Annotated in this window: 56 protein-coding genes (1 of these 56 cut by a window edge); 27 read left to right on the top strand and 29 right to left on the bottom strand. The window is 58.6% G+C overall.

Translation table 11 applies throughout. The features are described from left to right. The 9 genes from ACR0CR_RS19220 to ACR0CR_RS19180 form a co-directional block, all read right to left on the bottom strand. Nucleotides 1–1,192, bottom strand: partial view of an adenylate/guanylate cyclase domain-containing protein gene (locus ACR0CR_RS19220; RefSeq protein WP_480602313.1) — the start only. 2,336 nt of this gene lie to the left of the window's left edge; only the first 1,192 of its 3,528 coding nucleotides appear in the window; the start codon lies at nt 1,190–1,192; the stop codon falls past the left edge of the window. A gap of 116 nt (nt 1,193–1,308) precedes the next feature. Beyond that, nucleotides 1,309–3,150 (bottom strand): V-type ATP synthase subunit A, encoded by a 1,842-nt coding sequence (locus ACR0CR_RS19215; protein WP_480602311.1) that lies wholly within the window; start codon nt 3,148–3,150, stop codon nt 1,309–1,311. Beyond that, complete coding sequence (locus ACR0CR_RS19210; protein WP_480602309.1) at nt 3,147–3,839, bottom strand: hypothetical protein; 693 nt, start codon at nt 3,837–3,839, stop codon at nt 3,147–3,149. Before ACR0CR_RS19210 ends, ACR0CR_RS19215 begins: the two co-directional genes overlap by 4 nt. 1 nt (nt 3,840) lies before the next feature. Then, nucleotides 3,841–4,518, bottom strand: coding sequence for a hypothetical protein (locus ACR0CR_RS19205; protein WP_480602306.1), 678 nt, complete (start codon nt 4,516–4,518; stop codon nt 3,841–3,843). Next, nucleotides 4,518–4,961, bottom strand: coding sequence for an ATP synthase subunit C (locus tag ACR0CR_RS19200; RefSeq protein ID WP_480602303.1), 444 nt, complete (start codon nt 4,959–4,961; stop codon nt 4,518–4,520). Before ACR0CR_RS19200 ends, ACR0CR_RS19205 begins: the two co-directional genes overlap by 1 nt. Next, nucleotides 4,958–6,754, bottom strand: coding sequence for a V-type ATP synthase subunit I (locus ACR0CR_RS19195; protein WP_480602302.1), 1,797 nt, complete (start codon nt 6,752–6,754; stop codon nt 4,958–4,960). The genes ACR0CR_RS19200 and ACR0CR_RS19195 overlap by 4 nt, the downstream gene beginning before the upstream one ends. Continuing rightward, a complete protein-coding gene (locus ACR0CR_RS19190; RefSeq protein WP_480602299.1) occupies nt 6,751–7,359 on the bottom strand; it encodes a V-type ATP synthase subunit D in 609 nt (202 codons plus the stop codon). The genes ACR0CR_RS19195 and ACR0CR_RS19190 overlap by 4 nt, the downstream gene beginning before the upstream one ends. Beyond that, on the bottom strand, nt 7,337–8,698 hold the full coding sequence (locus ACR0CR_RS19185; protein WP_480602297.1) for a V-type ATP synthase subunit B: 1,362 nt from the start codon (nt 8,696–8,698) through the stop codon (nt 7,337–7,339). The genes ACR0CR_RS19190 and ACR0CR_RS19185 overlap by 23 nt, the downstream gene beginning before the upstream one ends. Nucleotides 8,699–8,871: 173 nt before the next feature. Then, complete coding sequence (locus tag ACR0CR_RS19180; RefSeq protein ID WP_480602295.1) at nt 8,872–11,040, bottom strand: DUF3141 domain-containing protein; 2,169 nt, start codon at nt 11,038–11,040, stop codon at nt 8,872–8,874. A 445-nt stretch (nt 11,041–11,485) separates the two neighbouring features. Between ACR0CR_RS19180 and ACR0CR_RS19175 the strand changes: the two genes are divergently transcribed. Beyond that, nucleotides 11,486–11,878 carry a hypothetical protein gene (locus tag ACR0CR_RS19175; RefSeq protein ID WP_480602292.1) on the top strand — a complete coding sequence of 131 codons (393 nt, stop codon included), beginning with the start codon at nt 11,486–11,488 and terminating at the stop codon, nt 11,876–11,878. 270 nt (nt 11,879–12,148) lie between these two features. After that, nucleotides 12,149–12,769, top strand: coding sequence for a 30S ribosomal protein S4 (gene rpsD, locus ACR0CR_RS19170; RefSeq protein ID WP_058275494.1), 621 nt, complete (start codon nt 12,149–12,151; stop codon nt 12,767–12,769). A 125-nt stretch (nt 12,770–12,894) separates the two neighbouring features. On the opposite strand, the gene ACR0CR_RS19165 is transcribed toward rpsD, so the two are convergent. Beyond that, nucleotides 12,895–13,356 carry an Lrp/AsnC family transcriptional regulator gene (locus ACR0CR_RS19165; RefSeq protein WP_480602290.1) on the bottom strand — a complete coding sequence of 154 codons (462 nt, stop codon included), beginning with the start codon at nt 13,354–13,356 and terminating at the stop codon, nt 12,895–12,897. A 103-nt stretch (nt 13,357–13,459) separates the two neighbouring features. Here ACR0CR_RS19165 and ACR0CR_RS19160 point away from each other — a divergent pair, with 103 nt between their 5' ends. From ACR0CR_RS19160 to ACR0CR_RS19145, 4 genes are all read left to right on the top strand, one after another. Further along, nucleotides 13,460–14,875 (top strand): aminotransferase class V-fold PLP-dependent enzyme, encoded by a 1,416-nt coding sequence (locus ACR0CR_RS19160; protein WP_480602288.1) that lies wholly within the window; start codon nt 13,460–13,462, stop codon nt 14,873–14,875. A 65-nt stretch (nt 14,876–14,940) separates the two neighbouring features. Then, nucleotides 14,941–16,026: a histidinol-phosphate transaminase gene (gene hisC, locus ACR0CR_RS19155; protein ID WP_480602286.1), complete on the top strand. Its 1,086-nt coding sequence runs from the start codon at nt 14,941–14,943 to the stop codon at nt 16,024–16,026. Beyond that, on the top strand, nt 16,023–16,940 hold the full coding sequence (locus ACR0CR_RS19150; RefSeq protein WP_480602285.1) for a prephenate/arogenate dehydrogenase family protein: 918 nt from the start codon (nt 16,023–16,025) through the stop codon (nt 16,938–16,940). Before hisC ends, ACR0CR_RS19150 begins: the two co-directional genes overlap by 4 nt. Continuing rightward, complete coding sequence (locus ACR0CR_RS19145) at nt 16,940–17,791, top strand: extensin-like domain-containing protein (protein ID WP_480602283.1); 852 nt, start codon at nt 16,940–16,942, stop codon at nt 17,789–17,791. The genes ACR0CR_RS19150 and ACR0CR_RS19145 overlap by 1 nt, the downstream gene beginning before the upstream one ends. Here the strand turns inward: ACR0CR_RS19145 and ACR0CR_RS19140 are convergent. Further along, nucleotides 17,788–18,789 carry a DUF2125 domain-containing protein gene (locus tag ACR0CR_RS19140; RefSeq protein ID WP_480602281.1) on the bottom strand — a complete coding sequence of 334 codons (1,002 nt, stop codon included), beginning with the start codon at nt 18,787–18,789 and terminating at the stop codon, nt 17,788–17,790. The genes ACR0CR_RS19145 and ACR0CR_RS19140 overlap by 4 nt on opposite strands. Before the next feature lie 67 nt (nt 18,790–18,856). Between ACR0CR_RS19140 and ACR0CR_RS19135 the strand changes: the two genes are divergently transcribed. The 3 genes from ACR0CR_RS19135 to ACR0CR_RS19125 all read left to right on the top strand — a co-directional run bounded on the left by ACR0CR_RS19135 (nt 18,857) and on the right by ACR0CR_RS19125 (nt 22,317). Continuing rightward, nucleotides 18,857–19,387: a gamma-glutamylcyclotransferase gene (locus tag ACR0CR_RS19135; protein WP_480602278.1), complete on the top strand. Its 531-nt coding sequence runs from the start codon at nt 18,857–18,859 to the stop codon at nt 19,385–19,387. Nucleotides 19,388–19,455: 68 nt separating this feature from the next. Continuing rightward, entirely contained in the window at nt 19,456–20,634 is a 1,179-nt protein-coding gene (locus ACR0CR_RS19130; protein ID WP_480602276.1) for a biopolymer transporter ExbB, read from the top strand. 3 nt (nt 20,635–20,637) lie between these two features. Further along, nucleotides 20,638–22,317 (top strand): peptidoglycan -binding protein, encoded by a 1,680-nt coding sequence (locus tag ACR0CR_RS19125; protein ID WP_480602275.1) that lies wholly within the window; start codon nt 20,638–20,640, stop codon nt 22,315–22,317. Nucleotides 22,318–22,319: 2 nt separating this feature from the next. On the opposite strand, the gene ACR0CR_RS19120 is transcribed toward ACR0CR_RS19125, so the two are convergent. The 3 genes from ACR0CR_RS19120 to gloB form a co-directional block, all read right to left on the bottom strand. Continuing rightward, the gene (locus ACR0CR_RS19120) at nt 22,320–22,928 is read right to left on the bottom strand and encodes a DJ-1/PfpI family protein (protein ID WP_480602273.1); all 609 of its coding nucleotides are present in this window, start codon (nt 22,926–22,928) and stop codon (nt 22,320–22,322) included. A gap of 83 nt (nt 22,929–23,011) precedes the next feature. Then, nucleotides 23,012–25,336: an ATP-dependent Clp protease ATP-binding subunit ClpA gene (gene clpA / locus ACR0CR_RS19115; protein ID WP_480602271.1), complete on the bottom strand. Its 2,325-nt coding sequence runs from the start codon at nt 25,334–25,336 to the stop codon at nt 23,012–23,014. Nucleotides 25,337–25,509: 173 nt separating this feature from the next. Further along, nucleotides 25,510–26,277 (bottom strand): hydroxyacylglutathione hydrolase, encoded by a 768-nt coding sequence (gloB, locus tag ACR0CR_RS19110; RefSeq protein WP_480602269.1) that lies wholly within the window; start codon nt 26,275–26,277, stop codon nt 25,510–25,512. 61 nt (nt 26,278–26,338) lie between these two features. On the opposite strand from gloB, the gene ACR0CR_RS19105 reads away from it, so the two are divergent. The 7 genes from ACR0CR_RS19105 to ACR0CR_RS19075 all read left to right on the top strand — a co-directional run bounded on the left by ACR0CR_RS19105 (nt 26,339) and on the right by ACR0CR_RS19075 (nt 32,708). Then, nucleotides 26,339–27,073, top strand: coding sequence for a class I SAM-dependent methyltransferase (locus ACR0CR_RS19105; protein ID WP_480602267.1), 735 nt, complete (start codon nt 26,339–26,341; stop codon nt 27,071–27,073). 311 nt (nt 27,074–27,384) lie between these two features. After that, on the top strand, nt 27,385–27,945 hold the full coding sequence (locus ACR0CR_RS19100) for a F0F1 ATP synthase subunit delta (protein ID WP_480602265.1): 561 nt from the start codon (nt 27,385–27,387) through the stop codon (nt 27,943–27,945). Then, nucleotides 27,946–29,484: a F0F1 ATP synthase subunit alpha gene (gene atpA / locus ACR0CR_RS19095; RefSeq protein WP_480602263.1), complete on the top strand. Its 1,539-nt coding sequence runs from the start codon at nt 27,946–27,948 to the stop codon at nt 29,482–29,484. 15 nt (nt 29,485–29,499) lie between these two features. Then, the gene (locus tag ACR0CR_RS19090) at nt 29,500–30,378 is read left to right on the top strand and encodes a F0F1 ATP synthase subunit gamma (protein ID WP_480602260.1); all 879 of its coding nucleotides are present in this window, start codon (nt 29,500–29,502) and stop codon (nt 30,376–30,378) included. Between the two features lie 20 nt (nt 30,379–30,398). Next, nucleotides 30,399–31,823: a F0F1 ATP synthase subunit beta gene (gene atpD, locus ACR0CR_RS19085; RefSeq protein ID WP_480602257.1), complete on the top strand. Its 1,425-nt coding sequence runs from the start codon at nt 30,399–30,401 to the stop codon at nt 31,821–31,823. 12 nt (nt 31,824–31,835) lie between these two features. Continuing rightward, nucleotides 31,836–32,246: a F0F1 ATP synthase subunit epsilon gene (locus tag ACR0CR_RS19080; protein ID WP_480602255.1), complete on the top strand. Its 411-nt coding sequence runs from the start codon at nt 31,836–31,838 to the stop codon at nt 32,244–32,246. 111 nt (nt 32,247–32,357) lie between these two features. Continuing rightward, nucleotides 32,358–32,708 (top strand): H-type lectin domain-containing protein, encoded by a 351-nt coding sequence (locus ACR0CR_RS19075; RefSeq protein WP_480602253.1) that lies wholly within the window; start codon nt 32,358–32,360, stop codon nt 32,706–32,708. 58 nt (nt 32,709–32,766) lie between these two features. Here the strand turns inward: ACR0CR_RS19075 and ACR0CR_RS19070 are convergent, their stop codons facing one another. Then, nucleotides 32,767–33,198, bottom strand: a complete 432-nt coding sequence (locus ACR0CR_RS19070; RefSeq protein WP_480602251.1) for a hypothetical protein — start codon at nt 33,196–33,198, stop codon at nt 32,767–32,769. 123 nt (nt 33,199–33,321) lie between these two features. Next, on the bottom strand, nt 33,322–34,341 hold the full coding sequence (locus tag ACR0CR_RS19065) for a ribose-phosphate pyrophosphokinase (protein ID WP_480602250.1): 1,020 nt from the start codon (nt 34,339–34,341) through the stop codon (nt 33,322–33,324). 108 nt (nt 34,342–34,449) lie between these two features. Between ACR0CR_RS19065 and ACR0CR_RS19060 the strand changes: the two genes are divergently transcribed. Next, nucleotides 34,450–35,052, top strand: coding sequence for a DsbA family protein (locus tag ACR0CR_RS19060; RefSeq protein ID WP_480602248.1), 603 nt, complete (start codon nt 34,450–34,452; stop codon nt 35,050–35,052). Next, nucleotides 35,049–35,861 carry an alpha/beta fold hydrolase gene (locus tag ACR0CR_RS19055; RefSeq protein WP_480602246.1) on the top strand — a complete coding sequence of 271 codons (813 nt, stop codon included), beginning with the start codon at nt 35,049–35,051 and terminating at the stop codon, nt 35,859–35,861. Before ACR0CR_RS19060 ends, ACR0CR_RS19055 begins: the two co-directional genes overlap by 4 nt. Here ACR0CR_RS19055 and ACR0CR_RS19050 read toward each other — a convergent pair. From ACR0CR_RS19050 to ACR0CR_RS19020, 7 genes are all read right to left on the bottom strand, one after another. Further along, nucleotides 35,858–36,892, bottom strand: coding sequence for a threonine aldolase family protein (locus ACR0CR_RS19050; protein ID WP_480602245.1), 1,035 nt, complete (start codon nt 36,890–36,892; stop codon nt 35,858–35,860). The two genes, ACR0CR_RS19055 and ACR0CR_RS19050, sit on opposite strands and share 4 nt — an antisense overlap. Then, the gene (locus ACR0CR_RS19045) at nt 36,892–37,365 is read right to left on the bottom strand and encodes a YcgN family cysteine cluster protein (RefSeq protein WP_480602242.1); all 474 of its coding nucleotides are present in this window, start codon (nt 37,363–37,365) and stop codon (nt 36,892–36,894) included. The genes ACR0CR_RS19050 and ACR0CR_RS19045 overlap by 1 nt, the downstream gene beginning before the upstream one ends. Next, nucleotides 37,362–38,294 (bottom strand): bifunctional riboflavin kinase/FAD synthetase, encoded by a 933-nt coding sequence (locus ACR0CR_RS19040; RefSeq protein ID WP_480602239.1) that lies wholly within the window; start codon nt 38,292–38,294, stop codon nt 37,362–37,364. Before ACR0CR_RS19040 ends, ACR0CR_RS19045 begins: the two co-directional genes overlap by 4 nt. A 56-nt stretch (nt 38,295–38,350) precedes the next feature. Then, nucleotides 38,351–38,794, bottom strand: coding sequence for a MaoC family dehydratase (locus ACR0CR_RS19035; RefSeq protein WP_480602237.1), 444 nt, complete (start codon nt 38,792–38,794; stop codon nt 38,351–38,353). Nucleotides 38,795–38,894: 100 nt separating this feature from the next. Further along, nucleotides 38,895–39,770 carry a TIGR01459 family HAD-type hydrolase gene (locus ACR0CR_RS19030; RefSeq protein WP_480602234.1) on the bottom strand — a complete coding sequence of 292 codons (876 nt, stop codon included), beginning with the start codon at nt 39,768–39,770 and terminating at the stop codon, nt 38,895–38,897. A gap of 228 nt (nt 39,771–39,998) precedes the next feature. Further along, entirely contained in the window at nt 39,999–40,919 is a 921-nt protein-coding gene (locus ACR0CR_RS19025; RefSeq protein ID WP_480602232.1) for a manganese-dependent inorganic pyrophosphatase, read from the bottom strand. 108 nt (nt 40,920–41,027) lie between these two features. After that, nucleotides 41,028–42,008 carry a TraB/GumN family protein gene (locus ACR0CR_RS19020; protein WP_480602230.1) on the bottom strand — a complete coding sequence of 327 codons (981 nt, stop codon included), beginning with the start codon at nt 42,006–42,008 and terminating at the stop codon, nt 41,028–41,030. Nucleotides 42,009–42,126: 118 nt separating this feature from the next. On the opposite strand from ACR0CR_RS19020, the gene ACR0CR_RS19015 reads away from it, so the two are divergent. The 6 genes from ACR0CR_RS19015 to ACR0CR_RS18990 all read left to right on the top strand — a co-directional run bounded on the left by ACR0CR_RS19015 (nt 42,127) and on the right by ACR0CR_RS18990 (nt 47,859). Beyond that, complete coding sequence (locus tag ACR0CR_RS19015) at nt 42,127–42,801, top strand: DUF2161 domain-containing phosphodiesterase (protein ID WP_480602228.1); 675 nt, start codon at nt 42,127–42,129, stop codon at nt 42,799–42,801. Nucleotides 42,802–42,954: 153 nt separating this feature from the next. Beyond that, entirely contained in the window at nt 42,955–43,242 is a 288-nt protein-coding gene (gene groES, locus ACR0CR_RS19010; protein ID WP_039523824.1) for a co-chaperone GroES, read from the top strand. A gap of 54 nt (nt 43,243–43,296) precedes the next feature. Continuing rightward, the gene (gene groL, locus ACR0CR_RS19005; RefSeq protein WP_480602225.1) at nt 43,297–44,940 is read left to right on the top strand and encodes a chaperonin GroEL; all 1,644 of its coding nucleotides are present in this window, start codon (nt 43,297–43,299) and stop codon (nt 44,938–44,940) included. 116 nt (nt 44,941–45,056) lie between these two features. Further along, nucleotides 45,057–45,899 (top strand): DMT family transporter, encoded by an 843-nt coding sequence (locus ACR0CR_RS19000; RefSeq protein WP_480602222.1) that lies wholly within the window; start codon nt 45,057–45,059, stop codon nt 45,897–45,899. A gap of 38 nt (nt 45,900–45,937) precedes the next feature. Continuing rightward, complete coding sequence (locus ACR0CR_RS18995; RefSeq protein ID WP_480602220.1) at nt 45,938–46,711, top strand: alpha/beta fold hydrolase; 774 nt, start codon at nt 45,938–45,940, stop codon at nt 46,709–46,711. Continuing rightward, nucleotides 46,708–47,859, top strand: coding sequence for an alpha-D-ribose 1-methylphosphonate 5-triphosphate diphosphatase (locus ACR0CR_RS18990; protein WP_480602218.1), 1,152 nt, complete (start codon nt 46,708–46,710; stop codon nt 47,857–47,859). Before ACR0CR_RS18995 ends, ACR0CR_RS18990 begins: the two co-directional genes overlap by 4 nt. Before the next feature lie 60 nt (nt 47,860–47,919). Here the strand turns inward: ACR0CR_RS18990 and ACR0CR_RS18985 are convergent, their stop codons facing one another. From ACR0CR_RS18985 to ACR0CR_RS18970, 4 genes are all read right to left on the bottom strand, one after another. Continuing rightward, entirely contained in the window at nt 47,920–48,987 is a 1,068-nt protein-coding gene (locus tag ACR0CR_RS18985; RefSeq protein WP_480602216.1) for a 5-(carboxyamino)imidazole ribonucleotide synthase, read from the bottom strand. Continuing rightward, the gene (locus tag ACR0CR_RS18980) at nt 48,984–49,745 is read right to left on the bottom strand and encodes an NAD(P)-binding domain-containing protein (protein WP_480602213.1); all 762 of its coding nucleotides are present in this window, start codon (nt 49,743–49,745) and stop codon (nt 48,984–48,986) included. The genes ACR0CR_RS18985 and ACR0CR_RS18980 overlap by 4 nt, the downstream gene beginning before the upstream one ends. Next, the gene (gene purE, locus ACR0CR_RS18975; RefSeq protein WP_480602211.1) at nt 49,742–50,227 is read right to left on the bottom strand and encodes a 5-(carboxyamino)imidazole ribonucleotide mutase; all 486 of its coding nucleotides are present in this window, start codon (nt 50,225–50,227) and stop codon (nt 49,742–49,744) included. Before purE ends, ACR0CR_RS18980 begins: the two co-directional genes overlap by 4 nt. Nucleotides 50,228–50,293: 66 nt before the next feature. Continuing rightward, nucleotides 50,294–50,518 carry a YdcH family protein gene (locus ACR0CR_RS18970; RefSeq protein WP_170478426.1) on the bottom strand — a complete coding sequence of 75 codons (225 nt, stop codon included), beginning with the start codon at nt 50,516–50,518 and terminating at the stop codon, nt 50,294–50,296. Between the two features lie 164 nt (nt 50,519–50,682). Between ACR0CR_RS18970 and ACR0CR_RS18965 the strand changes: the two genes are divergently transcribed. The 3 genes from ACR0CR_RS18965 (at nt 50,683) to ACR0CR_RS18955 (ending at nt 52,294) form a co-directional block, all read left to right on the top strand. Further along, a complete protein-coding gene (locus ACR0CR_RS18965) occupies nt 50,683–51,096 on the top strand; it encodes an Hsp20 family protein (protein WP_010441788.1) in 414 nt (137 codons plus the stop codon). A gap of 5 nt (nt 51,097–51,101) precedes the next feature. Then, nucleotides 51,102–51,326 carry a DUF1150 family protein gene (locus tag ACR0CR_RS18960; protein WP_170655930.1) on the top strand — a complete coding sequence of 75 codons (225 nt, stop codon included), beginning with the start codon at nt 51,102–51,104 and terminating at the stop codon, nt 51,324–51,326. Between the two features lie 89 nt (nt 51,327–51,415). Beyond that, on the top strand, nt 51,416–52,294 hold the full coding sequence (locus ACR0CR_RS18955; protein WP_480602209.1) for a PhzF family phenazine biosynthesis protein: 879 nt from the start codon (nt 51,416–51,418) through the stop codon (nt 52,292–52,294). A 58-nt stretch (nt 52,295–52,352) separates the two neighbouring features. Here ACR0CR_RS18955 and ACR0CR_RS18950 read toward each other — a convergent pair whose 3' ends face one another. Both ACR0CR_RS18950 and ACR0CR_RS18945 read right to left on the bottom strand, forming a co-directional pair. After that, on the bottom strand, nt 52,353–54,071 hold the full coding sequence (locus ACR0CR_RS18950; protein ID WP_480602206.1) for a bifunctional sulfate adenylyltransferase/adenylylsulfate kinase: 1,719 nt from the start codon (nt 54,069–54,071) through the stop codon (nt 52,353–52,355). Nucleotides 54,072–54,270: 199 nt separating this feature from the next. Continuing rightward, entirely contained in the window at nt 54,271–55,956 is a 1,686-nt protein-coding gene (locus tag ACR0CR_RS18945) for an adenylate/guanylate cyclase domain-containing protein (protein WP_480602204.1), read from the bottom strand. Between the last annotated feature and the right edge of the window lie 235 nt (nt 55,957–56,191).

The following is a 56,191-nucleotide window of genomic DNA, read 5'->3' as shown; positions in this document are numbered from 1 at the left end:
GCGCCGCAAAAACGGGCAATACCTGTTCGTGATCCAGGCCGGGGCGCGTTTCCAGCAGCGCGCGGACGCGCTCCAGGACCTGGTCATCCTTGAAATCCGGTCCAACGCCCGCGTCCTGGGAAATGCGTTCTGTGACCGGGTGAAAGGGGCTGCTGGTCAGGTAGGGCGAGCAGTTCAAACGGATCACATCGGCAGTGTCGACGACGGCCTCATCGGCCAGGAATTCCTCGGTCAGTCGAGATTTCCCGATCCCTGGTTCGCCCGCCAGAAGTATGACCTCACCCCGACCGCCCCGGGCGCGCTGCCATCCTTGGTGCAGAATACCCTTTTCAAAGCTGCGCCCGATCAGCATGTCGTTGCCATCACCGCGGTAAGACGCACGGAACCGGCTTTCCGCGTCGCGCTCGGCCACGACGCGAAGCAGCTTGCGCGGGTTTTCAAACCCTTTAAGCGAAACTTCTCCCAGCGAAGCGAATTCGAACATCTGATGTAATGCGGCCTCGGTCCCTTCGGCAGGTGTGATGATCGAGTTTGGTTCGGCCTGTTCCTGTATCCGCGCAGCGAGGTTCAGGATCGGGCCGGTCATGGCCCCTTCTTCATAAGTGTTTTCACCAACCGTATCCCCAACCACCACATCGCCGCTTGCGATACCGATCCGTGCCGCCAGTGAGGCGCCGTCCGGGGTCTTGAGTTCTTTGACCCGTTCAATAGCGTCCAGGCCCGCCTTGACCGCGCGCACGGCATGATCCTCAAAGGCGCTTGGCCAACCAAAGAAAACCAGAAGACCATCGCCCAGGTATTTGGAAACGTATCCGCCATACCGCGTGACCGCACCTGCGACGGCATCTTGGTAGCGTTGCAACAGTACGCGCATATCTTCGGGGTCATAACGGTTGGTCAATTCGGTCGAACCGACAAGATCGACGAAGAAAACCGTCAGATGGCGACGCTCGGCAGCGGCAACTGTCTGTGATGAGGTTGCGGGCGTTTCCTTTGGGGCCGGGGAAGGTGCCTCAAAGCTTTCGATGGCGGCGAGAATGATCTTTCGGTGGCCAAGCGTAACTCCCAACTCCTTGAGGTCGTCATTGGTCAGCAGGGGCAAAACTCGATCGTCAACGTCATTCTCAACGAAGGCGTCGGTGTATTGTTCCAACCCCAAATCATTAAGCCATGTATCGACATCAAAGCTCATGGCTCAGATCATGCGGAGTTATCTGCCGTCGATCAAGGCTCTGATCCGGCGGGGGCTTCTTGGGCGAAAGGTTCCAAGTCTCGGACATTTTAGCAATCTTCTAGGTGATACACACCTCAGACCCCCAGCTTTTCCTTGCACAGGGTTTCGATCTGGTCCCAAACCGACTTGAACTCCGGCGTGTTTTCGGCAGCGTAATGGAAGTTCTTCATGAGCCCCGTCAGCTGGGTGAACACTTGCCGAATCTCGGCCTTGTCTGCGAATTCTGCGGTCGATTGGGTCACGTCATACACAAGTTTGAACGTCTTCTGCTGACGTTCCAGTGGAACGGTTGCGTCGACCGAGTCGAACGCGTCCTGCTGAAGATAGACCATGTCGACGAACAGCGCCTTTTGCTGCGTCACGAAGTCTTCGATCGTCACACCTTCTTCGCCGGTCACCTGCATCATCTGATCGACCTGTTCGCCTTTTTCGATCAGGGTCAGCAGTTCTTTGACCTGTTTCGTCCAACCCTGGCCCGCGTTTTCATCGTACCAATCGGACAATTGATCCAGATAGCGCGACCAGCTGAGCATCGGATCCACCGCCGGGTAAAACCGTTTGTAAGCACGCTCGGATGACAGGCCGAGGAAGCATTTCACCGTGGACAGGGTCGATTGCGTGACAGGCTCATCAAAGTTCCCACCCGCAGGGGACACCGTGCCGATCAGCGTCAGGCTGCCCAGATCGCCGTCATTGGTCTTCATCGCGCCCGCGCGTTCGTAAAGCCCTTTGATCGAGCTTTCAAGATAAGCAGGGAACCCTTCCTCGCCGGGGATTTCCTCCAGCTTGCCCGAGGTTTCGCGCATTGCCTGCGCCCAACGGCTGGTGCTGTCGGCGATGAGCAGCACGTCATTGCCCATCTGGCGGTAATATTCGCCTAGCGTGATACCGGTGAAGATCGACGCTTCGCGCGCCGCAACGGGCATAGAGGACGTGTTGCAGATAATGATCGTGCGGTCCATCAGGCTGCCACCCGTGGCTGGGTCTGTCATCTTTGGAAATTCCGAGATCGTCTCAACCACTTCGCCCGCGCGCTCACCACAGGCAACCACGATCACGATATCAACCTTCGCGTTTCGCGCGATCAGGTTCTGCAGCACGGTTTTTCCCGCGCCGAAAGGGCCGGGGATACAGGCCGTGCCACCGCGCGCGATGGGAAAAAACGTGTCGATCAGGCGTTGCGAAGTCAAAACCGGTTCGGTCGGATAGAGACGTTCTGACAAGGCGCGTTTCAGGATGCTTTCGGGCACCGGGCGACGGACGGGCCAGCGTTGCGACAGGGTCAACGTGTGTTCCCCGCCCGTTTCATCCTCGAGCCGTGCGACCACATCGTGAATGCGGGCGGCCCCTTCCTGAACCCAGACGACCTTGAATTGGCCGGTCCAGTTGAACGGGATCATGATCTTGTGCGCAAAGCGCCCCTCGGGGACGGTGCCGATACTGTCGCCAGCCTGCACAGCGTCGCCAACCTTGACCGTTGGCGAAAAAGACCACTTGGTTTGCTGGTCCAGTGGCGCGACGTCCGCCCCGCGCGGCAGGAACGTGCCAAAGTCCGCCGCAACCTTGGGCAAGGGCGACTGCAGCCCATCGAATACCTGACCCAGCAGGCCTGGACCCAGTTCAACCGACAGCAATTGACCGGTCTGTTCGACCGGGTCATTGACCGCGACGCCTTCGGTGCTTTCATAAACCTGCACATCGGCCGTGTCTCCGCGCACCCGCAGCACTTCGGCCTTAAGCCGTTCCTGACGTCCGCCCGGACCCGGGCGCGTCGGCAGGATATACACCACCTCGTTCTTGACCAATTGCCCCGGCGCACCCGAGGCATCATGGATCGACTGGATCTGTACCAGCCCTTCCTGAACCGAGACGACCCGCGCCGTGGCGGTTTCACTGGAGGATGTGGGGGCGGTCATGCGGCTTCTCCCTCAAGATCGGTGTCGTCAATTTTGGCCATGGCCTGAACGGCCAAAGCCTCGAACCTTTTGGCGGCGTCTTCCGGGCGGCTTTGCGACCAGCGGTCGAAGATGTTCCAGATCAGCACATAGATTGCGACGGCCTCGAAATCGAAATCGTGCCGCGCGGCGTGGCGTTTGAGCTGTTTTTGGCTTTGTGTCAGCAATAGACGCTCCAAGCCCAGCGGGTCTTCGGCGTTGATCAGTTGCTGTGCTTCTTTAAGCCATGGCATGGCGCTTTCCAGCCGGAACGTTGGATCGTTCCAGTTGGCCGGGATGTGGCGGCTCCACCGACCCATCCCGAAGGATCTCGTCGGTGCGCCTTTGCCCTGTTTGCGCAGGCGCAGCGCGGCAACGGCGGTACGCATGTCCATGCGCTCAAGGAAGATTTCGCGCAGCGCGCGTTGCGGGATTTCCTCCAGCGCCGCCTTGCAGCGCGCTACGGCGCTGGCATCGGTGATGTCCATGTCATAAGCGCTCCAGCTGAGCGCATGTTCCATGACCTGCAGGACGTGCGCGTCCTCCGGCGCCAATACCTTGAGTTTCGCGTCCAAGCGTAGCCGCGACAGGGGCGGCTGCTTGGCGACAAACAACCGTTCCGAACCCGGCAGACTGCAGATCAGCGCGATATAGGCGTCGGGGTCGGACATCTTAGCGGATGACACCTTCCAGAACGGCGCGGAACCGAGGCTGCAGGTGTTCCATCAAAAGCGCGGCAACGGCCTTGTCCGTCAGGTCAAGCACAACGCCCTGATCTTCGGCCCGCACACGAATGCCTTCGCTTGCGTCGTCCGAGGCGTGCAGTTCGACATTGTCGCGCAGCATCTCGGCGGTCAGGCCCAGGACGTATTTGGTCAGCTTGCCCGACTGGATGTCATCGGCATTCTGTTTGATATCTTCCTGCGTGGCGGCGCGGGCGGGCAGGATGACTTCGATCTTGCCGTCCAACTCGGCCTCTTTCGCGGTGCGCCCTACGACCTGCAGGATCATCTGTTTCAGGATGTCGGGATCGGCCATCTCCTTAGTGACCAGTCGCTCCACATCTTCGCGAAACTGATCCGTCAGACCGGCCTTCATCGTCAGTACCGCATCGCGCATGGCCGTGTTCAGCGCCTCTTCGCCGGCCGAGCGGTAGTTGTCGGTCTCTTTCTTGGCTTTGGCCATATAGCCATCCGCCTCGCGTTTGGCGTCCGCCAGAATGCGCTCGGCTTCGGCCTTGGCGTCCTCACGCAGTTTCTGCGCGTCCGCCTTGCCCGCCGCAACGCCGTCACTGCGCAGTTTGTCGATTAGGGCGTCAACGCCGTGAGAGATCATGCCATCCTGTGCCATCAGCTGATCCCCGCGCTAATGACCAGCGCAAAGACGAAGGCAAAGACGCCAAAGCCTTCGATAATCGCCGCCGGGGCCAGTGCCAGGCCGAAGATCTCGGGCTTTTCCTTGGTTGCGTTGATAGCCGCCGCACAGGCGCGCCCCTGCCAGATACCGCAATACATCAGTGCAATGCCCGACAGGATACCGATGCCAAACAGCCCGCCTGCGTTTTCCGGGGTCACCGCGCGGTTCAGGGTGAACATGATCACGATGCCATAGATCACCATGGTCGACGGGAAGGCGGCGACGCCGATAAACCGGCCATAACCACCTTCGGTTTCGGTCATCGCGCCTATACTGGCCTGACCAGCGATGGAGCAACCAATGGCGCTTGCCGCGGCCCCCAACGCCATTGGCGCGTAAATGCCCAGCCAACCCAGAGCGAGAACAAGTTCATTCATTCCTGTACCTCCTTGCGGGCGAACGGGCGGAAGGCGGTGCCCTCGTCCGGCAAACCCCATTTGAAGAATTCGATGTAATTGAGACGCAAACCGTGGACCACGCCGCTCATCAGTGCGAGGCCAAAGTTCAGAACGTGACCGGCGATCAGGATCAGCAGGCCAAACAGAATGCCTGGCCCCTTGAGGCTTTGCATCACAGTCCCCGCCAGATCGTTGAATGTGACTGCCAGCGAAGCCGACGCCAACCCAAGTGCGAACAAACGCATGTAGCTAAGGACGTCGCCAAACGCGCCCATCGCACCGCCCAGGCTCTGCGCCCCTTCCAGGAACCGCCACACGCGGTCGCTGGGTTTGTGAATCGGGCGTTCACTGGAATAAAGCACCACGGCGACGAACCCCGCGATCATCAGCGTAGCGCCGGGAACCGGGGAATTGCCCGCCATGTATGTGAGCCACAGGATGAACCCTCCGATCAGCACCCCGATCCAACCCAGATTGGCAATGGCTTTGCGTCGCCCCCAGGCGGCCCGCGCGGCCAGCCCATTGGCGATGACCAGATGCAGAACGCCAACGACGATCGAGATCATCATCATCGTGCTGAAATCATTCAAATCCAAGATCTTGAGTCGCGCCCAGATCGATCCTTGCGCAGGGCTTACACCAAAATAGCTGCCCACCAGCACCCCGTACAGAACGGTCGCACCCGAGATGATCAGACCATACGCGCGCCATGACCGTTTTGCCGCAGTCGTGCCCAGCGTTTTCCAATACAGCAACAGGATCAGGGCCAGCACCAGACCGTAGCCCGCATCCGCCACAATCATGGCAAAGAAGATCGCGAACGAGATCGAGACCAGCGCGGTCGGGTCCCAATCCTTGTACCCGGGCACCTGATAGAACATCGCCAGATCGACGCCCGCGCTGCGTTCCTCGGGTTGCTCCAGCAGCGTCGGCGGGCTGTCCTCGGGGCCTGGTTCTTCGATCAGGACGGCCAGTCCCCCGGCCTTGGCCATCTCAAGAACCGCTTCTTGCCGATCTTGCGGCACCCAGCCCTGGATCGCGAACAGGTCCTCATCCTGATGTACTTTCTGCGTGGCATGGGCCAGTTCCGCGGCAGTTTCGGCCTCGGACAGGCTGGCGCGCATCAGGGTCAGATTGCGGGTGAAGGCGACGCGTTCGGCCTCTAACGCTTCCAATTCGATCTCAATATCTTCCAGCTGCACCTCAAGTTCATGGATCGGCAGCGACCCGACATGCGTTCGCGGTATTGGCAGGATACCGTCGTCAGGTTCTTCCGCTGCGATCAGAACCACGTGCAGGAACCGGTGGTCCTGATCCAGAATAGCCCATGGCAACGTGACCTCGGACAAGGCATCTCGGTGTTTGACCGGCAGGCGATAGAACCACAATCGGTTGCCTTGCAGATCGTCCTTGGGCGGGAAATCCAGATCTCCCCAGGGGCGTACTTCCGAGATGCGATGGGCCAGAAAATCCCGCCGGTCGCTGGCAACACGCTTGCGTTGCATCAGGTCCAGAACGTCGGCGACGGTTTGGACCATGTCAAAATCCGGGTCGCGTCTGATCTGACGACGCGGTTCGGCAACATCGGTCAGGAACCGCAGCGCCTTGTAGGCGTCGCGCGCACCGCGTTCGCTGACCTTTTCCGGCTCGCTGGGAGGCGCCGCCAGAGGCAGCACATGCATGCATCCAAGCTCCTGCAACTCTTGCAGCACATCCGTCTTGTGTGCAGTGGGTCCTACCAAGGTCAGTTTGCGCAGCTTCGCGATGCTCATGCCTGCGCCCCTTCCTGCGCGTGCTTGCGCTTGGAAATCTTGGACCTCACGACCGCCTGCATCTGTTCGTCGCTCAGATAGATGCGGATTTTCTTGATGTTGGATTTGGCGCGCGGGATCAGGACCTTTTCAAACAGGTTCACCCGCTGGGAAATCGTGGCCACGGCCTGATCGAAAATCTCGACCCGGTCCATGGCGATTTTTACCCGCAACCGCGCCTCGATCATGTCATGCAGAAGCTGCGCGACGTTATCGACCCAATGGGGTTTGGCCAGCGGAGAATACGGCCGGACGATAACCTCGATCCGGTCCAGCTCGGGCATGGTCACGCCGACGACATTGACCTCCCGCACCTTGTATTCCTTGAGCGAGACCAGACCGTCCAGCGCGACACTCTGCTGTGCCAGCATGGGTAACTTTTCCCCAACCTGCGCAGCCAATTTGGAAACCTCTTCCTGCAGGCGGCTAACTTCCTCGCGCGCCTTCGCACGTTCCGCCATCAATTGTTGGCGTTTCAGGTCCAGCGACGGCAGAAACCGCTCATAGCTTTTCAGCTGCGTCTGCTCGCGCGCCAGCGAGGATTTATTCAGCTGCAACCGCGCCATCGGTGTCCTTCGGGAAATACTTGTCGACCAATGCCTGCTTCATCAAAAGCTGTTCGGGCGCGAAACACTCGGCCAGTGTTTTCCAGCCCAAATCCAGCGCCTCTTCCAGAGGAATCGAGACGTTGATGTCCATGAACCGTTCGCGGAACAAAGCGCCGAATTTCAGAAGCTGATGATCATAATCCGACAACTCGAACGCCATCGCCTGTTTCTGCGCAGCATCGCGACTTTCGGAATAGAACCGCACCATCGTGTTCATGATCTGACCATGATCTTCGCGGGTCGTCTTGCCGATCACGTTCTGCTTAAGGCGCGACAGGCTGCCGAACGGATCGATCACGCCGGAATGCAGATAGAACTGACCTTCGGTGATGTAACCGGTGTTGTCCGGGACCGGATGGGTCACGTCATTGCCGGGCATCGTCGTCACCGTCAGCACGGTGACCGAGCCGCCCTTGGCATAGTCACAGGCTTTCTCATAACGCTTGGCCAGTTGGGAATAGAGATCGCCCATATAGCCGCGTTGCGACGGCACGCGTTCCTGACTGATCCCGACCTCTTTCATCGCATCGGCATAGGCCGTCATGTCGGTCAGCAAGACCAGAACGCGCTTGCCTTCTTCGACCGCGAATTTCTCGGCCACTGCCAGCGCCATGTCGGGGACCAGCAGACGTTCGACCAGAGGGTCCATCGCGAGGTTCACGAACATCACCGTGCGCGAGAACACACCCGCATCCTCAAACGACGTTCGGAACGTGTGATAATCATCAAAGATCAGCCCCAGTCCGCCAAAGACCACGATATCGGCATCCGCTTGAATGCCGATCCGGCTGAGGAATGCGTTGAACGGTTCGCCCGAGACCGAAAAGATCGGAATCTTTTGGCTTTCGACCAGCGTGTTGAACACGTCGATCATCGGCACATCGGTACGGATCATCTTGTTGGGAACGGCACGTTCGACCGGGTTCACCGAAGGGCCGCCGATGGTGATCCGCGTCTCGGACGACAGGTCAGGGCCGCCATCGATCGGCGTTCCCGCGCCATCGAACACGCGACCCAGAATATTGGCCGAATAGGGCGTCTGCATCGGGTGACCCAGAAAGGTCGCTGTGGCCTCGGTGGAAATTCCCTTCGTGCCTGAGAAGACCTGCAGCGTGACAACATCACGGTCGATGAAGATCACCTGCGCCAGCGTTTTGACGCCGTCGACGGTCTCGATCACCGCAAGATCGTTGAACCGTACCGCAGTCTCGTCCGATGACGACGCCGGTATTCTGACTTTCAGCGTGTCCCCAACGATCTCAAGAACGCGGGTGTATTTTAGTAGGGTCTGAGACATAACCGCCCCTTGGTATCAAAAATGAAATCAAGCGATGTCGTCATTAGCGGCGATCCATAGCGGATCGTCGACTCATAGTTTACAACGATTTCCAAAGCTTACAACCGATGTGGGCGTTCCAAACACCTGCTAAATGCCAAGAGCCGGGCGCACTATCGATATCTGCTTGGCTGTTATGACGCTTTGCGGCGTGTTCCGACCGGTGATTTGCGGTTGGGTTCAGGGGATACGCCGAACATCTTTTCGATTTGCTCCAATCGCGAACGCGAGGCCTCGGACAATTCCCCGCCTGTGGTTGCGATCTTGCGGATGGCTGCTGCTGCTTCCGGTAGGCTACTTCGGTGGCCCTCCAACAAGTCCGGCAAAGCCGCGATCGCGCGATCCTCGTCGATGGTCAGCATCAGGAACTGGCTGCGCACCATTTGTTTGAAGTCCTGAAGGCTCTGCGTGTCGTCCTCCCGCAGGCGGTTGACGATTTCAAAGCGCCGTTCATCCGCCACACGTTCGGGCAATTGAATATACAGCAATGCGCGAATGACGGCTTCTTTCAAGCCGCCCTGCCGCATCTCGTCGGTCAATTCCTGAACACGCCTGAGAACAAACGCCCGGTGTTCAGGGTCCAACCCGGGATGCGGGCGCGGCGGCCCGTCTTGTGCTTTTTGGCCCAGCATCGCCTGCAGCATCGGATTTCCGTAAGTGGCGAGAAACCAGTTTTCGACCGCTTGATCGCGCATGTCCCCCCAGGATTTGAGGGCCGACTCGATGCTGGCTGACATCAATTCCTGTGCTTTCCAGAACGGGTTGTCGGGACCGACGGGTTGGCGGTTTTCGCGGGCATGATCGGCCCAAAGGCGCACGCTGTTCATCAGCGGGTTCTTGTCCGACATCATGGTATAGCTCAGCCGCAAGGGGTGCAGTTCGCGCATGGCTTTTGCAGCGTCGGGCGTAATCCACGGGCTCAACCACGGGTGAACAAAGGTTTTGTACAATCCGGTGTTCACCTCGGACAATTGAGCGACCGTTGCAAAGCGCAACTCATCGTCCAAATCGTTGTGCCCCAAGGCGCGAATATCGTCCAATGTGCGGGCCTCGAACCGGGTTATGTAGTCGGTCGGGTCCAGATCGGCGTCAGGTTCGTCTCCGGTTTTGGGGGTCAGCACCGCCTCATAGAGGCCCGGCGGCAGACAATCGATAAAGTCGATATTGGACGCAAATTCCCGATGCTCTTTCTTGGCCACACCGCCCGAAACGAAAATGCCCAGATGCCCCACAGATTCGTGGATCGCATAGACGATGGTCTGCCCGTGCGACAGCAGCGCATCCTCGCTTTCATAGAGGTCGGTTATCCACCCCAGCGCCTGTTGCGGAGGTGTGATGTTGTCGCCCTTTGAACAGAAACAAATGATCGGAGACTGAACGCGCCGGAAATCCAGCCGCACGCCGTCGGTGGTAACGACTTCTCCGGTCGCAAGCTTGTTGCCGACAAACAGGTTATCGACAATGAACTGCATCTCGTCCGCGTTCAGAACGACGTGGCCGCCCCACCAGCGTTCGAACTCCAGATAGCGATCACGCTCGGTATCAACCTTTGCGTAAACATTGTGCTGCTTGGACCAGTACGTATTCGCCGGGTTCATGTTTTCGAAATTCGACACCAGCCAGGCACCGTCAAACGTGCCGGCACCCATGTCGCCGGTCAGAGCGGTCAGCCAGCTGCCGCCATACAGCCCTCCTGAGTACCGCATCGGGTTCTTGCCATGCACCCCGGCCCAATAGCTGAGCGGCGCTCCGGCCAGGATGATGGGTCCGCACAGATCGGGGCGGTAGGCGGCCAGCATCATCACGGCCCAACCGGCCTGACAATTGCCGATCACGGTCGGTTTGCCGTCCGCTTCGGGGTGTGCGGCGATGACATGTTCGATAAAGGCGACTTCGGCGCGCATGACCTTTTCGATGGTCTGACCAGGTTCGGGTTCGGGCAGAAAGCCGATGAAGTAGCAGGGATGCCCTGAGGCCATGGCCACTCCGATTTCGCTGTCGGCCTTGAAACCGCCGATGCCTGGGCCGTGGCCCGCGCGTGGATCGATGACGACGAAAGGTCGTTTCTCGGGGCTGACAGTGACGCCTTTGGGCGGCTTGATCCGCACCAGCGCATAGTTCACGGGTTCGGGCAGTTTTCGCCCGTCGATCAGTACTTCAAAGTCAAAACCCAGCACATTGGGCGTTTTCGAGGCCAAATGTTCGTTATACTGGTTTCCCCGTTCGCGCAGGGTGTCCAGAAACAAGGCCGTTCTTTGGCCCGCGTCGGTGATGTAGTCCAGCCAGGGATTTGAAACAGACATTCTCGCCTCCTGCGGTTGCGGATCGTTTGTCGTGTTCTCTCCGGGATCGAGTCACCGACGTCGCGCGCTGCCTATCAGTTGTGGCCAAGGTGTCACACTGATATTTTTGGTCCGCGACAGTTTGGCAGTCGGTCGGCGCGTGTCTGCCGCAAAAATGAGCAACAGCCAGTTTGCGGAGCTGCAACCCAGAGACTCGGCAATGCGGCCACCTTGCGTTGTTGCCGCTCAAAAGCCGCCATCTTGTATCAAAATGACTGTGTCAATTGGCAACAAACATGCATTTGCTGCGCCATCGTCTCTTTTCTGCCCATTTTATCATTGATACACACCCAATGGTACAGGTGGAATGTTAAGCAGTGCGGGCGGTAAAATGAGAACCGGTAACAACGGTCATATTGCTATTTGTTGGACACAAACGGAATTGGACGGGCTTCAGGCGGCTCCTGTGGCGGACCTTGAGCTTGGGGCCATCTGGTCCTGGCACGGGGCGCAATCCGGTCTGATGATTGCAGACCCTTCGGAATTGTCCGGTGGAGTGTCCTATGTCCTTCAGCGCGGTGTGGGCTTTGCGGCTCGGGCGCAATCCAGAATTGAGCTTTCAAACGGTGCGCAGCGGTTTGTTGCCAACGTTGTCAGGTCGGACAAGGACGATTTTTGTGGATTGGTCTTTCACGGCGGATGCCCCGCGCGGGGCATGGAGTTCTGGGTGGATTCAATAGAAGAGGTCGTAGCACCTGCGGAGGCCGCGCCATTGTCGGACAACGTGGTCGCTTTTCCGGCATCTGTATCGGTTGATTCGTCCACGCTTGGACAAATTGCGATTGTCGCCGCCGAATAAGCAGGCTTTCCGGTCCTAAGCTTGATCTTGGAAGATTGTGCTGTTGACTCTCCCAGAACCCTGGATATAAGCGCGGCTTCATTGGTGTTGGTGGCCCCCGCAAGGGGATGCCTGTCATGGGGGAAACCTCAAGAGGACAACGCCCTTCATTGTTGCGGTGCGGCCGAAACTATCTTGCATCGGGTTGAGCGGAGACGCGATTGCAGCCCGAAAAGTGGGAACCGGTTTTCGGATCAAGCTGCAATGTGCCACTAAAGAAGGAGAACAGCCGTGACAAAACGCACGTCTGCCAAGTACAAAATCGACCGCCGGATGGGTGAAAACATCTGGGGTCGTCCGAAATCCCCGGTCAACCGTCGCGAATACGGCCCCGGCCAGCACGGCCAGCGCCGCAAGGGCAAACTGTCGGACTTCGGTCTGCAGCTGCGCGCCAAGCAGAAGCTGAAAGGCTACTACGGCGACCTGACCGAAAAGCAGTTCCGCCGCATCTATGCCGAAGCTGTGCGTGTGAACGGCGATACCGGTGAAAACCTGATCGGTCTGCTGGAGCGCCGTCTGGACGCGGTTGTCTACCGCGCCAAATTCGTTGCGACTGTATTTGCGGCACGTCAGTTCGTGAACCACGGCCACGTCAAAGTGAACGGCAAGCGGGTCAACATCCCCAGCTACCGTGTCAAAGAAGGCGACGTGATTGAAGTTCGTGACAAATCCAAACAACTGGCTGTTGTTCTGGAAGCTGCGGCGCTGGCCGAGCGTGATGTGCCTGATTACATCGACGCCGACCACTCAAAAATGACCGCCACATTCGTGCGCGCACCGGGCCTGGGCGATGTACCTTACCCGGTTGTGATGGAGCCGAATTTGGTCGTCGAATTCTACGCTAAGAACTAATCTTCGCCGTTGAAAAAAATCCAAAGGGCCGCGCTTTCAGCGCGGTCTTTTTTGTTTTGCGGGGGCTCTGCCCCCGGTCGCTGTGCGACTCCCCCGGGATATTTTTGACCAGATGAAGGGGCGGATCAGATCGGCAGAGGGCGGCCTTCGGCAATGGCCTCCATCGCGAAATAGGATGTGACGCTGTCCAATTCGACCTTTTCGATCAGGCGTTGATAGACCTTGTCATAGGATGTCATATCCTGTGTGACGACTTTCAACTGGTAGTCGTAGTCGCCGCCGATCCGGTGGAAATCCACCACTTCGGGAATGGTTAGAACATGGCTGCGAAACGCCTGCAGCCATTCGGCCGAGTGGTGCCGGGTGCGCAGCATGACAAAGACGACAAGGCTGAGCCCCAGTTTCTCGCGCGCGATCCGGGCGGTAGAGCCGGTGATGACGCCGCTGTCGTTGAGCGCCTTCAACCGCCGCCAGCACGCGTTTTGCGACAGGCCGACCCGATCCGCCAGCTCTCGTTGTGACAGGGTGGCGTCTTTTTGCAGCTCACGCAGAATGCGATGGTCAATTTGATCTAAAATTTTGTCCATTCCAAAGCATATGACACAAAGTTCGTGAAATCTATCCAGAGAAAGGTGAAGTTTCCGCACTTAAACGCAATCATATTGGGTTTACCAATATGGAGCCCAAGCAATGACCTTGTCCCAGTTTCGCGCAGATATCCAATCCACCGCTCACAATTCAACCCTGCGCGACGGGCTGATCGGAGAGAACGTTCTGATTCCGGGTCTGCATGGGGATGTGCCGCTTGTGTATGCGGATTACGTTGCCTCGGGTCGCGCGTTGCGGCAGGTCGAGGACTTTGTGGCCGAGCATGTGTTGCCGTTTTATGCCAACAGCCACACCGAAGCCTCCTATTGTGGGTCGTATATGACCCGTCTGCGGGCCGAGGCGCGCGCAGAAATTGCTCGTATCGTTGGCGCCAAGGAAGAGGACGCGGTGATTTTTACCGGGTCTGGCGCCACTGCGGGTCTCAACCGGCTGGTCAGCTTAATGGGAGTGGGTACCGCTGACCGGCCGGTTGTATTGATTGGGCCGTACGAGCACCATTCGAACATTTTGCCGTGGCGCGAGAGCAAGGCGCAGGTTATCGAAATTTCCGAAGCTTCTGACGGCGGCGTAGATCTGGTCGAGCTTGAGCGGGTTTTGCAGGAAAACGCAGACTCCGATCTGATCATCGGGTCATTTTCGGCGGCGTCGAACGTCACCGGAATTATCACCGATCCTGATCCGGTGACTCGGCTGCTCAAGGCGCATGGCGCGCTGTCTGTTTGGGACTATGCCGGTGGCGGGCCGTATCTGCCGATAGACATGGGCCCGGCAGATGCGCGCAAGGATGCGATCGTTGTGTCGCCGCACAAGTTTCCGGGCGGTCCGGGAGCGTCGGGTGTACTGATTGTCAATGCACAAGCCGTCAAACGCAGCTGTCCCAGCCAGCCGGGTGGTGGAACCGTCAGTTTTGTATCCCCCTGGCGCCACGATTACAGTGACGATCTGGCAACGCGCGAGGAGGCCGGGACGCCCAACGTGATCGGCGATATTCGTGCCGCGCTGGCCTTTATCGTCAAGGATGTGGTCGGCACGGATGAGATCGCCCGCCGTGAAACGCAATACAACCGCATGGCGCTGGAGGGGTGGGGCGAGAATCCGAACCTGACCCTGCTGGGCGCAGAGCATCCACACCGGTTGCCGATCTATTCCTTCCTTGTTCGGGATAATGCCGGCAACCCTGTCCACCAACAACTGTTCACCCGGATGCTCAGCGACATCTACGGCATTCAGGCGCGCGGTGGCTGTGCTTGCGCGGGGCCTTACGCGCACCGCCTTTTGGGCATCGACAGGGACACCTCGGACAGCTTGCACGCGGCGCTTTCGGCCGGGGAAGAAATGAAGAAACCCGGTTGGGTTCGGCTGAATTTTTCCTACCTGATGAGCGAAGAGACAGTGCAGTTCATTATCGACAGTGTGAACGATCTGTCCCGTCGGACCGAGGAATTCGCCCCCTACTACAACGCTGACCCGGCAACGGCCCGCTTCAAAGCGGCGTGACGGAATTGCCGCTTTTCTCAACGCCTTGAGACGGGTATGAGAGGCTTCAATCAACGGAGCTTCTTATGAACAAGATCACCCCGCAACCCGGCATCATGGACATCGCGCTGTATCAGGGCGGTCAATCCCATGTGGCCGGGGTCGAGCATGTGATCAAGCTGAGTTCCAATGAGAACCCGTTTGGCCCCAGCCCTAAGGCGATTGAGGCCGTGCGCGACAGTGCCGCCTCTTTGCATCGTTACCCCAGCACCGACCACGCCAGTTTGCGGACAGCGATTGGCGCCCGTCACGACCTGGACTCCGCCCGCATCATCTGCGGCGTCGGCAGTGACGAGGTGCTGCAATTTGTGGCGCAGGCCTATGCCGGGCCAGGGGATGAGGTCATTTATACCGAGCACGGATTTTCGATGTATCCGATCATCGCGCGGATGGCGGGTGCAACGCCCGTGATGGTGTCTGAGACAGACCGCCATGTGGATGTGGATAACATCCTTGCCGCGGTCACCGAGAGGACGCGGATTGTGTTCGTGACCAACCCGGGTAACCCGACCTCGACCATGGTGCCCGAAAGTGAACTGGTGCGGCTGGCCGAGGCGCTGCCACAGATCTGTTTGATGGTGATCGACGGGGCCTATGCAGAATTTGTCCCGAATTTCGACGGGGGCGCTTCGCTGGTGGATCGATTTGAAAACGTGATCATGACGCGAACGTTTTCCAAGATCTACGGGCTGGGCGGAATGCGCGTCGGCTGGGGGTATGCGCACCAGTCGATTATCGATGTGCTCAATCGCGTGCGGCAGCCGTTTAACCTGTCGCTGACCGCGTTGGCTGCCGCCGAAGCCGCCATCAAAGACGAGGACTATCTGACCTTCTGCCATGCTGAAAACGCGCGGCTGCGGGTGTGGTTGTCGGAAGAGCTGGCGAAAATCGGGGTGCGCTCTGACGCGTCCAACACCAATTTCATTCTCGCTCGGTTCAAGGATCAGGCGGAAGCCGAGGCTTGCGACGACTACTTGAAAACCCAAGGTCTGATCGTGCGCCGCGTGGCGGGCTACAACCTGCCGAATGCCTTGCGCATTACTGTGGGCGATGAAGTGGCCTGCCGCCGCGTTGTCGCAGCGATCACAGCATTCAAAGAGGGCGCAGCATGAGTCAGATTTACGATCGTGTTGCTCTGATCGGGTTGGGCCTTATCGCCTCATCCATGTTCTGGGCGATCAAGCGCGCTGGGCTGGCTGGCGAAGTGACCGGCTATGCAAGGTCCGATGCCACGCGCGAAACGGCGCGCAGGATCGGCCTGTGCGACAAGGTCTGCGATAGCGCGCGAGAGGCGGTTGAAGGCGCGGACCTAGTGGTTCTCTGCGTGCCGGTCGGGGCGATGGGGGCCGTAGCAGCCGATATCGCGCCGGTGTTGAAACCGGGGGCGACGGTCAGCGATGTCGGCTCGGTCAAGCGCCATGTTATCGAAGCCGTTTCACCGCATATCCCCGAAGGCGTGCATTTCATTCCCGCACACCCCTTGGCCGGGACCGAGCATTCCGGGCCTGAATCCGGCTTTGCCGAACTGTTCGACAATCGCTGGAACTTGATCGTGCCGGTGGAAGGTTCAGACCCCGACGCCGTGGCGCGCCTGCGTGCACTTTGGGAAGGCATGGGGTCGAATGTCGATGAGATGGACGCCGATCACCATGATCTTGTGCTCGCCGTGACGTCTCATGCGCCGCACCTCATCGCCTACACGATGGTCGGAGTCGCCGACGATCTGCGTCGCGTGACAGATACCGAGGTTATCAAATACTCGGCTGCGGGTTTTCGAGATTTCACACGGATCGCGGCCTCGGACCCGACCATGTGGCGCGATGTGTTCCTGTCCAACAAGGACGCCACGCTGGAGATTCTCGGCCGGTTTACCGAAGAGCTTTTTGCCCTGCAGCGTGCCATTCGAACCGGTGACGGAGACCACCTGTTCGACTATTTCACGCGAACCCGTGCAATCCGCCGGGGTATTATCGACGCTGGTCAGGACACCGATGCTCCTGACTTCGGACGGGGGAAGGCGACCTGATGAGGTGTGTTCGGACGGCTTTTTTGATCGGCTCTCTGGCTCTTAGTGCCACGGGTTCCATCGCAGAGGCGCCCGAAACTTCGTTGGTTCCCGTCGCAAGGTCCGCTGATAGAGAAACCGACGTCTCGCCGGTTGCGTTTGGAACTCGTGCTTCGGCAATTGTTGGTCCCGGAATTCGTCCTGAACTTAGACCCGCTTCGCCCCAAGTTTTGGCGGCAGCCGCCCGACCATCCGAAGTTCCATTTCTGGGTCCCGACACGTCATTGATGCCCTACCTCCGCCCGAAAGCGCTCGAGCAAGAGGTCTTTTTCAAAAAACGAAAATTGCGCAAAAGCTCGGTTTGCGGCGACATTGCCATTCAGGGTAAGGCTGTTGGTCGGGTGCCGGGCAAAATCAAAGCCTGCGGCATCAAGGATGCGGTTCAAATCACGTCGGTTTCCGGTGTCGCGCTCAGCCGACCATCGACAATGGACTGTGGAACAGCGATTGCGTTGAACAAGTGGGTCGACAAGACGGTGAAACCAACCTTCAAGCGGCGCGGGCCGGTGGTCGAACTGCAGGTTGCCGCCCACTACGCTTGCCGAACCCGGAACAACCGCAAGGGCGCGCGGATATCGGAACATGGCAAAGGTCGCGCAATCGACATTTCCGCATTCAAGATGGCGGATGGTGAGGTTGTGACGGTTCTGAACGGATGGCGCAAGAATCCGTCAAAGAAGCAGTTGACGAAAATCTGGCGCGGGGCCTGCGGTCCATTTGGTACGGTGCTCGGGCCGAATTCAGACCGATATCACCGAGACCACTTTCATCTGGACACGGCGCGCCACCGCAGCGGATCTTACTGCCGCTAACGTAGGATCAGGCGTGGGGCAGGGCCCAACGGCAACGGCCCCAGGGCCACAAATCCATCGCGGAAATTCAATTGCAGATCCAGCGCGTTTGGATTGCCGCCCAACCCGGCCATGAAGTGAAGCGCCCGATTCACCGGGTCCACGGCTTGATCGGGCAAGGCCCCTGCTGCATTGGCCATGGCGACCATATCGCGCCAGTTTTCAGCCTTGAGTGCGATTTCTCCGGTGGGAATGCCCTGATCGTCCACATCCAATTCTCCGGTCGCGAACAGCCTTAGCTCTCCCCATTTGACCTCGGCCAGACGCAGGTCGATTGCGGTGGGCTGCGGACGACCTTCTTCGATCGCCGACCTGTCCCAGGGCTTGTCGAATTCGACAAAGGCTTCGAACTCAAGCGTTTCAAAGGTCTGTGGCAATGTCGAAGCGGACCGCATGAGACGACGCAGGTCCTCACCGGGCTCAAACCCGTCCACATTGGCCCCGATGGCATAGGCTTCGGGCGCGCCTTCCTGCGCCATGATCAAATTGAGCGTGTCACCGGCGGCCTGAACCTCGTCACCGTCGTTCAATGCCCATTGGCCCGCCGTCAACGCCATCTTTTCCAACACAAGCGCGACACCAGGTTGCAAGTTCAACTCGGCCTGCAAATCGGTCGCCTGAATCGTGGTGGTCTGATCGAAATAGGAAACTCGCTGCGGCGTCTCGGCAAAGCGTAAAACCTGACGTCCAGGCCAGATCGCGGGGTTTTGGAATTCAATCCAATCCGCGCTCCAGGCGGTGCCGTTGACGGGGTCCGCCAAGGCCGGGTTGTTCAAGCGCGTCACGTGGCGGGTGGGATATCCGGCGGTTGAGACGTTTGAGAAATCGGCCTGCCACCCGAGGTCCTGCTGCCGGTCAAACCATGCGGTGATCGCGTTGCGCAGGCCGTATCCCGCGACAAACCAGTAGGCGCTCCACACCAAGGCCACAAACACGACAAAGCGAATGAGACGACGCATATTGAATGGCCCTTTTTCCTGCCTTGGATTTGATGTTTATAGGCGCAAACGGGCAAGGACCAGTGCAATGACAATGTGGGTATTCGGATATGGATCGCTGTTGTGGAACCCGGGCTTTCCGGTTGCACGCAGTGAACGGGCCACTCTGCATGGATATGCGCGATCCTTCTGCATGCGCTCAATCCACCACCGCGGGACCGAAGACGAGCCCGGACTGGTGCTGGCCTTGGACGAACAAACCGATGCACGCTGCACGGGTTTGGCGCTGGCTGTCGAGGCCGGGCACGAAGACCGAACTTTGGCCGAACTGCGTGAACGCGAGTTGATCTCATCCGCCTATCTGGAACGCATGCTGGATGTGCATCTGGATAGCGGCGAGGTCGTCAACGCGGTCACCTACGTCATCGATGCGCATCACGTCCAGTATTGTGGTGGCTTGCCTTTGGAAGAACAGGCTCAAATCATCGCGCATGCTGTTGGCGGGCGTGGTCCAAACACCGAATACCTGTACAACACCGCCGACCATTTGGCAGAGATAGGCCTGCACGACCCCGACCTTGAGTGGTTGTCGCAACGGGTGCGCACAATCAGCGCATAAACCCTTGGCGTCACGGCCAGGTTTTCGTTAGGCTCCCACCAGAGCAGGCAATACCAGGAGCCACGCGCATGGCGCAGGCACAGCAGGGCGCGAGACCGCATTTCTCGCAACCGATCCGTCAAATCTTGACGATGCTGATCGCAATTGGGCTGTCAGGTTTTGGCGTGTTCATGGCGCTGCCCTATGTGCTGCCCGTCATTCAGGCCAACCTGTATCTGAACGGGTTCATCCTGTTGGTCTTCGCGATTGGCGTCTTGGCCTGCTTTTATCAGGTGACACAACTGATTGGCTCGGTCCGTTGGATCGAAGCTTTCGTCGGCGGTGTTGAGCGCGATGACGTTCGCCCGCCACAATTGCTGGCGCCGTTGGCGTCGCTGCTGCGCGCACGGGGGGCTAGGTCCCAGATCAGCTCCAGCTCGACACGGTCCATCCTGGATTCCGTGGCCGAGCGCGTGGAAGAAGAGCGTGAGATCACGCGCTACATTACAAACGTTCTGATCTACCTGGGTCTGCTGGGTACGTTCTTTGGCCTGGCGACCACGGTCCCCGCCATTGTCGACACCATCCGCAGCCTCAACCCTCAGGACGGTGAAGAAGGTCTGGCCGTGTTCAATCGGCTGATGACCGGGCTTGAATCCCAGCTACAGGGCATGGGCGTGGCCTTCGGTTCCTCGCTATTGGGTCTGGCTGGGTCGTTGATCGTTGGTCTTCTGGAGTTATTCGCAGGCCACGGCCAGAACCGATTCTACCGAGAGCTGGAGGAATGGCTGTCTTCGATCACCCGTGTGGGTTTTGCGGGCGCTGAGGATGGTGGCGCGGAATTGGCCGTTCTGACGCCGGTGCTGGACACTATGGCGGAACAGATGGACGCGCTGCAGGACATGTTCGCGGCACAAGAAGCTGATCGTTCCGAAGTGTCCGCCAAGCTGGGGCATTTGGTCGATGCGATCAGCGACATGAACCAAAGGCAGGCGCAGACCGAAGGTATCGCTGCCGCGCTTGAGCGGGTTGCACTGGGTCAGGACGCATTGGTTGACCATATGCGAGAACGCGGTGCGGGCGAAGGCATTGATGCCGAAAGCCGGATGCGCCTGCGTTCTATGGACGTCCAATTGCTGCGGATTCTCGAAGAGATATCGGCGGGTCGTCAGGACAGTATGAATGAGCTGCGCAAGGATTTCGAACTTTTGGTCAAGGCCCTGACTCTGCCACGCGGTGCGGTCAGAACTCCGTCCGAGGGGGACTGATCCATGGCCCTGTCCCGTCGCACCGGTCAACGGTTTCAGGGCTCGGTCTGGCCTGGTTTCGTAGACGCGATGACGGGCCTTTTGATGGTTCTGACATTTGTGCTGACCATCTTCATGGTCGTTCAATTCGTCTTGCGGGAAACTATTTCGGGGCAAGAGGACGAACTGACCGCCCTGTCCGACGAGATCGCAGCATTGGCCGGCGCGCTTGGATTGGAAGAACGTGAAAACAGTCGGCTCCAGGCCCGCTTGGGGGCGTTGAACACGACGCTAACCCAGGCCGAGGACGATCTGGCGCAAGCCCAGACGCGGATTGCGGACTTTGAAACACAAGTGGCCGCCTTACTGGCCGATCAAGAGCGTGCGCAAGGCAACATTGCGGCGCTGGAGATCCAGCGGGAAGAGCTGCTGTCGGAACAGGATGCTCTGAACCTGGCGCTGGCGCAAAGCCGTCAGGAAATCGACGCTCAGGCCGAGGCTGCGCGTTTGGCCGCGGCCCGCCGCGAAGCGCTTGAGGCGCTGGTGGCTGATCTCGAAGCCACCGATGCCGCGCGTGCCACACTGATCACAGAACTCGAGCAACAGCTTTCGGATGAAGAGGCCGCGCGCCTTGCCGAGGCAGCCGCTGCCGAAGCCTTGCGTGATCGGTTGCAAAACGCGGATTCCGAACTGACGGCCATGACATTGGCGTTGGAAGCGCAGCGGAAAGAGGCTGAAGAAACCCTTACTCTGTTGGCTGCCGCGCAGGCGGCAAAGGCGGAATTGGAACGTCAGTTCGGCGAGTTGAACGCCGAGGGGCTGCGCGAACAGTTGCGCGCCGCGCTTGAAGCTCAGACACAGGCTGTTGACGAAGCCGAGGCGCAAAGGTCTCTGGCAGCCGAGCGGGCGGCTTTGTTGGCTGCCGCGCGGGATGCGCTGGCTTCGGAAGAGGAAGCGTCGACCGAAGCCCAGCGGCAAACGGCTCTTTTGAACCAACAGATGTCGGCCCTGCGCGGCCAGTTGGGATCGCTTCAAGCTCTGCTTGATGACTATGAAGAGCGTAACGCAGCCGCAGAAATACAAATCCAGACGCTGGGGCAGGACCTGAACGCGGCTTTGGCCCGCGCTGCGTCCGAAGAGCGTCGCCGCCGACTTCTGGAAGAGGCGGAACGCATCCGGCTTGAGGCCGAGGCCGAGGCATTGGCCGGGCAAAACCAAGAACTGACCGCCCAGGCCGAAGATCTGCAGCGCTACAGGTCCGAGTTCTTTGGGCGGCTGCGCGACGTTCTTGGTGACCAGGATGGCGTCCGGATTGAAGGTGACCGCTTTGTTTTTTCCTCGGAAGTGCTGTTCGACACGGGCTCGGCCGTTCTGTCACCGGAAGGGCAGCTAGAGGTCGCGAAAGTGGCGAACATCTTGCGTAGCATTGCGGCCGAAATCCCGGATGGTCTGAATTGGGTCATTCGCGTCGATGGTCACACGGACAACGTTCCCTTGGGCGGCGGTGGTCGGTATCGAGATAATTGGGAGCTTAGCCAGGGGCGCGCGCTGTCGGTCGTCCGGTATATGGTCGAGGCGCTGGGCATCCCGCCCAACCGACTGGCTGCAAACGGGTTTGGGGAGTTCCAGCCGGTCAACATCGCCGACACGCCTGAAGCGCGGGCGCAGAACCGTCGGATCGAGTTGAAGCTGACCGAGCGATAGGATCAGACCAACCCGTGGATGCGGGCGAACGGATCGTGAGTTTTGTCCTTGTGCCAGGTATACTCGCTCCACATCGCGACCTTTTCGGCGGTCTCTTCACCGTTCATCAGCGCGATAGCCCCCAGCGCCATGTCCATTCCGGCAGACACGCCGGATGAGGTCAGAAATGGCCCATCTTCAACCCACCGCGCTTGCGCCACCCAATCAACATTCGGACCTTGGTCGCGCACCCAGGAAAAGGCGGCCTTGTTTGTGGTCGCGCGCCTATTGTCCAGTATTCCAGCTTTGGCCAGAAGGGCGCTACCGGTGCAGACGCTGAGCGTGAATTCGGCGCTTTCAGCCTGCTTTGCCAGCCAATCCAGCAAACGGGTGTTGCTGATTTCCCGGCGCGTTCCGGCCCCTCCGGGAACAAACAGAATGTCGTACTGCGTCGCGTTCTCGAGGGACGCGTTCACATGGGCCTGCACCTGCTGATTGCTTTGCACCGGGCCGGTCTTTTCGGCGACCAGCTCCAGTTCGAAATCATCCGGCAAAAGCCCGAACATTTCCATTGGGCCGAACAGGTCCAAAAGCTCGAACTCGGGAAAGACCAATGCCCCAATCTTGCGCATGTTGACGTTCCACTGTGCGGGTGATCCAGAATGAAGAACGCCCACCTAAGCGGCAGGCGTTTTTGAATGTCTGAGGACCTACATCATTCCGCGGTCAAAAGTGGAGGTTTGTCACCCGGTATGCGTGGCTGATCGGGACCTAGGATGTCCAGGTTCAGATCGCCCTTCTTGACCGAGACACGCACCACGCCACCCTTGGCCAGTTTGCCGAACAGCAACTCTTCGGCCAGCGGTTTCTTGATGTGTTCCTGAATGACACGGCCCAGCGGACGCGCGCCCATCTTGTCGTCGTAACCCTTGTCCGCCAACCATTCCGCGGCTTTTGGGGTCAGGTCGATGGTCACGTTGCGATCCAGCAGTTGCGCCTCAAGCTGCAGAACGAACTTCTCGACCACCTGCAGAATGACCTCCTTCGGAAGCGGCGCGAACGAGATCACGGCGTCCAGACGGTTACGGAATTCCGGCGTGAACATGCGTTCGATCGCGGCGGTGTCTTCGCCTTCGCGACGGTCACGTCCAAAGCCGATCGCGGCCTTGGCCTGTTCCTGCGCGCCCGCGTTCGAGGTCATGATCAACACCACGTTGCGGAAATTCACTGTGCGACCATTGTGATCCGTCAGCTCGCCGTGGTCCATCACCTGCAACAGGATATTGAACACGTCCGGATGCGCTTTTTCGATCTCGTCCAGCAGCAATACACAATGCGGATGCTGGTCGACGCCGTCGGTCAGAAGACCGCCCTGATCGAACCCGACATAGCCCGGAGGGGCACCGATCAGACGGCTGACCGCGTGTTTTTCCATGTATTCCGACATGTCGAAGCGCAGCAGTTCTACACCCAGCGTATCCGCCAATTGCTTGGCTACTTCGGTTTTACCGACACCGGTCGGACCGGCGAACAAGTAGTTGCCGATGGGTTTTTCAGGTTCACGCAGACCGGCGCGGGCCAGCTTGATGGCGCTGGACAGCGCCTCGATGGCCTCATCCTGACCAAACACCACGCGTTTCAGCGAGGTTTCCAGATCTTTCAGCACCTCAGCATCGTCCTTGGTGACGTTCTTGGGCGGAATGCGTGCGATCTTGGCGACCACCGCCTCGATCTCTTTTACGCCAATGGTCTTGCGGCGTTTGCTTTCCGCGACCAGATGCTGTGCCGCGCCAGCTTCATCGATCACGTCAATGGCCTTGTCGGGCAGTTTGCGGTCGTTGATATACCGCGCCGACAATTCCACCGCGGTTTTGATCGCATCGGCGGTGTATTTGATCTCGTGATGCTTCTCGAAATAGGGTTTCAGACCGCGCAGGATTTTCACGCTGTCTTCGACCGAAGGTTCGTTCACGTCAATCTTCTGGAACCGGCGGCTCAGCGCGCGATCCTTTTCGAAATGTTGGCGGAATTCCTTGTACGTGGTCGAGCCCATCGTACGCAACTTGCCGCCCTGCAAGGCAGGTTTCAGCAGGTTTGATGCGTCCATGGCACCACCCGAGGTGGCACCGGCTCCGATCACGGTGTGAATCTCGTCAATGAACAGCACCGCGTCGGGGTGATCTTCCAACTCGGTTACGACCGCCTTCAGCCGTTCCTCGAAATCACCGCGATAGCGTGTACCAGCCAGCAAAGCGCCCATGTCCAGAGAATAGATCGTGGTCTCGGACAGGACATCCGGTGCTTCTCCGGCCACAATCTTATGAGCCAGACCTTCGGCGATTGCGGTCTTGCCCACACCTGGATCACCGACCAGCAGCGGGTTGTTCTTGCGGCGGCGGCACAGAACTTGAATGCAGCGCTCAACCTCATCGGCGCGTCCGATCAGCGGATCAACGTCGCCGGCGCGAGATTTGGCGTTCAGATCGATGCAGTATTTACCAAGCGCACTTTCCTTCTGCTCTCCGTCACCGGAACTGGCCTGAACCTCTTCTTCAACCTGATCCGCGCCCGAGACCGAGCGGTTTTCACCGTAGGCCGGGTCTTTGGCCACGCCATGCGCGATGAAGTTCACCGCATCGTAGCGGGTCATATCCTGTTCCTGCAGGAAATAGGCCGCGTTGCTTTCGCGTTCGGCAAAGATGGCGACCAGAACATTTGCGCCGGTCACTTCCGTTCGGCCCGAGCTTTGAACGTGGATCGCTGCGCGTTGGATCACGCGCTGGAAGGCTGCTGTTGGAACGGCCTCGGATCCGTCAATATCGGTGACGAGGTTCGACAGATCCTCGTCAATGAACTCGACCAGAGTGCTGCGCAGCTCATCCAGATCAACGCTGCAGGCTTTCATGACGCGGATGGCGTCCGGTTCCTCTAGCAGCGCCAGCAATAGATGCTCTAGCGTCGCGAATTCATGCCGCCGTTCATTCGCAGCCGCCAAGGCCGCGTGGATGGCTTGTTCCAATGTGCTCGAGAATGAAGGCACGCGGGTGCTCCTCTGTCTTGGGTCGGAAGGGGCAGGCTTGCGGCCGGATCCCCATCCCAACCATGTCCTCATACTATTAGAGTTTGGTTGATCGTGGCCCGGCTTCAAGGGTTTTCTTTCACTTGACAGTCACATTTCCTGTGACCGTGGCTGTGAAGAGGGGCAAATAGGCATCAGAATCGGTCTTTTCTAGCCCTGATTTCCGCAAATACCTCTGCAGGGTCCGCATCCTGCATATTCAAATGGGCCTGAATCGACGGATCTGTGGCCCGCAGAAAGGGGTTTGTGGCTTTCTCAACCCCCAGAGTCGACGGCACCGTAGCTTGCCCAGCCGCGCGCGCGCGGTCGATTTCCGCCACGCGTTGTTTCAGCGTCGGATTGTCCGGATCAACCGTAACGGCGAATTTTGCATTGGATTGCGTATATTCGTGCCCTGAACAGACGATCGTTTCGTCCGGCAGTGCGGCCAGCTTGGCCAGAGACGCCCACATTTGAGAGGGTGTACCCTCGAATAGTCGGCCACATCCCAGCGCCATCAGGCTGTCGGCGGTAAACAAAACAGCGCTTTGGGGCATGTAAAAGGCGATATGGCCGACGGTGTGGCCCGAAACATCCAAGACCTCAACCGGCTCACCGCCAAATTCGAACGTATCACCGTCCTTCACCTGAAGGTCCAGCGGCGGCAGGCGGTGGGCGTCAGCGGCGGCGCCAATGACCTTGGCCTGATGCTTTTCAAGAATCCCCGGCAGCCCATCTACGTGGTCCCAATGGTGATGGGTCAGCAGAACGTGCGACAGGGACCATCCGCGACGGTCCAGTTCGGCCAGGATGGGGCCGGGTTCTGGGGCGTCGATCAAAGCAGTGTTGCCGCTGGCGGCGTCATGCGCCAGAAAAGCGTAGTTATCGCTGAGACATGGGATGGTGACGATCTCAAGAGGCATGGCCTTTTGCCCTTTCGTTGCTAGACTGCGCTCAGCTAAGCCGATTGACCGGATGTCCGCAATGCATCTTGATGTGCAGGATCTGAGGAATTTCTATTACCGCAGCACCCTTGGACGCGCTGCGCAGGCTGCGATCCGTGGCCGGTTGATGCAGCTATGGCCCGAGGCCAAGGGGCAGACGGTTGTAGGGTTCGGTTTCGCCGTCCCCCTGCTACGCCCGTATCTTGCGGATGCGCGGCGGGTGATAGGTCTGATGCCGGGGCCGCAGGGTGTTATGCCGTGGCCTGCGGGTATGCCCAACGTTTCGGTTCTGACCGAGGAAACGCGTTGGCCCATCGAAACCGGACATGTGGATAAGCTGGTCTTGATGCATGCGCTGGAAACCTCGGACCGGCCAAGCCAACTGCTGGATGAGTGCTGGCGGGTTTTGGGGCCCGGCGGGCGGGCTCTTTTTGTCGTTCCGAACCGGGCCGGGTTGTGGTCCAGGTCAGATCGGACGCCATTTGGATTTGGCCGCCCCTATTCGGCGTCACAGTTGGAAAACCAGCTCAGAGCGCATCATTTCCTGCCCGAGGCGTATTGTTCGGCGCTGTACCTGCCGCCGTCCTTTCGACGGTTCTGGCTGAAATCAGGCAACCTGATCGAAAAAACCGGTCAACGGCTTCCCACCGTCATGGCGGGTGGGGTTTTAATGGTCGAGGTCACAAAGCACATCCGCCCGCCCAGCGGCAGTGTTACGAAAGATACCGAGCGTCGCCCGATAAAGGCGTTGGATGGATTGCTGAAACCGGCTTAGGTTGGAGTGGTATTTTCCGCCACGTCAGATGCCGAAAACGCGGGAAAATGGCCACAGGAATCGCAAAAACCTACACTTTGGTAACATTTTTCGCGCGCGCCAATCGGACAAAAGGGTCGCACCCTTATTAACATACTGAAATCAAACATTTTGTGGATAAGACTGTCCCGGTGATAATATGTTGCTAGCTGGGTTCGGCTCTGCTACATCCCCGGTGATTTTGATCCCCGGCCCTTCGGACGGGGTTTCCTCACGCCCCAAGGTAGCGGCCGCTACGCAACATCGGGGCCTCAAATATCGGAAGGGTGGACGTGTCCGAACCAGCTTCGATTTCCACAGGCATTGCCGAGCGCTATGCCACCGCGATCTTCGAGATCGCCAAAGAGAATAAAGACCTCGCAGGTCTGGAAACCGGCATCAATGATCTGGCAGCAGCCTTGGGCGACAGTGTCGACTTGCGCGACCTGATTGCATCGCCTCTGGTTTCTCGTGCTGAACAGGAAAGCGCAATCACCGCAGTCGCCAACAAGATGGGTCTGAACCCGATCCTGCGCAACACCCTGGGTCTGATGGCGCAGAAGCGCCGCCTTTTTGTCGTGCCACAACTGGTGCAGGTTCTGCGCGACATGCTGGCCGACGAGCGTGGCGAAGTGACCGCCGATGTCGCCTCGGCCAAGGCGCTGACCAAGACACAGATGGATAAACTGTCCAAGACGCTGTCCGAGCGTGTGGGCAAGACCGTGACAATAAATGCGACCGTTGATGAAAGCCTCATCGGCGGTCTTGTCGTTAAAGTGGGCTCGAAGATGATCGATAGCTCGATCCGTTCGAAGCTGAACTCCCTACAGAATGCAATGAAAGAGGTCGGATAAATGGGAATCCAAGCTGCAGAGATTTCTGCAATCCTGAAGGACCAGATCAAGAACTTTGGTCAGGAAGCAGAAGTGGCCGAGATCGGCCGCGTGCTGAGCGTCGGTGACGGGATTGCCCGTGTATACGGCCTGGACAATGTGCAGGCGGGTGAAATGGTCGAATTCCCCGGTGGCATCATGGGCATGGCGCTGAACCTGGAAAGCGACAACGTGGGTGTCGTTATCTTCGGTTCCGACCGTGACATCAAAGAAGGTGACACTGTAAAACGCACCAACTCGATCGTGGACGTTCCGATCGGCGACGAACTGCTGGGCCGCGTTGTTGACGGTCTGGGCAACCCGCTGGACGGCAAAGGCCCGATCAATGCCTCCAAGCGTGGCGTTGCAGACGTCAAAGCCCCCGGCATCATCCCGCGTAAATCGGTGCACGAGCCGATGGCAACCGGCCTGAAATCGGTTGATGCGATGATCCCGATCGGCCGTGGCCAGCGGGAACTGATCATTGGTGACCGTCAGACCGGTAAAACAGCCGTTGCTCTGGACGCGATCCTGAACCAGAAAGTGTACAACGAAGCGGCTGGCGACGACGAGTCCAAGAAGCTGTACTGCGTTTATGTGGCCATCGGTCAAAAACGTTCCACCGTTGCGCAGCTGGTGAAGAAACTGGAAGAATCCGGTGCGATTGAATACTCGATCGTTGTGGCCGCAACCGCGTCCGACCCGGCGCCGATGCAGTTCCTGGCACCTTACGCGGCAACTGCGATGGCAGAATACTTCCGCGACAATGGCCGCCACGCGCTGATCATCTATGATGACTTGTCGAAGCAAGCTGTTTCGTATCGTCAGATGTCCCTGCTGCTGCGCCGTCCGCCCGGACGTGAAGCCTATCCTGGTGACGTTTTCTACCTTCACTCGCGTTTGCTGGAACGTTCGGCGAAGCTGAACGAAGACTTTGGCGCAGGCTCGCTGACCGCTCTGCCGGTTATCGAAACCCAAGGTGGCGACGTATCAGCCTTTATTCCGACTAACGTGATCTCGATCACCGACGGTCAGATCTTCCTGGAAACCGAACTGTTCTATCAGGGCATCCGTCCTGCTGTGAACACCGGTCTGTCGGTTTCGCGTGTGGGCTCTTCGGCTCAGACCAATTCGATGAAGTCGGTTGCTGGTCCGGTTAAACTGGAGCTGGCTCAGTACCGTGAAATGGCTGCGTTTGCGCAGTTTGGTTCTGACCTCGACGCCGCGACCCAGCAGCTGCTGAACCGTGGTGCGCGTCTGACCGAGCTGATGAAACAGCCGCAGTACTCGCCGCTGACCAACGCGGAAATCGTCTGCGTCATCTTCGCTGGCACCAACGGCTACCTTGACAAGATCGACGTATCGGATGTTGGCCGCTATGAGGCTGGCCTTCTGGCGCATCTGCGTGGCAAGCACGCTGACCTGCTTCAGTGGATCACCGATGAAGATCCCAAGATCAAGGGCGACGCTTCCGACAAGATCAAGGCTGCGATTGACGAATACGCCGCAACCTTCGCTTAAGGGAGAGGCGGGCATATGCCAAATCTTAAGGACCTTAAAAACAGGATCGAGTCGGTCAAATCGACCCGCAAGATCACCAAGGCCATGCAGATGGTCGCGGCTGCGAAACTGCGCCGCGCCCAGGAATCTGCCGAAGCCTCGCGCCCCTATGCCGAGCGGTTCAATGCCGTGATGGCGGGGCTGGCGGCTTCGGTCGGGGGCAGCGACAGCGCCCCCAAGCTGCTCCGGGGTACGGGCAGTGATGATGTCCATCTGCTGGTTGTCATGACAGCTGAACGCGGCCTGTGCGGCGGTTTCAATTCGAACATCGCCAAGCTTGCCCGCCAAAAGGCGGATGAGTTGCGCGCCAAAGGCAAGGCGGTCAAGGTTTTGACCGTCGGCAAAAAAGGCCGCGACGCGCTCAAGCGCGATTTCGGCGATCTGTTCGTGGGCCATATCGACCTGAGCGAGGTCAAACGTCTGGGTTATACCAACGCGCAAGACATCGCAAAGGACGTCCTGTCCCGTTTCGACGGGGGTGAGTTCGACGTTGCCACGATCTTCTACGCGAAGTTCGTCAACGTTGTGACCCAGATCCCCACGGCACAGCAAATCATCCCCGCCTCGTTCGAGGACGAAGCGGCGGGTGACGATAGCGGTGCCGTATTCGACTATGAGCCCAGCGAAGAGGCCATCCTGGCCGACCTGCTGCCCAAGGGGGTTGCGACCGCAATCTTCTCGGCTCTGCTCGAAAACGGAGCGTCTGAACAGGGTGCACGGATGTCCGCAATGGACAACGCGACACGCAACGCGGGTGAGATGATCGACAAGCTGACGATTCAGTTCAACCGCTCGCGTCAGGCCGTGATCACCAACGAGCTGATTGAAATTATTTCCGGCGCCGAAGCGCTGTAGAGACATACCGGAGACGAAACATGGCGAATGCAAAAGGCAAAGTCACACAGATCATCGGGGCCGTCGTCGACGTGCACTTCGAAGATCAGCTGCCTGAAATTCTGAACGCGCTGGAAACCACCAACAACGGCAAGCGCCTGGTGTTGGAAGTTGCTCAGCACCTGGGTGAAAACACCGTCCGCACCATCGCGATGGACGCGACCGAAGGTCTGGTCCGTGGCGAGGAAGTTACCGACACCGGCGGCCCGATCTCGGTGCCGGTTGGCGACGCGACGCTGGGTCGTATCCTGAACGTTGTGGGCGAACCCATCGACGAAAAAGGCCCGGTTGAAGCAAGCGAAACCCGCGGCATCCACCAGCCCGCCCCCGCGTTCGACGAACAGTCGACCGAGAGCGAGGTTCTGGTGACCGGCATCAAGGTTGTGGACCTGCTGGCCCCTTACGCCAAAGGCGGTAAGATCGGCCTCTTCGGCGGTGCCGGCGTTGGCAAAACCGTTCTGATCATGGAACTGATCAACAACATCGCAAAAGTGCACTCGGGCTACTCGGTGTTTGCGGGTGTTGGTGAACGGACCCGTGAAGGCAACGACCTGTACTGGGAAATGATCGAATCGAACGTGATCAAGCCCGACAACCTGTCGGAATCGCAGGTTGCGCTGGTTTACGGTCAGATGAACGAACCTCCGGGAGCACGCGCGCGTGTTGCTCTGACCGGTCTGACCCTGGCCGAGCAGTTCCGCGACCAGTCCGGTACCGACGTTCTGTTCTTCGTCGACAACATCTTCCGCTTCACGCAGGCGGGTTCCGAGGTTTCGGCTCTGCTGGGTCGTATTCCTTCGGCGGTGGGCTACCAGCCGACACTGGCCACCGACATGGGCGCCCTGCAGGAACGCATCACCTCGACCAAGTCGGGCTCGATCACCTCGGTTCAGGCGATCTACGTGCCTGCGGACGACTTGACCGACCCCGCGCCGGCAACATCGTTTGCGCACTTGGATGCGACCACCGTTCTGAACCGTGCGATTTCGGAAAAGGGTATCTACCCCGCCGTTGACCCGCTCGACTCGACATCGCGTCTGCTCGACCCGGCGATCGTTGGTGAAGAGCACTACAAGGTTGCGACGGACGTTCAGCAGATCCTCCAGCGTTACAAGTCGCTGCAGGACATCATTGCCATCCTCGGCATGGACGAACTGTCGGAAGAGGACAAGCTGACCGTGGCGCGCGCGCGTAAGATCGAACGCTTCCTGTCGCAGCCCTTTGACGTGGCCGAGGTTTTCACCGGTTCGCCTGGCGTTCAGGTTGCGCTGGATGTCACCATCTCGTCGTTCAAAGCCGTTGTGGCTGGCGAATACGATCACCTGCCCGAGGCGGCCTTCCTGATGGTTGGCGGCATCGACGACGTGATCGCCAAAGCCGAGAAGATGGCAGCAGAAGCCGCCTAAGGAGCACACCTGATGGCAAACACGATGCAATTCGACCTCGTCAGCCCCGAGCGGAGCCTAGCTTCGCTTGGCGCGACGGCGGTCCAGATTCCCGGCGCGGACGGGGACATGACGGCGATGCCCGACCATGCCCCCACAATCACCACCCTGCGCCCGGGTATCCTTAAGGTCGAGGCCCCCGAGGGCACCAGCGAATATCTGGTGACCGGCGGGTTTGCTCAGATCGATGGCGACAGCCTGTCGGTTCTGGCCGAAAAGGCCATTCCGGTTGCCGAAGTGACCCGGTCGCATCTTGATGACCTGATTGCCGAAGCCCGCGCCTCGCACGAGGCTGCGAAGGCCGGTGACGATCAGACTATCGTCGATGACGCCGCCAAGCTGCTGGCCGATATGGAAGCTCTTGGAACGCATATGAGCCTGTAAGGGTTCACGCTTGCGAATTCAAAACGGCCTCGTGTTCACGGGGCCGTTTTTTGTCGTGATTTCGTCATCGCCGCAGGTTAAAGTGCGGGAATTGAATGAAAAGATGACTGAATGAAGAAATTTCTAACACATCCCATTGGCATTGATCAGGGCGAAGAAGTTCTTTTTTCGGACTTCGCAAATGGTGGAGATATGTGGACCGGAGAAGGCGCGCGCGAACGGCGCTCGTCCGTTCTGTTTGGCCAGCCATTTCGGAACACACCCGTCGTTCAAATCGGTATTTCGCTGTGGGACGTGGACACGTCCAACGCCCTGAGGGCCGAAGTAAAGGCCGAGGATATCACTCCAAACGGATTTAGCGCGGTCTTTCGGACGTGGTCCGATTCCAAGATCGCGCGGCTACGTGTGTCATGGCTGGCGATCGGTGAGGTCGCACACGCAGATGATTGGGAGATTTCATAGCCGTCAAATTGTTCAGCAGGGCTGATCTGTTTCAAACGCTGCCAACTGGCTTATCATCCTAATAATTCGAGTACCTGAAATTGACGACCTCGTCGTCCTGAATCGCACAATGGGCTTTGATATAGCTTCGCGCGTCGTTTCTATCGCTGGAACGCGCAACCTCGAGGTCGATCAGATCGATTCCGTCGGCATTTGTCGTGTAAGACAGGGTGCGTTCAAAATCGACGGCGTAGTATCCCTGATTGGTCATCGCCGTCAGCGTCCTATGCATGCATAGGCCAACGGCGTTCTCTTCGGGGCTCACATGTGGGTGCTTTTGGTAGTGGGACCCGTGCTTGTGATGATGTTTGGCAATCGAAGCCCCCAGAACCCCCAAAGCAACCCCGGCGATCAAAGCACCCGAATCATCCGCATGCGCGGACGGCACACTGAATGCCGTGGACGCAAGGATTGCAGAGAGTGTTACGGCTGAGAAAGGGTTTGAGCGCATCGAACGAGTCCTTGGGTAACATGATGGAATGCGAATATCGCGTTGTGATATCCACGCAGCCTAAACTCAGGCCATCATGAAAGGCTAGCAATTTCCAAAGTCTCGTTTGGACGCTGCCCCCGGCTAGTCCATATGATACATCGACTCGTAGATCGGCGTCAGCGTCTTGTCCTCGAAAAGCGACGATACCGAGGTTCCGTTCCAGATGTTCAGGATCGCCTGTGTAAAGATCGGAGCAGTGGGAACGATGCGGATGTTTTTGGCCTTGGCGACTTCTTTGGTCGGCTGGATCGTGTCGGTCAGAACCAGCGATTTCATCACCGAATTGGTCACACGCTCGACAGCCGGGCCGCTCATGACACCGTGGGTGATGTAGGAGTGGACCTCTTTCGCACCATTGTCCATCAGCACCTGCGCCGCCTTGCAGAGTGTTCCGGCGGTGTCGCACATGTCGTCGATGATCAGGCAGATCTTGTCTTTGACGTCGCCGATCACAGTCATCTCGGCGACTTCGCCGGCCTTTTCGCGGCGCTTGTCCACGATCGATAGCGGTGCTTCGATCCGTTTGGCCAACTCACGCGCGCGCGCCACGCCACCCACATCGGGGGACACGACCATGATCTCATCCATCTTGTTTTGGAACTGGTGCTTCACATCCAGCGCAAAGATCGGCGAAGCATAAAGGTTGTCCACCGGGATATCGAAGAAACCCTGAATCTGCGCGGCATGCAGGTCCATGGTCAGGACCCGCTCAATGCCTGCGCCGGTCAGCATATTGGCGACCAGCTTGGCAGAGATCGGTGTGCGGGCTTTGGTCCGCCGGTCCTGACGGGCATAGCCAAAATAGGGGATCACAGCGGTGATCCGTTGTGCAGACGACCGACGCAGTGCATCCGCGATAATCAGCAATTCCATCAGGTTGTCATTGGCCGGGTTCGAGGTCGGCTGGACGATGAACATATCCTCGCCGCGGACATTCTCGAACACCTCGACGAAGATTTCGCCATCATTGAACCGCTCGACACGGGCATCGACCAGCCCCTGATCGACACCGCGATACAGGCTCATGCGGCGCGAGATGGTTTCGGCAAGCGGAAGGTTGGCGTTCCCAGCGATAAGCTTGGGTTCGTTGAGTGTCGGCATCGGCTGATATCCCCGGGCAGCAATGGCTAATGTGACAGATTCGTGATGTTGACACCGCTTAGCATGGCCTTACCGTCTCGCAAAGATAACGCTGCGGAGAAAGTGAACATGGCCACCATTGACTACTATTTTGCGACACTCTCGCCCTACACCTATCTGGCCGGGCTGCGGCTTGAAGAGGTCGCGGCCAAGCACGGCGCGACGATCAATTACAAACCGATGGACATCATTGCGCTATTCGGTCGGACCGGTGGAACGCCGCCCAAAGACCGCCATGTCTCGCGTATTGAATACCGGGCACAGGAATTGCAGCGTCAGTCGAAAAATCTGGGGATGGAATTCAATCTGCAGCCTGCGCATTGGCCAACCAATGCTGCGCCGTCGTCCTATGCGATTATTGCCGCGATCAAGGATGGGTCCGGTGACGTGGGCAAGCTGGTCCATTCCTTTGTGCGCGCCTGCTGGGCAGAAGAAAAGGACATCGCGCAGGATGACGTGATCCAAGAGTGCCTGACGCAAGCCGGGTTTGATCCCGGACTGGCTGATAGCGGCCTGCTTGTTGGTGCCGAAACCTATGCCGCCAATCTGGAAGAGGCGGTGGATCGCGGCGTCTTTGGCGCGCCGTTTTACATCACCGAGGATGGTCAGCGGTTCTGGGGGCAGGACCGGCTAGACGACTTGGACCGGCACCTTGCGGATATGAAGGCGTGAAGGACGCGATGACGGCTTCGTCAGTCTTCGTCAGGGCGTTGGGCGAGGGGCCTCGCAATGTCCTGGCTTTGCACTGCACGCTGGCGCATTCCGGCGCTTGGGGTGGATTGTCGTCTGCTTTGGCTGGCCGCGCGTCGTTCGTCGCGCCGGATATGCTGTCCCATGGGCGCAGTCCCGATTGGGACGGTCAGACCGATTTTTATGATCTGACCACCGAGGCCTCAGCGGCCCAATTGACCGCGCCCATGGATGTGATCGGACATTCTTTTGGCGCGATGGTCGCGCTGCGGCTGGCGATTGAACATCCCGACCTTGTGCGCAGTGTCGTTTTGATCGAGCCGGTCTTCTTCGCGATCGCCGCGCAAGATGCGCCGGACGTTTTGGCGCAACACGATGCGGAAGCGAAACCGTATATTGAGGCCTTGGAGAACGGCGACATGCCGCTTGCAGCGCGTTTGTTCAATCGCATGTGGAGCACAGATATCAGCCCCCGCTGGCCGGACATGCTGGAAAAGACGCGCGCCGCTATGATCCGAGCGGTGCCTGTCGTCCCTGCGTTTGCCGGTGCTCTATTTGAGGACACGAAAGGCTTGCTGGACCCCAGCACCACCGGGCGCGCGGACATGCCTGCCCTGATCTTGGCCGGGTCAAAGTCGCATCCGGTCATGCCCGCGATTGGTCAAGGGCTTCAACGACGTTTGCCTAATGCAACATTTGCCGTGGTTGAAGGCGCAGGCCACATGCTGCCGATTTCGCATCCAATTGAAACGGCGGAGTTGGTGCAGCGGTTTTGGGCGGGTACGTCCTAAATCAGCGCCAGAAACTGGTCGATGTCCTCTGGGCGGATCGACCAGTCGCAGACCATTCGGCAGGCGAGGGGTTCATCGTCGTCTGCCCCTTCCAGCTCTGCGCCCCACAGGTGATAGATGGCACCTGCTTCGTGCAGTTGCTTGTGGCGCGCGCGGGGGAACTCGGCAAAGACCATGTTGGCCTGCGGTTCATGCAAGAAAGACGCACCTTTGTCGCGCAATCCATCCACTAGACGGGCGCAGTTCGCGTTAGCTTGTCGTGCCAGAGTCAGCCAAAGATCGTCCTTCAGATAGGCCAACATTTGGGCAGACAGATAACGATGTTTCGAGAACAGATGCGCCCCGCGCTTGCGGCGCAGTTCAAACTCCCAGGCTTTGGTTTCGTCGAAGAAGACCACCGCCTCAACACCCATGAGCCCGTTCTTCGTGCCCCCGAAACTGACAGCATCGACACCCGATTTCCACGTCATATCAGCCGGCGAGCAGTTCAGCGCGACAAGCGCGTTGGTGAACCGTGCGCCATCCATGTGAATCGGCAGGCCGTAGCCCTTTGCAACGCCGCACAGCGCCTGTAGCTCACCCAGAGAATAAACCGATCCACGTTCGGTCACTTGGGTGATGGAAACCGGCCCGCGCTGGGGCCCGTGCACACCGCGCGTCTCTTCGGCCTGGATCGCGCCACGCAAAGCGTCTGGCGTCATCTTGTCGCCGCCGGGAACCAAGGTCAGCTTGGCCCCGGTATAAAACTCCGGCGCATTGCACTCGTCCTCGTGGATATGCGCGACCGGAGAGCAAAACACCGTTTCCCAAGGGTTTGACAACGTCGCCAACGCCAGCGAATTCGCCGCTGTGCCCGTGGCCACCAGATAGACGGCTGCACCCGGAGCCTCGAAGATCCCACGGATTTGGTCGCGAACCTCGTTCATCAGCGTGTCGGCACCATAGGCCATCTGATAACCTTCATTGGCTGCGTTAAGGGCAGCCATGACCTGCGGGTGCACCGGCCCCGAATTGTCAGAGGCGAAATACATCAGTTGGGCTCCTCGATGATATGGTCTTCCCACTCTTCCAGTGGCGTTTCGAATTCAGATACCGTGCGGCCCTGAACCGAAACCCCGGCGGCATGCACGCTGTCCGGCGTACCAGATATCAAGGGATGCCAGTCGTAAAGCGGTTTCCCTTCCCACAGCAACCGATAGGCACAGGTCTGCGGCAGCCAATAGGCGTGGTCGTCGATGTTGCCGGGCTTCATCACAATGCACTCCGGCACGAATTGATGCCGGATGTCGTATTGTGTGCACCGGCAGGTTTCGTCGTCCAGAAGGCGGCAGGCAACGCGGGTCAGCGCAACCTCGCCCGTGTCTTCATCCTCCAGCTTGTTCAGGCAGCACTTGCCGCACCCATCGCACAGTGCTTCCCATTCTTGCGGGTTCATCTTGGTCAGCGGTTTGCGTTCCCAGAACCGGGGCGCAAGTCCGTTGCGGTCAATCGGGTCAGTGGTCATAGCGCCGCCAGCAGTGTGCGGGCCTTGTCGCAATCGGCCTCCATCTGAGAAATCAGCCCGTCCAGCCCGTCAAAGGTCATTTCGGGGCGCAGGTATTCAACCAGGCCGACCGACAGCGTCGCGCCGTAAAGATCGCCTGAGAAATCGAACAGGAAGGTTTCGATATTTGGTACATCGCCCTGAAACATCGGGCGCAAGCCGACCGAAGCCGCGCCGTGATAGCTGCCCTTGTTCGGACCGTCCAACACATCGACCAGCACGGCGTAGACACCGAATTTGGGTGGATGCAGCCCTTCGATGGACATGTTGGCGGTTGGATAGCCCAACTCGCGCCCGCGCTGTTCGCCCCCGATCACTTCACCCTCGACCCTGTGCCAATGGCCCAGCATCGCGGCGGCGTCGCGCGGACGGCCTTCGGTCAGCGCAGTGCGGATGGCCGTCGAGGACACCACGTTTTCGGATTGCGCCATCAGCGGCGCAATCGTCACGCCGAACCCCATTTCCTGCCCAAAGCGCTCCAAATCACCTGCGGTACCGCTGCGGCCTTTGCCAAAGCAGAAATCCGCACCCACGACGACATGCGACAGCCCTAGCCCGTCGCAAATGACAGTTCGGGCGAAATACTCGGGACTCAGACCAGCCAGAGCCGCATTAAAGGGCAGTTCGTAAAGCTTCTTTACCCCAAGCTTCTCTAACCGATGCGCACGGGCGTTTCCGCGCATCAGGCGAAAGGGCGGTGCTCCGGGTGCAAAATACTCGCGCGGGTGCGGCTCGAAGGTCATAACACCCAGCGGTGCATCAGGCGCGGCCTTGCGCGCCAATTCGATGACCGAACGGTGGCCAATATGAACACCGTCGAAGTTTCCGATCGCCACGCTGGCGCCACGGTCCTGCGGCTCGACAAACTGAAAATCCCGGATGATCTGCATAGGCTTGTGCCTAGCCGGGCGTTGCAACTTGTTCAAGGCCCTCGCAGAGTGTTCGGTCAGTCGAACTTGCGCGACGGGGCCAGAACCATGGCTTCGCCCACCAGGACTTTCTTGCCATCTACCGCGCAGTGGCAATCCAGTTTCACACGCCGTTTGGAAAAGTCGATATCGATCACCTTAACCTCGGCATAGACCAGGTCACCCGGGCGCACCGGAGCAAGAAACTTCAGCGACTGCCCCATGTAGACCGTTCCGTGACCTGGAAGCTGCTCGCCTATGACAGCCGAGATCAGTCCCGCTGTCAGCATCCCATGCGCAATGCGACCTTCAAAGATCGTGTCGCGGGCATAGTCGTCGTCCAGATGAACCGGATTCCGGTCGGTCGAAACCTGCGCGAACATCTCGATATCTTCGTCCGTCACCACTTTGCGCAGGTGGCGGCTCATGCCCATTTCGATGTCTTCAATGCAGATCGTGCCGCGTGGAAGATTGTCCAACATGTCGCCCTCACTTCAGTCGAGTGGGCAACAAAAAAACCAATGTCACCCGTGTTGGGTAACTTTATTACTTCGCAGTTGCAGAAAATCAAGTCTTTTCTGATCAGCGCAACCGACCGATCGTGTAGGTGGGATTGATATTTTCCCTTGCAATATAATCAGTTAAAGATTCGTGGTGCGGGTGATGCGACGTTTTGGTCTCGGCCGCGGCCAAACCGCCTGAGATAAACAGAGAATCAATCCCTTCGCCCATCCCACCCAGAATGTCCGTATGCGGCCCGTCTCCGATCACCAAAATATCGGCGTCCGGCGTGTCATGCCCCAATTCCTGCAGTCTGCGCCGGGCCAGATCGTAGATCGGCGGGTGGGGTTTGCCAAAATACAGACTCTCGCCACCCATCTCAGTATAAAGCCGCGCCAAGGCTCCGGCACACCATTCGCGGACTTCTCCGCGATCAACGACGATGTCAGGATTGGCGCACAAAAGCTTCATGCCCTTCTGCTTGGCATACAGAAAATCCGCGCGGTTCACTGACGGATCGGCCATCGGGTCGAAGGGACCACAGCAAACGATGCCTTCCGCCTCAGCCAAAGGCACGCGTTCGATGTGGATCGGGTGGTGGAGCAGTTTCAGCGGTTCAAAAAAGCCCGCGTCACGCTCCCATTCGCCCATGAAGTACACTTTGTGGCCAACTGCACCCCGGAACATGGCCGAGCGGGCGGAATCGCCGCTTGTGGCAATAGTGTCGTACGCATCTGCTGGCACATTAAATTGTCCCAATTGAACCGCGACGCCAGCCCTGGGTTTTGGCGAATTCGTGACCAGCACGACGACCCCACCATTTCTGCGATAGTCTTGCAGAGCAGCGACAGCCTCGGGGTAAGCAGTGATCCCGTTATGTACGCACCCCCAAAGATCAACAAACAGAGCCTTGTATTGGGCGGAAACTTCGGAAAGTGCATGAATGATTTGTGTCATGGTGGGCCCTTGTCGGCGCGGCGGAAGTGTCGCCTATGCCTATGGCAGAGCCCAAGCCGTTTGACCAGTAGGGGGCTTTGCCCCCGCCGCCCTTGCAGGGCGACTCCCCCAGGATGTTTTAGGCCAGATGAAGCGAGGGATCCTTAATTCATCTGGCTCTAAATATCCCGGAGCGCGAGGCAGAGCCTCGCAAAAAAACAGCGTCTCCAGGGGCGCTGTTGTGTCGAGTCAGACTTTGAGGTTCGGGATGATCTGCTTTTTGCGGCTCATGATGCCGGGCAGAACGACTGCGTCGCCATCGACTGACGCACCAAAGCTCTTCTCAGCCACGGTTTTGACCAGATCGTTGGGAACCAGCAGAGTGGCCTCTTCTTTCAGGATATCGACAACGAACAGCAGGACCTGATCCACGCCGTCTTCTTTGGCAACGTCCACCATAGAACCCGCCAGGCTGGCCTTGCGGTCCAGGACGACGCCCGGTGCCGTGGTTTCCAGAACCGAAACGCGGAATTTGGTGCCGTCGACTTCGTATTCCTTGCTGTCCATGCGGATCAGTTCGGCATCCGAGAAGGACGAGACATCGGACTTTGCAGCGAACATTTCAGCGGCGTAGCTTGGGATGTCGAGTTCCAGCTCGGACGCGAGACGTTCAGCAACAGCGCGGTCGTGTTCGGTGGTCGTAGGCGAGCGGAATTCAAGCGTGTCCGACAGAATACACGTGAGAGCTGCGCCTTTGATGGCGTCGGGCATGCGGGTCACGTCGTCGCCCATCAGGTCGATCATGATGGTCGCAGTGCAGGCCAGCGGGCGCACCGTGATGTCGATGGGCCCCTTGGTTTCCAGCCCGCCGACCAATTTGTGGTGATCGATGATCGCCTTGATGTCCGCATCATTAACGTTGTCGGGCAGTTCGGCAGGGTTGTTGGTGTCCACGATGACGACCGGTGCGCCCTCGGCCAGTTCGGAGATTATGCGCGGCTTGGGCAGGTCCCACTCTTGCAGCATGAACGCAGCTTCGGTGTTGGGTTCGCCCAGCAAAACGGGCTCGGCCGCGTGGCCTTTGACTTCGTTCAGGTACCAGGACCACAGGATCGGGGAACCTGTGGAATCGGTGTCGGGGGATTTGTGGCCAAATACAAGGGTTGTCATGTCTGCGTCCTGAGGATGGTAAATTTGCGCGCCTTATAGGGGCGTCCAAAGCGCTTGTCACCTGCACTTACGTCACCTGCGACGAAGGGTAAATTTCTGGTTCTGAAATCAGAATGGTGCGCGATGCAAAGTGTATCCCGCGGTTTGCAGTTGGTTCAGTAAGCCATGATCGCCAGCGAGATGCCCGGCTCCGACCGCTATCACAGCCGTCTGATCCTGAATTTCCAATATATGGTGCATCCAGTTGTCGTTCCGCTGCACCAAAAGCTGCTCTTCGAAGCCTGCCCATTCCGCGTCGAATTCGGCTTGGGTCAGGCCAGAGCTGTCGAACCCCTGTAGACGAGCCAACTGGATGATCTCGGCATGTTTTTCTTCGAGGTAAGCATTCGCCATTGTCGCGAGTTGATCGTCGCCTGCCTGCAAAGCGCCAGCCAAGCGGACCAAGGATTGCACCTGATCCTCAATTGGGTGGCTGTCAAACATAGCCATCAGGTCTTCGATCCGTTCCAGCGAGTGTTGTGGGATGCCACGCGCGACGGCCAGTTCTGTCAGGCGCGCATCCATGCCGCGTTTGGCGTCAGGGTTCTGCATCAGGCAGGGTGGGATGCCCAGCATCATGGTCAGAAACCAGGGGCGCATTTTGGCGGCCATCCAGCCAGGGATACCACGGTCAGCCAGGGTGCTGGACAGGGCGGCCCAGTCTTCTTCGGGCATCATGTCGATCAACGTGGGACCGGACGTGATCAGGACCGGGCTGAGGTCCTTTGCCAGCCCCTGTTCAAAAGCAGCCATCTGGTCCTGTGTGACTTCGAAATAGAACGCGTCGGCGGTGCCGAGGACAGGGGCAAGACGTTCGACAACCGCATCCATTCGTGGATCATTTGTGTGCAAGGTGCCGACAAGGTGCAGGATCGTATCGCCTTTGCGAGCGATCCAGTGGTTGCCTTCGGGAAAGGGGATGCCCTCGACAGCCGCTTGCAGCTCTGCCTGCTCTTCATGTGTCATGTCCAGCCGCAGGTCGCGCCCTTCGCAGGCTGCGTGAACGCATGCTGGAAAAAGAAACAGGACAAGGCTGACAAAAAGGCGCATTCGGGTATCCCGTTCAAATCTGGTTTGCACCGACATTGCCCGCCACAGCGTCGGGGTTCAAGGCACGTCTTTAGATGACATCTCTGGCATTTCTTGCTGAATTGCCTAGCATGGTCGAATGGAGCGAGAGCAGGACCTTTATCCGCCCATAAAGACGTTGCTAGAGCGTCAGGGCTATACCGTGAAAGGCGAGGTCGGCGCAGCCGATATCGTCGCCGTTCGGGGCGACGAAGAGCCTGTGATTGTCGAACTTAAACTGCGGTTTTCGCTGGCGCTGTTTCATCAGGCGGTCACCCGGCTGAAGGTCACGGATCAGGTGTACATCGGTGTCTGCAAGCCCAAGGGTCGCTCGGCCAAAAGGGCGCTTAAGGATAATCTGGCCCTGTGCCGCAGGCTGGGCCTTGGTCTGATCACCGTGCGTGCTGACGGAGCGGTCGAGATTCAATGCGATCCCGGCCCATACGCGCCTCGCAAGAACAAGGCTAAGGTCGCACGATTGTTGCGCGAATTCGACCGCCTTGAAGGTGACCCAAATGCGGGCGGTGCCACGCGGCATGGGATTGTCACCGCTTACCGTCAGGATGCCTTGAAATGCGCAGCGCATCTTGCCGAAACCGGCGCCGCGAAGGGGTCAGATGTCGCGAAGGCGACCGGCGTTTCCACAGCCACGCGTTTGATGCGCGAGAACCATTACGGATGGTTCGACAAGGTGGAGAAGGGAATTTACACTCTTTCCGATGCAGGCACGGAGGGATTGAAACACTGGGCCTACAGTTGGGAGCAGCCCGGTTAGGCCGGATTGTCAAAAAAATCCATCACAGCTTGTTGACTCGCTACATCTCACCCCCTAGCTATGCGTCGTTATCACTCGGCAAGCATGAGTGCTAACGCCCCGCCGATAGGCGAGGGGAGGATTAACAAACTTTGAGCCCAAGGAGCTGCAAAGATGGCATTGAAACCGCTTCATGACCGTGTGCTGGTTCGCCGTACCGAAAGCGAAGAGAAAACCGCAGGCGGCCTGATCATTCCTGACAGTGCAAAAGAAAAGCCCAGCGAAGGCGAAGTCGTCGCAACCGGCGAAGGCGCACGCAAGGACAGCGGCGAACTGATCGCAATGGCGGTCAAAGCTGGTGACAAGATCCTGTTCGGCAAATGGTCGGGCACCGAGGTTCAGGTCAACGGCGAAGAGCTGCTGATGATGAAAGAAAGCGACATCATGGGGATCATCGAGTAAGCGCACGCTTCACTCTGATCTTCATTCCAATACATTTTCTCAAGGAGAAACGACATGGCTGCAAAGGACGTCAAGTTCGACACCGATGCCCGTAACCGCATGCTGGCAGGTGTGAACATCCTGGCTGATGCTGTTAAAGTGACCCTGGGCCCCAAAGGCCGCAACGTGGTTCTGGACAAATCCTTCGGCGCGCCGCGCATCACCAAAGACGGTGTTTCGGTTGCCAAGGAAATCGAACTGGAAGACAAGTTCGAAAACATGGGCGCGCAGATGGTGAAAGAAGTCGCCAGCCGCACCAATGACGAAGCCGGTGACGGCACCACCACCGCAACCGTTCTGGCGCAGTCCATCGTCAAAGAAGGTCTGAAGCAAGTTGCAGCTGGCCTGAACCCGATGGACCTGAAGCGCGGCATCGATCTGGCAACTGCCAAGATCGTTGAGGGCATCAAAGACGCGTCGCGCGAAGTCAAAGACTCGGCAGAAGTTGCTCAGGTTGGCACCATCTCGGCCAACGGCGAAGCCGAAATCGGCCAGCAGATCGCAGATGCGATGCAGAAAGTTGGCAACGAAGGCGTTATCACCGTCGAAGAAAACAAAGGTCTGGAAACCGAGACCGATGTTGTCGAAGGTATGCAGTTCGACCGTGGCTACCTGTCGCCTTACTTCGTCACCAACGCAGACAAGATGATTGCAGATCTGGACGACTGCATGATCCTGCTGCACGAAAAGAAACTGTCCTCGCTGCAGCCGATGGTTCCGCTGCTGGAACAAGTGATCCAGTCGCAGAAACCGCTGCTGATCATTGCTGAGGATGTTGAAGGCGAAGCGCTGGCGACTCTGGTTGTCAACAAACTGCGCGGCGGCCTGAAAATTGCTGCTGTCAAAGCACCGGGCTTCGGCGATCGCCGCAAAGCCATGCTGCAGGACATCGCGATCCTGACCGGCGGTCAGGTCATCTCGGAAGATCTGGGCATGAAGCTCGAGTCCGTGACCATGGACATGCTGGGCACCGCCAAGAAGATCGAGATCACCAAAGACGAAACCACCATCGTTGACGGTGCAGGCGAGAAAGCCGAGATCGAAGCACGTGTTGCCCAGATCCGCACTCAGATCGAAGAAACCACCAGCGACTACGACCGTGAGAAGCTGCAAGAGCGCGTTGCCAAACTGGCAGGCGGTGTTGCCGTTATCCGCGTCGGCGGCATGACCGAAGTCGAAGTGAAAGAGCGTAAGGACCGTGTGGACGATGCTCTGAACGCGACCCGCGCTGCTGTTCAGGAAGGCGTTGTTGTGGGCGGTGGTGTTGCTCTGGTTCAGGCCGGTAAAGCACTGGACTCGCTGGAAGGTGCAAACGCTGACCAGAACGCCGGTATCAACATCGTTCGCAAGGCGATTGAATCGCCTCTGCGTCAAATTGCTGAGAACGCAGGCGTTGATGGTGCGGTTGTTGCGGGCAAAGTCCGTGAATCTTCCGACGCAGCATTCGGCTTTAACGCACAGACCGAAGAATATGGCGACATGTTCTCGTTCGGCGTGATCGATCCGGCCAAAGTTGTCCGTACCGCTCTGGAAGATGCGGCCTCGGTTGCTGGTCTGTTGGTCACGACCGAAGCGATGGTTGCCGACAAGCCTGCCAAAGAAGGCGCACCTGCGGGTGGCGGCATGCCCGACATGGGCGGCATGGGCGGCATGATGTAAGCTGCTTAAGCCTTTTGAGCTTAGGGAAAGGGTCGCCTTCGGGCGGCCCTTTTCATTTCAGCCCGTGCGCAAGAATGTGAGTGTGCAAACCGCAGCGAAGCCGTTATGCGGTTGATATGAAACTGTTCCTGCTGACCGCTCTGACCATGTGCGCCTTTGCGGCGAATTCAATTCTGAACCGCTTGGCCATCGACAGCGGGGTAAGCGATCCGGCTGGTTTCGCCGTAGTTCGCGTTCTTGCGGGCGCTGTGGTGTTGTCGCTTCTGGTGTGGTTCAGGGCAGGGGCACTGCCTCTGAGAAACCGGCGTCGCGTGGCAGGGGCGGGGTCACTGTCGCTCTACATGATCGGGTTTTCGATTGCCTATCTGACGCTGGATGCGGGTCTTGGCGCACTGATCCTGTTTGGTGTCGTGCAAATCACTATGTTTGCGGTGACTTCTGTTACTGGAACCACGCCGACTGCACGACAGGTCGCCGGGGCGGCGATCGCATTGGGCGGGCTGGCATGGGTACTTTGGCCGTCCGGCGACGTGCAAGTGAACCCGGTGGGTGCCGCTCTGATGACGGCGGCTGGGATCGGTTGGGCCATCTATTCTCTGGTCGGTCGATCCGAGCCGGATGCGTTGGCTGGAACAGCCGCAAACTTCGTCGTGGCGCTGCCGATCACGGCCCTTGCGTTGCTGGCTGTCGGCGGAGACTGGCACATGTCTGCCATGGGATACCTGTTGGCCGTTCTTTCCGGCGGGGTCACCTCGGGGATGGGCTATGCGCTCTGGTACCGTGTTCTGCCTCAACTGGCACCAACCACAGCGGCCGTCGTTCAATTGAGCGTACCGATCATTGCCATCGTCGCTGGCGTCGTTTTGTTGGGCGAAACTGCCAGCCTGCGCCTGATCCTCGGCGCAATTTTGGTTCTGGGTGGAATTGCACTCGCGGTGTTACGCCTGAAACGGCGCTAGGGGTTTCATCACCGCGGCTTTGCCCTTATCTGGCGGCTATGAGATATCTGCTCGCCCTCATTCTGTTCCTTGTGCCCGCCATGGCGCAGGCGAAATGCGTCGTGCTTTTGCATGGGCTCGCGCGGACCGAGGCGTCATTCACCGTGATGGAGCAGCTGTTCAAAGCCCACGGCTACACGGTCGTCAGGCCCGGCTATCCTTCGACCGACCTGCCAATTCCTGATCTGGCCAATGGAACACTACCAGAAGCATTCGCGGGATGTGACGGAGACATCGTAAACGTCGTTTCGCACTCCATGGGGGGTATTCTGCTGCGCTATTGGCTGCAGGACAACCATCCCGAAAACCTGGGCCGTGTGGTCATGCTTGGGCCGCCAAACCAGGGCAGCCAACTGGTAGATGAACTAAGCGCCTACGAAGTGTTCGGCATGTTGAACGGGCCCGCAGGGCTGGAGTTGGGAACAGGACCCGAGGGCATTCCGCGCCAATTACCGCCGGTGGACTTTGAATTGGGCGTGATCGCTGGCGAGCATTCACTTAACCCTCTGTTTTCCTCGATGATCGACGGGAAAGATGACGGCAAGGTCTCGGTCAAGACCACCAAGGTTGAAGGGATGAAGGACCATATCGTTCTTCCCGTGACCCACACTTTCATGATGAACAACCCGCAAGTGATGGCGCAGGCGTTGCATTTCATCGAGTTTGGGCAGTTTGACCCACGGATCACATGGGTGGACGGTGTGATGGATATCATCGATGAGATCTGCATTGGTCAGGATTGTTCGGAACCCGAGTCGGAGCCATCGCGATGACTGCGCTGAACCTGACACTGACCGGCGCAGAGGTGCTGCTGCCGGAAGATGGCCTGACGTGTGCCGACATCCCCCTGGCCGATGGCGTCATTCAGGCCGATCCTGACGGGCGGCGGATCGACCTTTCTGGCTTCCTTGTGCTGCCGGGTATCATTGACCTGCATGGCGACGGTTTCGAACGCCACATTGCGCCGCGTCGTGGGGCGATGAAGCAGATGGAAGAAGGTATCCTGTCGGTCGAGGCCGAATTGGCCGCCAACGGCATCACCACAGCCGTACTCGCCCAGTTCCACAGTTGGGAGGGCGGCGTGCGCGGTCCCGAATTCGCCGGGCAGGTGTTTGACGCAATCGCGTCGGTCAAAGATCGTGTGGTCACCGACCTGATGCCACAGCTCAGGTTCGAGACGCATATGCTAGACGACTACGCGGACTTGCCGGACCGCATCACGGATTGGCAGGTGCCTTACGTCGTCTTTAACGACCACTTGCCGCATGATCGCCTGGCCCAAGGACGCAAGCCTCCACGCCTGACGGGGCAGGCGCTCAAAGCCGGGCGCAACCCCGAGACGCACTTTGAAATGCTGCTGTCGATGCACAACCGAGGCAGCGAGGTGTCTAATGCTTTGGATGCGCTTTGCGACACTCTGGCCGGGCAGGGCATCCGCATGGGAAGCCATGACGACGCGACCGCAAAAACGCGATCCGAGTGGCGCGCGCGCGGCGCGCGGATTTCAGAATTCCCGGAAACGCTGGACGCCGCCGAAGCCGCGCGCGCTGCCGGAGATCACATCATCCTGGGCTCACCCAATGTAGTGCGCGGCGGCTCGCACAAGGGCAATGTCAGCGCTCTGGACCTGATCACAATGGGGCTGTGCGATGCGTTGGCCTCGGACTACCACTACCCCAGCCCGCGACGTGCAGCCCTAATGCTGGCCAAATCCGGCCTGATGGATTTTGCTGGGGCGTGGGACCTGATCTCGTCCGGACCTGCAAAAGTTCTTGGTTTGGAAGACCGAGGAAACTTGGCTCCGGGTAAACGCGCCGACCTGGTCATACTAGATCGGCAAACTCACCGCGTCGCGGCAACCTTTTCAGCAGGACGAGTCAGCTACATGGCCGGAGACATCGCGGCCCGGTTCGTCACCTGATCCGCCCTTCATCTGGCTAAAAATATCCCCGCCGGAGGCATCGCGCACCAGCGCGATATTTCAGCGTGCAACGCGGTTGAAATGCCCCATCTTGCGGCCCGGCTTCACCTCGGCCTTGCCATAGAGATGCAGCGCCACATCGCGCTCCGCCGCCAAGTCCGGTACGCGGTCCATATCATCGCCGATCAGGTTCTCCATCACCACGTCGGAATGTCGTTGCCCGTCTCCCAGAGGCCACCCGGTTACCGCACGGATGTGTTGTTCGAACTGGTCCACCGCACAGCCATTCTGCGTCCAATGGCCCGAGTTATGAACGCGCGGTGCTATCTCGTTCACGATCAGGCCCTGTGGGGTAACAAACAGTTCCACGCCCATCACACCGACGTATTCCAGCGCATTCAGGATATTGGCTGCCAACAATACAGCATCGGTGCGTTGCGCCGGGCGCAAACGGGCAGGAACTGTGGTTGTATGCAGAATACCGTCGCGGTGGACATTCTCACCGGGATCGAAACAGGCAACCTGTCCGTCCAGCCCCCGTGCGGCAATGATCGAGACCTCGTGACTGAACTCCACAAACCCCTCAAGGATGGCGGGCGCACCTGCCATGTCGGCCAGCGCGGCTTCGGCATCGTCCGGCCCACGCAGCCGGGCTTGCCCCTTGCCGTCATAACCAAAACGGCGGGTCTTCAGGATCGCGGGTGTTCCGATTTCGTCGATCGCCGCGTTCAGGCTGCCCAGATCGGTGATGTCGGCGAAGGGTGCCGTTTGCAGGCCGAGCCCTTGCAGAAAATTCTTTTCGGTCAACCGATCCTGACTGACACGCAACGCCTCGCGACCCGGACGGATTGGGCGCTGCGATTCCAGAAGGTCCAGTGCCTCGGTCGGAATGTTCTCGAACTCGTACGTGATGACATCGACGGATTCAGCAAAGGCCCTGAGGGCATCTGCATCGTCATAGGCCGCTGTGGTCACCCGATCGGCCACCTGACCTGCAGGCGGGTTCGCGCCGGGTTCAAAGATGTGTGTCACAAACCCCAATCGGGCCGCCGCCATGGACAGCATCCGGCCCAACTGGCCACCGCCCAGAATTCCAACCACTGCACCGGGGGCCAGTCTCTCGGTCATGTGCTTGTCTCCAACCGTTTTCCAATTTCTGTCAGCACCTTGCGCAGTGCGTCATGCGCATGGCCGGAACGTAGACCATCTGTCATTTGCAGGCTCAGCGTACCGTCTGTGGCCAGCGCGTCGCGCGCGGCTGCCAATTTGCCCGCCGCGCCTGTCTCCATCGTGGATAGGAATCCCGATAGCAACTGGGTCGTGTAATACTCGGCAGCATCCGCATCGCCGGTCTGCTTTGCCAGCCAACCTGCGCCTGTGGTCATAAGGTCCAACATGCCCGGAACCATCGCGCAGATCGCGAAATGCGCGTTCAATGCGGCCTCGTCAGTGACTTTTACGACTGGGTTTTCTGGCTCAAAAAGCTCGGCCAACATCGTGGTGTTGCCAAATGCGGCCAGCGGACACCCGCCTTGCGCGAGAAACCCCAGAGGGATCGTTTGCACGAAATCCGAAGCGGGCGCACAGAGTTGCACCAATTGGTCCGCCGGGACGGCGGCCATCACCGAGATTATCTGTTGATCTGCGCGGAACGTCAGTGGGTTCAGAATATCCGATGCCAACTGGGGCCGCAGACACAGAACGACAATCTCGGATGCGTCGATCACGCCTTGTGGAGTTGTGACGTTCACGCCCAACTCAGCTTGCAGTGCTTTAGACACCTCAGCGTTGCGTTCGGTAACGCTTATCGAATGGCCTTTGCCAGCCAGAAACCGGACCATCGGAGCCGCGATATGGCCAGTTCCGATAAACCCGATCCGGCTCATCCTTCTGGCTCTTCCGGGATCGAAGCGGACAGCGCCGCGCGCCATGCGTCCAGCCGTTCGGCCAGCGCGTCGTCCTGCAGAGCCAGAATGCCGGCCGCCATCAGGCCCGCATTTGCGCCGCCAGCCGATCCAATCGCCATTGTCGCAACTGGAAACCCTTTGGGCATCTGCACAATGGAATAAAGCGAATCGACGCCTGAGAGCGCGCGCGTCTGCACGGGAACGCCAATCACCGGAACGCGTGTTTTCGAGGCCATCATGCCTGGCAAATGCGCAGCACCTCCGGCACCAGCGATGATGACCTGCAAGCCGCGCGACACAGCAGTTTTGCCGTAGTCCCACAGGCGGTCGGGGGTGCGATGTGCGGAAACAATGCGCTTTTCGTAAGCAACGCCCAGATCTTCCAGAATGTCTGCGGCTTCCTTCATCGTGGGCCAGTCCGACTGGCTACCCATGATGATCCCCACTTTCACGTCGCTCATCCGCTTTGCGCCCCTGCATGTCGAAAGAGCGCGCACTATAGCCAAATCCGACTTCGTGGCAATGTGTTAGGCGATGATATCCGGTGTCAGGCGGTCTTCGATCAGGCGGATAATGTCCTTGAGGCGCAATTTTTGCTTTTTCAACCGCTTGATCGTCAGTTGATCTGATGTGCCCTTGGCCTGCAACGCCTCAATCGCTTCGTCCAGATCACGGTGCTGGCGGCGAAAAACCTCCAACTCGACCCGCAAAACTTCATCCGTTTTCATAGAAATGTCGGTGGGCGCGTTCATGAGCGACTCAGTGCCTTTTTGTGGTGCTTATCACACAAGATAGTGTGTCAGGGTTTATCCCGCCAGACCTTGTGGACTCTGCCGCATATTCCCATATTCTATCGTACGCGGTTGCCAGAACGGGGCCGCCCCACACGTCGCTTTGGCAAAAAGGACGAACATACGTGTCTAAACTTACCTTGGGCTCATACCCGCATCTTTTGGGGTTCGAGCAGTTGGAACGCCTTTTGGAACGGTCTGCAAAGGCCGGAAATGAAGGGTATCCGCCCTATAATATCGAACAGACCTCGGATTTTTCCTATCGCATCACCCTGGCGGTGGCCGGGTTTGCGGAAGAGGATCTGTCGATTACTATCGAGGACCGCCAACTGGTGATCCGGGGCCGTCAACGTGACGACAGCGAAGGTCGCATTTTCCTGCATCGCGGCATCGCGGCGCGTCAGTTCCAGCGCATGTTCGTGCTGGCCGACGGGGTCGAAGTGGGCGAGGCGATCATGGAAAACGGTTTGCTGCATGTGGATCTGACCCGCGCCGTGCCCGAAACCGTGGTGCAAACGATCAATATCAAGAAGGGGTAAGAGCAATGAATACACCGATTGAAATCAACGCCGAGGGCGACCGGATCGTTTATGTCAAAACGGTCGAAGTTGCTGATCTGCCTTTGGAACTGCGCGAACAGGCGGGCGATCTGGATCAGCTTTACGCGGTCCACGATTCCGATGGTCAACAATTGGCGCTGGTCGCCGACCGGAAACTGGCTTTTGTTCTTGCGCGCGAGCATGATTTCTCGCCGGTGGCCGTGCACTGACGCGGCCCCTGTTTTTCCTCGTGACTTCTGTGACCCGCCGGTTGAGATTTGCGGACCTGAAACGGTTCGCATGACGAAAGGCACAAGGCATGAGTTGGTTCGAATTTGACTGGGTAGACGCGTTCAGCGACCGTGCATTTGGGGGCAACGGCTGCGCTGTGGTTCATGGCGGGGCCGATCTTTCGCAAGCCACCTGCCTGGCTTACGTGCGCGAAACCTCACTGGTCGAATGCACTTTTACCGGACCATCGGACAAAGCTGACTTTCTTGTCCGTTACTACTTGGCGAGCCGAGAGATTCCCTTTGCCGGACATCCGACAATCGCCACGGTCGCCGCGATGCGGTCTCGTGGGCTGTTCGAAGGGGATTCGCTGACACTGGAAACCGGGGCCGGGATCGTATCGATCAAGCTGAACGGCGACGAGATTGAGATGACGCAAATCGCGCCCCAATTTGGTAGTCTGGTGCCAGCCGATCTTGTTGCCTCTGCCATCAGCCTTCCCGAAGACGCCATAATTTCGCCTCCGCAATTCGTTTCCACAGGACTGCCATTCTGCATCACCGTTTTGCACGATCACGCGGCGCTGCGGGCTGCTAAACTGCAGGATGGGCCTTTGCGAGAGGTTGCGAAACAGGCCGGGTTCTCGGGCTCTGACATGGCCGAGCCGTTCCTTGTGACCCTGCAGGGGGCAACGAATGCGGGCGATACATTCTCGCGCCTTCTTCTGGCCCCGCCCAGCCCGCCAGAAGATCCGTTTACGGGATCCGCGACCGGCGCAATGGCGGCCTATTTGTGGAAATATGGTCTTATGCCTAAGGATACATTCGTCGCAGAACAAGGCCATGATATGGGCCGCCCCGGTCAGGCGACGGTCACGCGGGTTGGTCCGCCAGACGCGATGACCGGTATCAAGGTCGCCGGGCGTGGCTATGTTCTGATGCGCGGTCAAGTCGACTTGCCGGGCTGACCTGCCATCAAAAAAGGCCCCCGGAGTCACGAGGGCCTTTGTTCGGTTTCACCGAAGATCAGGTCGCTGCAATCAGACCCATGCTTTCCAGCTTCAGCAGAACCTGATGGGCGCAGTTATCGACCTCGACATTCTCGGTCTCAACGCTCAGTTCGGGGTTCGCAGGCACGTCGTAGGGGTCCGAGATGCCGGTGAATTCCTTGATCTTGCCCTCACGTGCCAGCTTATAGAGGCCCTTGCGGTCGCGGCGTTCGCATTCCTCGATGCTGGTTGCGACGTGGACTTCGCAGAAGGCACCGAACTGTTCGATCTCTTCGCGAACGGCGCGGCGCGTCGTGGCATAAGGCGCAATCGGGGCGCAGATGGCGATGCCGCCGTTCTTGGTGATCTCACTGGCCACATAACCGATGCGGCGGATGTTGAGGTCGCGGTGCTCTTTCGAAAAGCCCAGTTCCGAGGACAGGTTTTTCCGCACGATGTCACCATCCAACAGTGTCACAGGGCGGCCACCCATCTCCATCAGCTTGACCATAAGCGCGTTGGCGATGGTGGATTTACCCGAGCCCGAAAAACCGGTGAAGAATACGGTAAAGCCCTGCTGGCTGCGTGGCGGTTTGGTCTTACGCAGCTCGGCCACAACTTCGGGGAAGCTGAACCACTCGGGGATTTCCAGACCTTCGGCCAGACGACGCCGCAGCTCGGTGCCCGAGATATTCAGGATCGTAACATTGTCCTTGTCCGCGATCTCGTCATTGGGCTCGTACTGGGCGCGTTCCTGCACATAGACCATGTGCTTGAAGTCTACCATCTCGACGCCGATTTCGTCCTGATACTGGCGGAACAAGTCCTGTGCGTCATAGGGGCCATAGAAATCTTCGCCCGCCGAGTTCTTGCCGGGACCCGCGTGGTCACGACCAACGATGAAGTGGGTGCAGCCGTGGTTGGCGCGGATCAATCCGTGCCAGACCGCCTCGCGCGGGCCAGCCATTCGCATCGCCAGATTCAGTAGCGACATTGAGGTGGTGGATGCCGGATACTTGTCCAGGACCGCCTCATAGCAGCGCACGCGCGTAAAGTGGTCCACGTCGCCCGGTTTGGTCATGCCGACAACCGGGTGGATCAGCAGGTTGGCCTGCGCCTCTTTCGCGGCGCGGAACGTCAGTTCCTGATGCGCGCGGTGCAGCGGGTTGCGGGTTTGGAACGCGACGATACGACGCCAGCCCAGTTTGCGGAAATAGGCGCGCAGCTCGTTCGGGGTGTCGCGGCGAGCGCGGAAATCATAATGAACGGGCTGCTGGATACCGACCACGGGGCCCCCCAGATAGACCTTGCCCGCAACGTTATGCAGATAGTTCACGGCAGGGTGGGCATCGTCATCTGCACCGAACACCTTCTCGGCCTCGCGGGATTTGTCCGGGGTCCAGCGGTCGGTCACGGTCATAGTGCCCAGAATGACGCCTTCCTGGTCGCGCAGGGCGATGTCCTGACCCAGTTCGATGCTGTCCGCAAAATCTTCGCTGACGTCCAGTGTGATTGGCATCGGCCACAGGGTGCCATCGGCCAGACGCATGTTTTCAACAACGTTGTCGTAGTCGGCTTCGGACAAGAAACCTTTGAGAGGGTTGAATCCGCCGTTCATCAGCAATTCCAGATCGCAGATCTGGCGCGGGCTGAGATCCCAGCTGGTCAGGTCGGCGGCTTCGACCTTCAGCTTCTGGGCAGAGTCGTAGGAAACATACAATTCGGGGATTGGGGCCAGATTGGCTAGCATCGTCATCAGAATACTCGTGTCACAGTGTCGTTTTGATAGTGAATATCGGGTGTTTGCAGGGCATTTGCCCCGGTAAATGTCAGAAGTCCATAGGCGGTTACAAACAAAGGACCGTATGCGGTGTTTTCGGGTAAAATGGAAGAAAATTTCAGGTTTTGTTCCAATTGGAAACCAATATCCCGGTTTTCGGGGCAATTGCCCCTGCTTAAGCGATCTCTTCCTCTTGTGGGAATCGATGGGCCAAGGATGTGGCGCGCCGGACCGGCAACGCCGAGACGGCTTCGGAAACGCCGCGCAAGTTGAAATCGCGCAGGTCGTCCAGCCCCTTTGTCACACCTGCGGCCCGCAGCAGGTCTTCGGAGACCAACAATTCAACATTCAGAGCTTTGGTCTCGGCCTCCAGGCGGCTGGCGACATTGACCGCATCGCCGATGATTGTGCGCGGGGCATGTTTTACGGCCCCAATCTCTCCCAACACCAGATCACCCAGATGCAGACCCATACCGATCCGGATGGCCGGGCTGCCTTCGGCTGCCAGTTTCTTGTTGAATAGGTCCAGTGCCTGGCTGATCGCGGCCGCGGCGGCAAGCCCTTCGCGGGCTGAGCTGGCCTCGTCCTTTGTCTCGAACATCGCCAGTAACCCGTCGCCCATGTATTTGTCGACGACACCGCCATGGTCGAGGATGGCCGGGACAATCGCATCGAAAAATCGATTCAGCAGGAACACGATGTCATAGGGCAATTGACCGGCGGTACGGGCGGTGAACCCGCGCATGTCCAAAAACAGAACCGCAAGCTTACGTTCTTCGCCTTGGCTGGCATGCGCGCGTCCCCGTACGCCGTCAGGCCTGAACACGCGATAAACCGTAACCGGGTCAGTAGGACGCATCTGACAGGCCAAGCGCGTGCCTTGCGGCGCTCCAACGGCTGTCAGACTGCGCGCCTCAATCTCGCTTGGTGGGTGCAGGTGATCCGCGCCCTCTTCCACAATGACCCGGCATGTGGTGCACCGCCCTTTTCCGCCACACAGGGCGGTGTGAGGGATGCCATTGGCATTCGACATCTCCAGCAGGGTCAAACCCTTTTCCGAAACGATTTCCGGCCCGTTCACATAATTCACTCGAACCGAATGCCGTCGCCGCCATAGTTTGCGACCCACATAAATCGCCGCCGTCAGCGCCAGCGCGGCCCAAAAACCCATTAGCGTGTAGTCCTTGACCGAGAACAGTGTCTGAAATTCTTCGGGCGAGGGCCAGTTATAGTGTTCGATATATTGCTCGCGCAGGTCGGGGTCGGCAAAATCTTCCCAAATGCGCCGCCCCTCGGTCAAAACGCCAGTCAGCGCAAATGCCGGAACAAATACTGCGCCCCCGATCAGATAAGGCACCGATTGTTGCCACCAATTGGTCAGTCTGAGCCACATATGCAGGCCAATGCAGCCGTGAACCCAGACCAATAGCAGCAACAGGCTTTGCATCCAGATGGCCGAGCTGGGCCACATCAATACGATGATGTACCCCATCTCATCGTTGACGTCGAAAACCTCATGCGCAAAGCGGGTGTGGACGATATGCGCGATAAGCTGCAGTGGGATGAGCAGACCCAGAACAACCTGCAACGCGACGCTGAATGGCATGCGCAATGTGCGGCGCTGAGCGATGGACACCAGCGCCAGCCCGGAATGCACGAATAGGGCCAGATACAAAAGCGCGCTGCCAAGATCATGCCTGGTGATGACATGGCGCCCGTCCTGCATCCCGTGCAGAAGATCGGTGTGAAACAGGCCAAGTCCGATATTGATGAAGTGAAAGAACGCAAAAACGAACAGCACGAGGCCGCTTGCGATCCTGAGTCGGCTGACCCATCCGCCACGCCACAGAGCGTTGTTCAAAAAGACCACCTGCCATTCGCTTCGCCTTGGCCGATCCTGATACGCTGGTTGTATTCGGTCAAGGCGGGTCACGTCACCTTTTCGACAACTGTGAACTTTCAAGCGTCGGGTGCGAACTCAATCGGCGGCTGCGTTTGGTTGTTGTTTTTTTGTGCTTTGGTTTTGTGGTGTTTGACGGTCTGAGCGCCGAGCGGTGAGCATGTTTGATCTTTTTTGTCAGACGGGCGCGCGGGCG

The organism is Ruegeria sp. AM2, from assembly GCF_056540685.1.
Note: the sequence above shows the minus strand (reverse complement) of the source record. Positions and strands in the feature narration are given on the sequence as shown.

Bases quoted from the DNA above. Each gene is read 5' to 3' on its own strand.
- ACR0CR_RS19215 (WP_480602311.1), bottom strand. From the start codon at position 3,150: ATGACCGCCCCCACATCCTCCAGTGAAACCGCCACGGCGCGGGTCGTC.
- ACR0CR_RS19210 (WP_480602309.1), bottom strand. From the start codon at position 3,839: ATGTCCGACCCCGACGCCTATATCGCGCTGATCTGCAGTCTGCCGGGT.
- ACR0CR_RS19205 (WP_480602306.1), bottom strand. From the start codon at position 4,518: ATGGCACAGGATGGCATGATCTCTCACGGCGTTGACGCCCTAATCGAC.
- ACR0CR_RS19200 (WP_480602303.1), bottom strand. From the start codon at position 4,961: ATGAATGAACTTGTTCTCGCTCTGGGTTGGCTGGGCATTTACGCGCCA.
- ACR0CR_RS19195 (WP_480602302.1), bottom strand. From the start codon at position 6,754: ATGAGCATCGCGAAGCTGCGCAAACTGACCTTGGTAGGACCCACTGCA.
- ACR0CR_RS19190 (WP_480602299.1), bottom strand. From the start codon at position 7,359: ATGGCGCGGTTGCAGCTGAATAAATCCTCGCTGGCGCGCGAGCAGACG.
- ACR0CR_RS19185 (WP_480602297.1), bottom strand. From the start codon at position 8,698: ATGTCTCAGACCCTACTAAAATACACCCGCGTTCTTGAGATCGTTGGG.
- ACR0CR_RS19180 (WP_480602295.1), bottom strand. From the start codon at position 11,040: ATGTCTGTTTCAAATCCCTGGCTGGACTACATCACCGACGCGGGCCAA.
- ACR0CR_RS19165 (WP_480602290.1), bottom strand. From the start codon at position 13,356: ATGGACAAAATTTTAGATCAAATTGACCATCGCATTCTGCGTGAGCTG.
- ACR0CR_RS19160 (WP_480602288.1), top strand. From the start codon at position 13,460: ATGACCTTGTCCCAGTTTCGCGCAGATATCCAATCCACCGCTCACAAT.
- hisC (WP_480602286.1), top strand. From the start codon at position 14,941: ATGAACAAGATCACCCCGCAACCCGGCATCATGGACATCGCGCTGTAT.
- ACR0CR_RS19150 (WP_480602285.1), top strand. From the start codon at position 16,023: ATGAGTCAGATTTACGATCGTGTTGCTCTGATCGGGTTGGGCCTTATC.
- ACR0CR_RS19145 (WP_480602283.1), top strand. From the start codon at position 16,940: ATGAGGTGTGTTCGGACGGCTTTTTTGATCGGCTCTCTGGCTCTTAGT.
- ACR0CR_RS19140 (WP_480602281.1), bottom strand. From the start codon at position 18,789: ATGCGTCGTCTCATTCGCTTTGTCGTGTTTGTGGCCTTGGTGTGGAGC.
- ACR0CR_RS19135 (WP_480602278.1), top strand. From the start codon at position 18,857: ATGACAATGTGGGTATTCGGATATGGATCGCTGTTGTGGAACCCGGGC.
- ACR0CR_RS19130 (WP_480602276.1), top strand. From the start codon at position 19,456: ATGGCGCAGGCACAGCAGGGCGCGAGACCGCATTTCTCGCAACCGATC.
- ACR0CR_RS19125 (WP_480602275.1), top strand. From the start codon at position 20,638: ATGGCCCTGTCCCGTCGCACCGGTCAACGGTTTCAGGGCTCGGTCTGG.
- ACR0CR_RS19120 (WP_480602273.1), bottom strand. From the start codon at position 22,928: ATGCGCAAGATTGGGGCATTGGTCTTTCCCGAGTTCGAGCTTTTGGAC.
- gloB (WP_480602269.1), bottom strand. From the start codon at position 26,277: ATGCCTCTTGAGATCGTCACCATCCCATGTCTCAGCGATAACTACGCT.
- ACR0CR_RS19105 (WP_480602267.1), top strand. From the start codon at position 26,339: ATGCATCTTGATGTGCAGGATCTGAGGAATTTCTATTACCGCAGCACC.
- atpA (WP_480602263.1), top strand. From the start codon at position 27,946: ATGGGAATCCAAGCTGCAGAGATTTCTGCAATCCTGAAGGACCAGATC.
- ACR0CR_RS19090 (WP_480602260.1), top strand. From the start codon at position 29,500: ATGCCAAATCTTAAGGACCTTAAAAACAGGATCGAGTCGGTCAAATCG.
- atpD (WP_480602257.1), top strand. From the start codon at position 30,399: ATGGCGAATGCAAAAGGCAAAGTCACACAGATCATCGGGGCCGTCGTC.
- ACR0CR_RS19080 (WP_480602255.1), top strand. From the start codon at position 31,836: ATGGCAAACACGATGCAATTCGACCTCGTCAGCCCCGAGCGGAGCCTA.
- ACR0CR_RS19075 (WP_480602253.1), top strand. From the start codon at position 32,358: ATGAAGAAATTTCTAACACATCCCATTGGCATTGATCAGGGCGAAGAA.
- ACR0CR_RS19070 (WP_480602251.1), bottom strand. From the start codon at position 33,198: ATGCGCTCAAACCCTTTCTCAGCCGTAACACTCTCTGCAATCCTTGCG.
- ACR0CR_RS19065 (WP_480602250.1), bottom strand. From the start codon at position 34,341: ATGCCGACACTCAACGAACCCAAGCTTATCGCTGGGAACGCCAACCTT.
- ACR0CR_RS19060 (WP_480602248.1), top strand. From the start codon at position 34,450: ATGGCCACCATTGACTACTATTTTGCGACACTCTCGCCCTACACCTAT.
- ACR0CR_RS19050 (WP_480602245.1), bottom strand. From the start codon at position 36,892: ATGTATTTCGCCTCTGACAATTCGGGGCCGGTGCACCCGCAGGTCATG.
- ACR0CR_RS19045 (WP_480602242.1), bottom strand. From the start codon at position 37,365: ATGACCACTGACCCGATTGACCGCAACGGACTTGCGCCCCGGTTCTGG.
- ACR0CR_RS19040 (WP_480602239.1), bottom strand. From the start codon at position 38,294: ATGCAGATCATCCGGGATTTTCAGTTTGTCGAGCCGCAGGACCGTGGC.
- ACR0CR_RS19035 (WP_480602237.1), bottom strand. From the start codon at position 38,794: ATGTTGGACAATCTTCCACGCGGCACGATCTGCATTGAAGACATCGAA.
- ACR0CR_RS19030 (WP_480602234.1), bottom strand. From the start codon at position 39,770: ATGACACAAATCATTCATGCACTTTCCGAAGTTTCCGCCCAATACAAG.
- ACR0CR_RS19025 (WP_480602232.1), bottom strand. From the start codon at position 40,919: ATGACAACCCTTGTATTTGGCCACAAATCCCCCGACACCGATTCCACA.
- ACR0CR_RS19020 (WP_480602230.1), bottom strand. From the start codon at position 42,008: ATGCGCCTTTTTGTCAGCCTTGTCCTGTTTCTTTTTCCAGCATGCGTT.
- ACR0CR_RS19015 (WP_480602228.1), top strand. From the start codon at position 42,127: ATGGAGCGAGAGCAGGACCTTTATCCGCCCATAAAGACGTTGCTAGAG.
- groES (WP_039523824.1), top strand. From the start codon at position 42,955: ATGGCATTGAAACCGCTTCATGACCGTGTGCTGGTTCGCCGTACCGAA.
- groL (WP_480602225.1), top strand. From the start codon at position 43,297: ATGGCTGCAAAGGACGTCAAGTTCGACACCGATGCCCGTAACCGCATG.
- ACR0CR_RS19000 (WP_480602222.1), top strand. From the start codon at position 45,057: ATGAAACTGTTCCTGCTGACCGCTCTGACCATGTGCGCCTTTGCGGCG.
- ACR0CR_RS18995 (WP_480602220.1), top strand. From the start codon at position 45,938: ATGAGATATCTGCTCGCCCTCATTCTGTTCCTTGTGCCCGCCATGGCG.
- ACR0CR_RS18990 (WP_480602218.1), top strand. From the start codon at position 46,708: ATGACTGCGCTGAACCTGACACTGACCGGCGCAGAGGTGCTGCTGCCG.
- ACR0CR_RS18985 (WP_480602216.1), bottom strand. From the start codon at position 48,987: ATGACCGAGAGACTGGCCCCCGGTGCAGTGGTTGGAATTCTGGGCGGT.
- ACR0CR_RS18980 (WP_480602213.1), bottom strand. From the start codon at position 49,745: ATGAGCCGGATCGGGTTTATCGGAACTGGCCATATCGCGGCTCCGATG.
- purE (WP_480602211.1), bottom strand. From the start codon at position 50,227: ATGAGCGACGTGAAAGTGGGGATCATCATGGGTAGCCAGTCGGACTGG.
- ACR0CR_RS18970 (WP_170478426.1), bottom strand. From the start codon at position 50,518: ATGAACGCGCCCACCGACATTTCTATGAAAACGGATGAAGTTTTGCGG.
- ACR0CR_RS18960 (WP_170655930.1), top strand. From the start codon at position 51,102: ATGAATACACCGATTGAAATCAACGCCGAGGGCGACCGGATCGTTTAT.
- ACR0CR_RS18955 (WP_480602209.1), top strand. From the start codon at position 51,416: ATGAGTTGGTTCGAATTTGACTGGGTAGACGCGTTCAGCGACCGTGCA.
- ACR0CR_RS18950 (WP_480602206.1), bottom strand. From the start codon at position 54,071: ATGACGATGCTAGCCAATCTGGCCCCAATCCCCGAATTGTATGTTTCC.